This window comes from Streptomyces profundus, from assembly GCF_020740535.1.
Classification (GTDB): Bacteria; Actinomycetota; Actinomycetes; order Streptomycetales; family Streptomycetaceae; genus Streptomyces; species Streptomyces profundus.
In genome coordinates this window covers 3,258,530-3,312,134 of record NZ_CP082362.1, presented here as the reverse complement: position 1 = coordinate 3,312,134, position 53,605 = coordinate 3,258,530, and the positions used below count along the sequence as shown (strand labels likewise).

At 70.5% G+C, this 53,605-nt stretch carries 58 protein-coding genes, 4 tRNA genes and 1 pseudogene (2 of these 63 cut by a window edge); 24 read left to right on the top strand and 39 right to left on the bottom strand.

What is annotated here, in order from left to right; translation table 11 throughout:
* On the bottom strand, window positions 1-94 hold the 5' portion of the coding sequence (locus K4G22_RS14500; protein ID WP_228080652.1) for a DedA family protein. It extends 611 nt beyond the left edge of the window; 94 of the gene's 705 nt are visible here — the first part of the coding sequence; its start codon is at window positions 92-94; the stop codon falls past the left edge of the window.
* Between the two features lie 429 nt (window positions 95-523).
* On the opposite strand from K4G22_RS14500, the gene K4G22_RS14495 reads away from it, so the two are divergent.
* A complete protein-coding gene (locus K4G22_RS14495) occupies window positions 524-1,036 on the top strand; it encodes a peptidylprolyl isomerase (RefSeq protein WP_228084083.1) in 513 nt (170 codons plus the stop codon).
* Between the two features lie 105 nt (window positions 1,037-1,141).
* Here the strand turns inward: K4G22_RS14495 and K4G22_RS14490 are convergent, their stop codons facing one another.
* From K4G22_RS14490 to K4G22_RS14475, 4 genes are all read right to left on the bottom strand, one after another.
* Entirely contained in the window at window positions 1,142-2,161 is a 1,020-nt protein-coding gene (locus K4G22_RS14490) for a hemolysin family protein (protein WP_228080651.1), read from the bottom strand.
* Window positions 2,158-3,567: a hemolysin family protein gene (locus K4G22_RS14485; RefSeq protein ID WP_228080650.1), complete on the bottom strand. Its 1,410-nt coding sequence runs from the start codon at window positions 3,565-3,567 to the stop codon at window positions 2,158-2,160. The genes K4G22_RS14490 and K4G22_RS14485 overlap by 4 nt, the downstream gene beginning before the upstream one ends.
* A 207-nt stretch (window positions 3,568-3,774) precedes the next feature.
* Window positions 3,775-5,301 carry an aminopeptidase P family protein gene (locus K4G22_RS14480; RefSeq protein ID WP_425336684.1) on the bottom strand — a complete coding sequence of 509 codons (1,527 nt, stop codon included), beginning with the start codon at window positions 5,299-5,301 and terminating at the stop codon, window positions 3,775-3,777.
* 190 nt (window positions 5,302-5,491) lie between these two features.
* Complete coding sequence (locus tag K4G22_RS14475) at window positions 5,492-6,916, bottom strand: PP2C family protein-serine/threonine phosphatase (protein WP_425336683.1); 1,425 nt, start codon at window positions 6,914-6,916, stop codon at window positions 5,492-5,494.
* Between the two features lie 455 nt (window positions 6,917-7,371).
* On the opposite strand from K4G22_RS14475, the gene K4G22_RS14470 reads away from it, so the two are divergent.
* On the top strand, window positions 7,372-8,061 hold the full coding sequence (locus K4G22_RS14470; protein WP_228080648.1) for a bifunctional DNA primase/polymerase: 690 nt from the start codon (window positions 7,372-7,374) through the stop codon (window positions 8,059-8,061).
* Window positions 8,062-8,299: 238 nt separating this feature from the next.
* Here the strand turns inward: K4G22_RS14470 and K4G22_RS14465 are convergent, their stop codons facing one another.
* The 3 genes from K4G22_RS14465 to K4G22_RS14455 all read right to left on the bottom strand — a co-directional run bounded on the left by K4G22_RS14465 (window position 8,300) and on the right by K4G22_RS14455 (window position 10,733).
* A complete protein-coding gene (locus K4G22_RS14465; RefSeq protein WP_228080647.1) occupies window positions 8,300-9,277 on the bottom strand; it encodes a DUF5926 family protein in 978 nt (325 codons plus the stop codon).
* A 48-nt stretch (window positions 9,278-9,325) separates the two neighbouring features.
* Window positions 9,326-9,718, bottom strand: a complete 393-nt coding sequence (locus tag K4G22_RS14460) for an ATP-binding protein (RefSeq protein ID WP_228080646.1) — start codon at window positions 9,716-9,718, stop codon at window positions 9,326-9,328.
* A gap of 193 nt (window positions 9,719-9,911) precedes the next feature.
* Window positions 9,912-10,733, bottom strand: coding sequence for a glycerophosphodiester phosphodiesterase family protein (locus K4G22_RS14455; protein WP_228080645.1), 822 nt, complete (start codon window positions 10,731-10,733; stop codon window positions 9,912-9,914).
* A 174-nt stretch (window positions 10,734-10,907) separates the two neighbouring features.
* Here K4G22_RS14455 and K4G22_RS14450 point away from each other — a divergent pair, with 174 nt between their 5' ends.
* The 6 genes from K4G22_RS14450 (at window position 10,908) to K4G22_RS14425 (ending at window position 15,974) form a co-directional block, all read left to right on the top strand.
* Window positions 10,908-12,413, top strand: a complete 1,506-nt coding sequence (locus K4G22_RS14450; protein WP_228080644.1) for a S1C family serine protease — start codon at window positions 10,908-10,910, stop codon at window positions 12,411-12,413.
* Between the two features lie 43 nt (window positions 12,414-12,456).
* Window positions 12,457-12,544, top strand: a tRNA-Ser gene (locus K4G22_RS14445).
* A 691-nt stretch (window positions 12,545-13,235) separates the two neighbouring features.
* Window positions 13,236-13,898: a sigma-70 family RNA polymerase sigma factor gene (locus K4G22_RS14440; RefSeq protein ID WP_228080643.1), complete on the top strand. Its 663-nt coding sequence runs from the start codon at window positions 13,236-13,238 to the stop codon at window positions 13,896-13,898.
* Window positions 13,882-14,571 carry a hypothetical protein gene (locus K4G22_RS14435; RefSeq protein ID WP_228080642.1) on the top strand — a complete coding sequence of 230 codons (690 nt, stop codon included), beginning with the start codon at window positions 13,882-13,884 and terminating at the stop codon, window positions 14,569-14,571. The genes K4G22_RS14440 and K4G22_RS14435 overlap by 17 nt, the downstream gene beginning before the upstream one ends.
* Window positions 14,572-14,736: 165 nt before the next feature.
* Window positions 14,737-15,021, top strand: coding sequence for a hypothetical protein (locus K4G22_RS14430; protein WP_228080641.1), 285 nt, complete (start codon window positions 14,737-14,739; stop codon window positions 15,019-15,021).
* Window positions 15,022-15,383: 362 nt separating this feature from the next.
* Window positions 15,384-15,974 (top strand): SigE family RNA polymerase sigma factor, encoded by a 591-nt coding sequence (locus tag K4G22_RS14425; protein WP_228080640.1) that lies wholly within the window; start codon window positions 15,384-15,386, stop codon window positions 15,972-15,974.
* A 222-nt stretch (window positions 15,975-16,196) separates the two neighbouring features.
* Here the strand turns inward: K4G22_RS14425 and K4G22_RS14420 are convergent, their stop codons facing one another.
* Both K4G22_RS14420 and K4G22_RS14415 read right to left on the bottom strand, forming a co-directional pair.
* Window positions 16,197-20,000, bottom strand: a complete 3,804-nt coding sequence (locus K4G22_RS14420; protein ID WP_228080639.1) for a response regulator — start codon at window positions 19,998-20,000, stop codon at window positions 16,197-16,199.
* Between the two features lie 115 nt (window positions 20,001-20,115).
* The gene (locus K4G22_RS14415) at window positions 20,116-20,562 is read right to left on the bottom strand and encodes an SSI family serine proteinase inhibitor (RefSeq protein WP_228080638.1); all 447 of its coding nucleotides are present in this window, start codon (window positions 20,560-20,562) and stop codon (window positions 20,116-20,118) included.
* Window positions 20,563-20,750: 188 nt separating this feature from the next.
* On the opposite strand from K4G22_RS14415, the gene K4G22_RS14410 reads away from it, so the two are divergent.
* Window positions 20,751-20,843 (top strand) — tRNA-Ser (locus tag K4G22_RS14410).
* 153 nt (window positions 20,844-20,996) lie between these two features.
* Window positions 20,997-21,069 (top strand) — tRNA-Arg (locus K4G22_RS14405).
* An 88-nt stretch (window positions 21,070-21,157) separates the two neighbouring features.
* Here the strand turns inward: K4G22_RS14405 and K4G22_RS14400 are convergent.
* The 9 genes and pseudogenes from K4G22_RS14400 to K4G22_RS14355 all read right to left on the bottom strand — a co-directional run bounded on the left by K4G22_RS14400 (window position 21,158) and on the right by K4G22_RS14355 (window position 27,923).
* Window positions 21,158-22,395 (bottom strand): annotated as a pseudogene (locus tag K4G22_RS14400) (tyrosine-type recombinase/integrase).
* Window positions 22,392-22,607 carry an excisionase family DNA-binding protein gene (locus K4G22_RS14395; RefSeq protein WP_228080637.1) on the bottom strand — a complete coding sequence of 72 codons (216 nt, stop codon included), beginning with the start codon at window positions 22,605-22,607 and terminating at the stop codon, window positions 22,392-22,394. The pseudogene K4G22_RS14400 and the gene K4G22_RS14395 overlap by 4 nt, the downstream one beginning before the upstream one ends.
* Window positions 22,604-23,917: a replication initiator gene (locus K4G22_RS14390; RefSeq protein WP_228084081.1), complete on the bottom strand. Its 1,314-nt coding sequence runs from the start codon at window positions 23,915-23,917 to the stop codon at window positions 22,604-22,606. The genes K4G22_RS14395 and K4G22_RS14390 overlap by 4 nt, the downstream gene beginning before the upstream one ends.
* Before the next feature lie 144 nt (window positions 23,918-24,061).
* Window positions 24,062-24,256 (bottom strand): hypothetical protein, encoded by a 195-nt coding sequence (locus tag K4G22_RS14385; RefSeq protein ID WP_228080636.1) that lies wholly within the window; start codon window positions 24,254-24,256, stop codon window positions 24,062-24,064.
* Window positions 24,257-24,279: 23 nt separating this feature from the next.
* Window positions 24,280-24,471 (bottom strand): mobile element transfer protein, encoded by a 192-nt coding sequence (locus tag K4G22_RS14380; RefSeq protein WP_228080635.1) that lies wholly within the window; start codon window positions 24,469-24,471, stop codon window positions 24,280-24,282.
* Between the two features lie 199 nt (window positions 24,472-24,670).
* Complete coding sequence (locus K4G22_RS14370) at window positions 24,671-25,243, bottom strand: DUF2637 domain-containing protein (protein WP_228080633.1); 573 nt, start codon at window positions 25,241-25,243, stop codon at window positions 24,671-24,673.
* 5 nt (window positions 25,244-25,248) lie between these two features.
* Window positions 25,249-26,586, bottom strand: coding sequence for an FtsK/SpoIIIE domain-containing protein (locus tag K4G22_RS14365; RefSeq protein WP_228080632.1), 1,338 nt, complete (start codon window positions 26,584-26,586; stop codon window positions 25,249-25,251).
* 1 nt (window position 26,587) lies between these two features.
* On the bottom strand, window positions 26,588-26,938 hold the full coding sequence (locus K4G22_RS14360; RefSeq protein ID WP_228080631.1) for an SCO3933 family regulatory protein: 351 nt from the start codon (window positions 26,936-26,938) through the stop codon (window positions 26,588-26,590).
* 196 nt (window positions 26,939-27,134) lie between these two features.
* Complete coding sequence (locus K4G22_RS14355) at window positions 27,135-27,923, bottom strand: GntR family transcriptional regulator (protein WP_062210137.1); 789 nt, start codon at window positions 27,921-27,923, stop codon at window positions 27,135-27,137.
* Window positions 27,924-28,011: 88 nt separating this feature from the next.
* Here K4G22_RS14355 and K4G22_RS14350 point away from each other — a divergent pair, with 88 nt between their 5' ends.
* The 6 genes from K4G22_RS14350 to K4G22_RS14325 all read left to right on the top strand — a co-directional run bounded on the left by K4G22_RS14350 (window position 28,012) and on the right by K4G22_RS14325 (window position 31,926).
* Entirely contained in the window at window positions 28,012-28,443 is a 432-nt protein-coding gene (locus K4G22_RS14350; protein WP_228080630.1) for an NUDIX hydrolase, read from the top strand.
* 58 nt (window positions 28,444-28,501) lie between these two features.
* A complete protein-coding gene (locus K4G22_RS14345) occupies window positions 28,502-28,945 on the top strand; it encodes an ATP-binding protein (protein WP_228080629.1) in 444 nt (147 codons plus the stop codon).
* Complete coding sequence (locus K4G22_RS14340) at window positions 28,939-29,289, top strand: hypothetical protein (RefSeq protein ID WP_228080628.1); 351 nt, start codon at window positions 28,939-28,941, stop codon at window positions 29,287-29,289. Before K4G22_RS14345 ends, K4G22_RS14340 begins: the two co-directional genes overlap by 7 nt.
* Window positions 29,286-29,801: a helix-turn-helix domain-containing protein gene (locus tag K4G22_RS14335; protein ID WP_228080627.1), complete on the top strand. Its 516-nt coding sequence runs from the start codon at window positions 29,286-29,288 to the stop codon at window positions 29,799-29,801. The genes K4G22_RS14340 and K4G22_RS14335 overlap by 4 nt, the downstream gene beginning before the upstream one ends.
* On the top strand, window positions 29,798-30,133 hold the full coding sequence (locus tag K4G22_RS14330; protein WP_228080626.1) for a hypothetical protein: 336 nt from the start codon (window positions 29,798-29,800) through the stop codon (window positions 30,131-30,133). The genes K4G22_RS14335 and K4G22_RS14330 overlap by 4 nt, the downstream gene beginning before the upstream one ends.
* A gap of 431 nt (window positions 30,134-30,564) precedes the next feature.
* A complete protein-coding gene (locus K4G22_RS14325) occupies window positions 30,565-31,926 on the top strand; it encodes an ApeA N-terminal domain 1-containing protein (protein ID WP_228080625.1) in 1,362 nt (453 codons plus the stop codon).
* A gap of 378 nt (window positions 31,927-32,304) precedes the next feature.
* Here K4G22_RS14325 and K4G22_RS14320 read toward each other — a convergent pair whose 3' ends face one another.
* The 3 genes from K4G22_RS14320 to K4G22_RS14310 are packed head-to-tail and all read right to left on the bottom strand — an operon-like array spanning window position 32,305 to window position 33,606.
* On the bottom strand, window positions 32,305-32,724 hold the full coding sequence (locus tag K4G22_RS14320) for a tyrosine-type recombinase/integrase (RefSeq protein WP_228080624.1): 420 nt from the start codon (window positions 32,722-32,724) through the stop codon (window positions 32,305-32,307).
* Window positions 32,693-33,370 (bottom strand): hypothetical protein, encoded by a 678-nt coding sequence (locus K4G22_RS14315; RefSeq protein WP_228080623.1) that lies wholly within the window; start codon window positions 33,368-33,370, stop codon window positions 32,693-32,695. Before K4G22_RS14315 ends, K4G22_RS14320 begins: the two co-directional genes overlap by 32 nt.
* Window positions 33,364-33,606 carry a hypothetical protein gene (locus tag K4G22_RS14310; RefSeq protein WP_228080622.1) on the bottom strand — a complete coding sequence of 81 codons (243 nt, stop codon included), beginning with the start codon at window positions 33,604-33,606 and terminating at the stop codon, window positions 33,364-33,366. Before K4G22_RS14310 ends, K4G22_RS14315 begins: the two co-directional genes overlap by 7 nt.
* A gap of 176 nt (window positions 33,607-33,782) precedes the next feature.
* Between K4G22_RS14310 and K4G22_RS14305 the strand changes: the two genes are divergently transcribed.
* The 3 genes from K4G22_RS14305 to K4G22_RS14300 are packed head-to-tail and all read left to right on the top strand — an operon-like array spanning window position 33,783 to window position 35,550.
* The gene (locus tag K4G22_RS14305; RefSeq protein ID WP_228080621.1) at window positions 33,783-34,580 is read left to right on the top strand and encodes a helix-turn-helix domain-containing protein; all 798 of its coding nucleotides are present in this window, start codon (window positions 33,783-33,785) and stop codon (window positions 34,578-34,580) included.
* Complete coding sequence (locus K4G22_RS32085) at window positions 34,525-35,022, top strand: NsdA family TPR-like regulatory protein (protein ID WP_483414797.1); 498 nt, start codon at window positions 34,525-34,527, stop codon at window positions 35,020-35,022. The genes K4G22_RS14305 and K4G22_RS32085 overlap by 56 nt, the downstream gene beginning before the upstream one ends.
* Before the next feature lie 15 nt (window positions 35,023-35,037).
* Complete coding sequence (locus K4G22_RS14300) at window positions 35,038-35,550, top strand: NUDIX domain-containing protein (RefSeq protein WP_228080620.1); 513 nt, start codon at window positions 35,038-35,040, stop codon at window positions 35,548-35,550.
* A gap of 367 nt (window positions 35,551-35,917) precedes the next feature.
* Here K4G22_RS14300 and K4G22_RS14295 read toward each other — a convergent pair whose 3' ends face one another.
* The 3 genes from K4G22_RS14295 to K4G22_RS14285 all read right to left on the bottom strand — a co-directional run bounded on the left by K4G22_RS14295 (window position 35,918) and on the right by K4G22_RS14285 (window position 38,403).
* Window positions 35,918-36,589: a hypothetical protein gene (locus K4G22_RS14295; RefSeq protein WP_228080619.1), complete on the bottom strand. Its 672-nt coding sequence runs from the start codon at window positions 36,587-36,589 to the stop codon at window positions 35,918-35,920.
* A 729-nt stretch (window positions 36,590-37,318) separates the two neighbouring features.
* Window positions 37,319-37,579 (bottom strand): hypothetical protein, encoded by a 261-nt coding sequence (locus tag K4G22_RS14290; RefSeq protein WP_228080618.1) that lies wholly within the window; start codon window positions 37,577-37,579, stop codon window positions 37,319-37,321.
* Between the two features lie 227 nt (window positions 37,580-37,806).
* On the bottom strand, window positions 37,807-38,403 hold the full coding sequence (locus tag K4G22_RS14285) for an HhH-GPD-type base excision DNA repair protein (RefSeq protein WP_228080617.1): 597 nt from the start codon (window positions 38,401-38,403) through the stop codon (window positions 37,807-37,809).
* 221 nt (window positions 38,404-38,624) lie between these two features.
* Between K4G22_RS14285 and K4G22_RS14280 the strand changes: the two genes are divergently transcribed.
* Complete coding sequence (locus K4G22_RS14280; RefSeq protein WP_228080616.1) at window positions 38,625-39,107, top strand: DUF4334 domain-containing protein; 483 nt, start codon at window positions 38,625-38,627, stop codon at window positions 39,105-39,107.
* Window positions 39,108-39,312: 205 nt separating this feature from the next.
* The gene (locus K4G22_RS14275; protein ID WP_228080615.1) at window positions 39,313-40,416 is read left to right on the top strand and encodes an NAD(P)-dependent alcohol dehydrogenase; all 1,104 of its coding nucleotides are present in this window, start codon (window positions 39,313-39,315) and stop codon (window positions 40,414-40,416) included.
* Between the two features lie 45 nt (window positions 40,417-40,461).
* Here the strand turns inward: K4G22_RS14275 and K4G22_RS14270 are convergent, their stop codons facing one another.
* Window positions 40,462-41,343: an LLM class F420-dependent oxidoreductase gene (locus K4G22_RS14270; RefSeq protein WP_228080614.1), complete on the bottom strand. Its 882-nt coding sequence runs from the start codon at window positions 41,341-41,343 to the stop codon at window positions 40,462-40,464.
* A gap of 137 nt (window positions 41,344-41,480) precedes the next feature.
* The gene (locus K4G22_RS14265; RefSeq protein ID WP_228080613.1) at window positions 41,481-42,353 is read right to left on the bottom strand and encodes a glycoside hydrolase family 16 protein; all 873 of its coding nucleotides are present in this window, start codon (window positions 42,351-42,353) and stop codon (window positions 41,481-41,483) included.
* Between the two features lie 246 nt (window positions 42,354-42,599).
* On the opposite strand from K4G22_RS14265, the gene K4G22_RS14260 reads away from it, so the two are divergent.
* Window positions 42,600-42,836, top strand: coding sequence for a hypothetical protein (locus K4G22_RS14260; RefSeq protein WP_228080612.1), 237 nt, complete (start codon window positions 42,600-42,602; stop codon window positions 42,834-42,836).
* Between the two features lie 168 nt (window positions 42,837-43,004).
* Here K4G22_RS14260 and K4G22_RS14255 read toward each other — a convergent pair whose 3' ends face one another.
* The 6 genes from K4G22_RS14255 to K4G22_RS14230 form a co-directional block, all read right to left on the bottom strand.
* Window positions 43,005-43,877, bottom strand: coding sequence for an RNA polymerase sigma factor SigF (locus K4G22_RS14255; protein ID WP_228080611.1), 873 nt, complete (start codon window positions 43,875-43,877; stop codon window positions 43,005-43,007).
* Window positions 43,878-44,085: 208 nt separating this feature from the next.
* Entirely contained in the window at window positions 44,086-44,868 is a 783-nt protein-coding gene (locus K4G22_RS14250; RefSeq protein ID WP_228080610.1) for an RNA polymerase sigma factor SigF, read from the bottom strand.
* Between the two features lie 133 nt (window positions 44,869-45,001).
* Window positions 45,002-45,160, bottom strand: coding sequence for a hypothetical protein (locus K4G22_RS14245; protein ID WP_228080609.1), 159 nt, complete (start codon window positions 45,158-45,160; stop codon window positions 45,002-45,004).
* Window positions 45,161-45,271: 111 nt separating this feature from the next.
* Window positions 45,272-45,358 (bottom strand) — tRNA-Ser (locus K4G22_RS14240).
* A 10-nt stretch (window positions 45,359-45,368) separates the two neighbouring features.
* Window positions 45,369-45,962: a tRNA adenosine(34) deaminase TadA gene (tadA, locus tag K4G22_RS14235; protein WP_228080608.1), complete on the bottom strand. Its 594-nt coding sequence runs from the start codon at window positions 45,960-45,962 to the stop codon at window positions 45,369-45,371.
* Window positions 45,940-46,485 carry a tRNA adenosine deaminase-associated protein gene (locus K4G22_RS14230; RefSeq protein WP_228080607.1) on the bottom strand — a complete coding sequence of 182 codons (546 nt, stop codon included), beginning with the start codon at window positions 46,483-46,485 and terminating at the stop codon, window positions 45,940-45,942. Before K4G22_RS14230 ends, tadA begins: the two co-directional genes overlap by 23 nt.
* Window positions 46,486-46,760: 275 nt before the next feature.
* Between K4G22_RS14230 and upp the strand changes: the two genes are divergently transcribed.
* Complete coding sequence (gene upp / locus K4G22_RS14225) at window positions 46,761-47,393, top strand: uracil phosphoribosyltransferase (protein WP_228080606.1); 633 nt, start codon at window positions 46,761-46,763, stop codon at window positions 47,391-47,393.
* 35 nt (window positions 47,394-47,428) lie between these two features.
* Here the strand turns inward: upp and K4G22_RS14220 are convergent, their stop codons facing one another.
* The 3 genes from K4G22_RS14220 to K4G22_RS31820 all read right to left on the bottom strand — a co-directional run bounded on the left by K4G22_RS14220 (window position 47,429) and on the right by K4G22_RS31820 (window position 50,168).
* Window positions 47,429-48,127 carry a LytR C-terminal domain-containing protein gene (locus tag K4G22_RS14220; protein ID WP_228080605.1) on the bottom strand — a complete coding sequence of 233 codons (699 nt, stop codon included), beginning with the start codon at window positions 48,125-48,127 and terminating at the stop codon, window positions 47,429-47,431.
* 140 nt (window positions 48,128-48,267) lie between these two features.
* Window positions 48,268-48,564, bottom strand: a complete 297-nt coding sequence (locus tag K4G22_RS14215; protein WP_062209395.1) for a type II toxin-antitoxin system VapB family antitoxin — start codon at window positions 48,562-48,564, stop codon at window positions 48,268-48,270.
* Window positions 48,565-48,644: 80 nt separating this feature from the next.
* On the bottom strand, window positions 48,645-50,168 hold the full coding sequence (locus K4G22_RS31820) for a M28 family peptidase (RefSeq protein WP_322785097.1): 1,524 nt from the start codon (window positions 50,166-50,168) through the stop codon (window positions 48,645-48,647).
* A gap of 152 nt (window positions 50,169-50,320) precedes the next feature.
* Here K4G22_RS31820 and K4G22_RS14200 point away from each other — a divergent pair, with 152 nt between their 5' ends.
* Complete coding sequence (locus K4G22_RS14200) at window positions 50,321-51,244, top strand: AEC family transporter (protein ID WP_228080604.1); 924 nt, start codon at window positions 50,321-50,323, stop codon at window positions 51,242-51,244.
* Between the two features lie 21 nt (window positions 51,245-51,265).
* Here the strand turns inward: K4G22_RS14200 and K4G22_RS14195 are convergent, their stop codons facing one another.
* The 3 genes in view from K4G22_RS14195 to K4G22_RS14185 are tightly spaced (at most 13 nt apart) and all read right to left on the bottom strand, a layout consistent with a single transcriptional unit that may run on beyond the window.
* Window positions 51,266-52,192 (bottom strand): UbiA family prenyltransferase, encoded by a 927-nt coding sequence (locus K4G22_RS14195; protein WP_228080603.1) that lies wholly within the window; start codon window positions 52,190-52,192, stop codon window positions 51,266-51,268.
* The gene (locus K4G22_RS14190) at window positions 52,176-53,375 is read right to left on the bottom strand and encodes a 4-hydroxybenzoate 3-monooxygenase (RefSeq protein WP_228080602.1); all 1,200 of its coding nucleotides are present in this window, start codon (window positions 53,373-53,375) and stop codon (window positions 52,176-52,178) included. The genes K4G22_RS14195 and K4G22_RS14190 overlap by 17 nt, the downstream gene beginning before the upstream one ends.
* Window positions 53,376-53,388: 13 nt before the next feature.
* Window positions 53,389-53,605, bottom strand: the final stretch of a protein-coding gene (locus K4G22_RS14185) for a hypothetical protein (protein ID WP_228080601.1). It continues 380 nt past the right edge of the window; only the last 217 of its 597 coding nucleotides appear in the window; its start codon lies beyond the right edge, outside the window; the stop codon is at window positions 53,389-53,391.

The window sequence follows — 53,605 nt, the reverse complement described above, 5'->3', positions numbered from 1 at the left end:
CGGCGAACACCACCAGCAGGATGCCGATCAGGCCAAAGGTCTGAATGAGGTGTTCCGGATCCAACCAGGCGGGGCCCAGGGCGAGAGAGGTCATCGGCGACGCGTTTCTGGTGCGGGTGGCCCGGACGCTGCTGCGGCCCGGGGGCCCAGGTTAACAAGGGTCGTCACGCGTTGTGTTCAACTGGCTACAAACGGTGCGGTGGGGGGTGTTCCCCACCGTTTCTCCTCTTCCCGGGGGGAGGCGCGTGGGGAAGCGGTGAGGCATGATGAGCCTGTTTGTTTTACCCCTTGTTCTCACCCCCCGCATCGGAAGGCATGTCAGATGATCCGTTCTCCACGGCGACTGGCCACGGCGCTGCTCTGCCTCGGGCTGCTGACCGCGTGCGGCTCTGACTCGGACGACGGGGACGGGGGCGCGCAGGACGACAACGGCTCCGAGAGCTCCGCGGCCCCGGGCGACGAGTCGCCGGCCCCCGGCGATCAGGGAACCGACGGGCAGCCGGCGCTCGAAGGCCCCAGCGGAGTGGAGCCGACGGAGGCGACCAGCGCGGTGCTGCACACCAGCGAGGGCGATATCGCGGTCACGCTCTTCCCCGACGAGGCGCCGCTGACCGTCACCAACTTCGTCGGCCTGGCCGACGGCACGCTCCCCTGGCAGGGCCAGGAGGGCGAGAGCCCGCTCTACGACGGCACCATCTTCCACCGGGTCATCGAGGGCTTCATGATCCAGGGCGGCGACCCCGCGGGCAACGGCACCGGCGGCCCCGGCTACCAGTTCGCCGACGAGTTCGACGCGGGGCGGACCTTCGAGGAGCCCTACCTGCTGGCCATGGCAAACTCGGGCCCCGCCACCAACGGCTCGCAGTTCTTCATCACCGTCGAGCCCACCGAGCACCTCAACGGGATGCACACCATCTTCGGCGAGGTGGCCGACGAGGAGAGCCGCGCCGTGGTGGACGCCATCGCCACCACCGAGACCGAGCCGGGCGACCGTCCGGTCGAGGACATCGTCATCGAGTCGGTCACGGTCGACTGAGCGAGCCCCCGAGCGGGACAGCGCAGCACGAAGGGCCGTGGCAGCAACCTGCCACGGCCCCTCGTTCGTTCCGGCGGCGCTCGGGACGACCGGCGCCGACCGGGACTAGGACGGCTGGGGCGTCATCAGCCGCACCAGCAGGTCGTCCAGGCTGATCAGGCCCGTCAGCCGACCCTCGGCGTCCCGCACCACGGCCAACGAGGCCCGCCGCTGGCGCAGCTGCTCGACGGCGAAGGCGACCGTGTCCTCGGCCGTCAGCTCGGGCACCGGCCGGGCCAGCTCGGCCGCGGTCGCCCGCTGCCCCCGCGCCCTGGCCACCACGGCGTCGCGCGCGTGCACCGAGCCGACCACCCGCTCGCCGTCGGCGACCAGCAGCCGGGTGTGGTCACTGGCCGAGGCCGCGGCGAGGATGGCGTCCGCGCTCGCACCCGCCGGCACCGAGACGATCTCCCGCGCCGGCACCTGGAAGGCGCCGACCGGCGTCTGGGGTTCGGTCAGCGAGCGCCTGATCAGACCGGAGTCGGCCTCGCTGATCAACCCCAACCGCTGGGACTCGGCGACCAGATGGGTCAGCTGCTCCCGGTCGTTGACGCTGGTCAGCTCCTCGCGCGGCTCGACCCGGCAGAGCCGGACCAGCCCGTTGCTGATCTTGTTGAGCACCCAGATCAGCGGCCTGACCGCCCGCACCGTCGCGCGGAACGTCGGCGCGAGCAACATCGCCGAACGCTCGGGCCGGGAGATCGCCCAGGACTTGGGCGCCATCTCGCCGAGCACCATGTGGAGGAAGACCACCACCGACATCGCGAAGACGAAGGCGATGCCGTAGGAGAGGCTGGTCGGCAGGCCGAGGCTCTGGAGCACCGGATCCACCTCGTGCGAGATGGCCGGCTTGGAGATGCTGCCCAGGCCGAGCGTGCAGGCGGTGATGCCCAGCTGGGCACCGGCCAGCATCAGCGACAGCTCCTGCATTCCGGACAGCGCGGCCTTGGCGCCGCGCTGTCCGTCCGCCACCGCCGCCTCGACCCGGTGCCGTTTGGCGGCCACCAGGGCGAACTCGGCCGCGACGAAGAAACCACTGCCGACCAGCAGCACCAGCGTGATCGCCGCTGCCATTCCGGGACTCATGAAGGCTGTCCCTCTCGCTGGCTGGTCAGTGCGGGCGTGGCCTCGGCGGCCACCTCCCGCACCGGGGCCTCACGGCCCTCGGACACGGTGTCGGGAGCCGCAGGCAGGGCATGAAGCCGTATCCGCTCCGGCACCCGGCGATCCAGGGCCAGCACTTCGAGCACCGCGCCCCTGCCGTCGTTCAACGCCACCTCGATCCGATCCCCCACGGCCGGGAACCGACCGCAGTGCTCGATGACCAGGCCGGCCACCGTCTCGAAGGAGTCGTCCGTCGGCAGCGGCAGACCCGTGGCCTCGGCCACCTCGTCCACCCGCCGGCCGGCGTCGACCAGCCAGCCGGTGCCGTCGGGCACGGCCAGTTCCTCGACGAGGTCGCTCTCGTCGGCGATCTCCCCGACCAGCTCCTCGGCGATGTCCTCCAGCGTGACGATCCCGGCGAGCCCGCCGTACTCGTCCAGCACCACGGCGAACTCCTCGCCCGCCGCCTGCATCTGCTCCATCGCACCCGGCAGCGGCAGGGTGTCGGGCAGCAGCACCGCGCGCCTGGCCAGCGCACCGGCCGTGCGGCGGGTGATCCGCTCGGGGCTGAGCCGCATCAGCTCACGCACCCCGACCACACCGACGATGTCGTCGATCCGATCCCCGATCACCAGATAGTGGGAGTGGCCGTGGTCCCTGATCAGCTCCACGACCTCCGAGGCCGGGGACAGCGCGCGAACCGAGTTGACCTCGACGCGCGGCACCATCACCTCCGCCAGGTTGCGCTCGGAGAACTCCAGCGCGTGGTCGAGCAGCTCGGCCGTCGCGCGCGGCAGCTGGCCGTGCTCGTGGGACTCGTCGATCAGATGGCCGAGCTCCTCCAGCGTCGCTCCGTGGTGCAGCTCCTCGACCGGCTCGATGCCGACCCGGCGCAGCAGCCGGTTGGCCGCGGTGTCGAAGACCCGGATCAGCGGCCCGGCCACCCGCAGGTAGACCAGGGTGGAAGCGGCCAGGCCCTTGGCCAGCCGCTCGGGCACGGCGAGCGCCAGGTTCTTGGGGGCCAGCTCCCCGAAGACCATCTGGATGCCGGTGGCCAGGGCGAAGGCCAGCGCCAGCGCTATGCCGCTGACGGCGGCTGCCGGCAGGCCGAAGCCCGCCACCACCGGATCGAGCAGCGCGGCCAGCGCCGGCTCGGCGAGGAAGCCCACGATCAGCCCGGTGACCGTGATCCCGAGCTGGGCGCCGGAGAGCATGAACGAAAGCCGCTCCTGGACCTTCATGGCCCGTGCGGCGCGCTTGTCGCCCGCCGCGGCCTCACGGCCGAGGGCCAGCCGGTCGGCGGCCACGAAGGCGAACTCCTGGGCGACGAAATAGCCGGTTCCCACCGTCAACACGAGGACGGCGAGCAAACCGAGTGCGGCACTCAACTGACACCACCTCGCCGTGTGCCGCGATAAGCCAGATGCGGGCGAGGTGGTCCGGGACTATGCCCGTCAGGGTCCGTCGATTGGGCGGACACGAGCTCTCCTTTCAGAGATATGTGACTCGGTCAACGCGTCGGCGCGCGCCCGTGTTCCCAGGCTGTACCCCAAATGGCCCTCTTGACACCTGACCGCCAGTCTTGTGCCGACTCGCTAGCCGCGCAGCTGGGCCATCCAGCTCTCGACCTCCGCCGAGGTGCGCGGCAACTGGGCAGAGAGGTTCACGTTCCCGTCCTCGGTGACCAGGATGTCGTCCTCGATCCGGACGCCGATGCCCCGATACTCCTCCGGCACCGTCAGATCGTCGGGCTGGAAGTAGAGACCCGGCTCCACCGTCAGGCACATGCCGGGCTCCAGGACGCCCTCCACATAGGTCTCCTGGCGGGCGGCGGCGCAGTCGTGCACGTCGAGGCCCAGCATGTGGCCCGTGCCGTGCAGTGTCCAACGACGCTGGAGGCCCAGTTCCAGGACCCGCTCCACCGGCCCCTCCACCAGGCCCCACTCCACCAGCCGCGCGGCCAGCACCCGCTGCGCGGCCTCGTGGAAGTCGCGGTACTTGGCGCCTGGACGCACGGCCGCGATGCCGGCCTCCTGCGCCTCGTGGACCGCGTCGTAGATCTTCCGCTGGAGCGCGTCGAACCGCCCGTTGATCGGCAGCGTGCGGGTGACGTCAGCGGTGTACAGCTCGGTGGTCTCGACACCGGCGTCGAGCAGCAGCAGCTCGCCGTCCCGCACCTGGCCGTCGTTGCGCACCCAGTGCAGCGTGGTGGCGTGCGGCCCGGCCGCGCAGATCGAGCCGTAGCCGACGTCGTTGCCCTCGACCCGGGCGCGCAGGAAGAAGGTGCCCTCGATATAGCGCTCCGAGGTGGCCTTGGCGCGGTCCAGCACCCGCACCACGTCCTCGAAGCCGCGCGCCGTGGCCTCGCAGGCGTGGGTCAGCTGGGCGATCTCGAAGTCGTCCTTGACCAGGCGCAGCTCGGAGAGGAAGACCCGCAGCTCCTCGTCCGGCTCGGCCGTCACCTTGTCGGTGAGCGCCTCCTGGAGGGGCGCGTCATGCCCCCTGACCAGCCGCACCCTGCCCTTCGCCGCCCGCAGCAGCTCCGGCACCGTCCGCACATCGGCGACGGGCAGGCCGTAGAGCCGCTCGGCCTCGGTGAGGCTGGTGCGCCGGCCGACCCACAGCTCGCCCTGGCCGCTGAGCCAGAACTCGCCGTTCTCGCGGTCGGAGCGCGGCAGCAGGTAGAGCGTGGCCTGGTGGCCCGCCTCGCCGGTCGGCTCCAGGATCAGCACACCGTTCTCGGACTGGTCGCCGGTCAGATAGACGTACTCGACGCTGGCCCGGAACGGGTAGTCGGTGTCGTTGGAGCGGGTCTTGAGGCGGCCGGCCGGGATGACGAGACGCTCGCCGGGGAAGCGGGCGGAGAGCGCGGAGCGGCGCTCGGCGGTGTGTCCGGCCTGCGGGATCGGGTCGAGATCAGGCCGCTCGGTGTCCGCCCAGCCCTGCTTCATGTTCTCGGCCAGCTCGTCCGAGACGGACCGGGTGACGCCGTTCTTGCGCCCCTTGGCCTGCTCGGCCTTGTCGGCCGTCTCGGCCTGCTCCGTCGGCGAGGTGGCGGTCTCCGACGTCGGCTCGCCGCCCGGGATCGCCGCTTCGGTCTTCGTGACCTGGTCTTCCGCCACTTCTGGCCTCCTTCACCGCCGGCCCAGCGGCTGTCCGCACCGGGGCGTCCCAGCGGGGCGTCCCCGGTGCGGACAGGCCCTGGCGCCCGCTCGTCTTCCGGTCGTCCCCATGGTAGGTCGGGCTTTCGCACCCGGACAGGGGTTGGTACGTCACACGCGACCCTCGGGTAGCTCGGAGGCGACCGGCTGATCAGTGGAAACGGGCCGCCAGCAGCACCGTGTCGGCGTTCGGACGGCCGCCGGCGCGGGGACGCGGGGGCAGCGCCGTCAGCAGGTGGTCGAGCAGCGCCTCCGGATCGGCGCGGGCCGCCGGTGGGGCGTCGGCGGCGGCGGCCCGCAGGCGGGTGAAGGCGGCGTCCGATGGCCAGCCGGCACGGCGCAGCATCCCCTCGCTGTAGAGCAGGACCGTTTCGCCGCCGTTGAGTTCCAGCTCGACGCTGGGCGCCTCCCAGCACGCCAGCATGTTGAGCGGCGCCGAGAGCGCGGTGTCGGCGTACTCGGCCCCCCGCTCCCCGATCACCAGCGGCGGCGGGTGTCCGGCCGAGGCGAACACCAGCCGACGGACGGCCGGCTCCGCGTATCCGAAGAGCGCGGTGGCCGCATGTCCCGGCTCGGTCAGCCGCAGCAGCAGCTCAAGATCGGAGAGCACGGCCACCGGATCCTCCCCCTCCATCACCGCGTAGGCGCGCAGCCCGGCGCGCAGCCGCCCCATGGCGGCCAGCGCCGCCGGCCCCGTCTCGGGCGTGGCGCCGATGGCCAGGCCGAGACCCGCGTCCGGCAGCGCCAGCGCGTCGTAGCAGACGGCGCCGCCCAGCGGCTCGGCGCGCTGCCGCGCGGCGAGGGCGACGCCCGGCAGCCGTGGCAGCCGGGCCGGCAGCAGCTCGTCCCGGACCGTGGCGATCGCCCGCCGGGCGCGGCTCAGCTCCAGCCGGCCGGCGAGATGCCGCGCGGCGGGGCGCAGACAGCGGGCGAGCAGCTGCCGCTGCCGCGGCTCCGGGACGCCCGGCCGGTCGAAGAGCCAGACCGCGGCGCCCAGCGGATGCTCGGCGTCCGTGGTCAGCGGCAGCGCGTAGCTCGCCGCGCAGCCCAGGCGCGCGGCGACCGCGCGGTGCTGGGGGTGCAGGGCGCTCTCGCCCGCGATGTCCCGGTGGCCGATCTCGGTGGGTTCGGCCCCCGGACGGGCGTCCAGCAGCCGGGTGTGGCAGGCGGAGGCGCGGGGGACCGTCTCCCACTGGCCCAGGTCGGCCCGGTCGAGGCCGAGCCCGGCGAGCTGTTCGCCGCCGGGGGACTGCCAGGGGCCCGGCGGCTCCAGGGGGCGCAGCGCCAGGAACGCGCGGCGCGCGCCGAGCAGGCTCGCGCCGGCGTGGAGGGTTTCGTGGATGGCCTCGGCGAGTGTGCCGGTGCGACCGATACGCTCGGTGAGCGCCTGAACGGTGGTGAGGTCCGAGATCCAGCCCGCGAGTCGGTCCTCGGTGAGGCCGGGGCGGCGGATCGCCGCGGACCTGCGGTTCTCCTGGCTCGGCGGCCCGGGAGTGTGCTGTACCGGGGGGAGCGGAGGGTGGATTCCGGCCACTTTCGACGATGGTGGCGAGGGTGACGACGCTGGGGTGCTCATGTGGGAGGGCTTTCGTCGAGGCGCGCGTGCCGCGGCACCGGCCGCGAAACCCCAGCCGACGCCGTGTCGAGGGACCTGCCCAGGTGCGTGTGCCGCGGACGTGATGTCCGGGTGGTGTCCTGCCGTGTTGGATGATGCCCAGGAGCCCACGGGGTTCCGGGCGCGACAGGCCGACCCCGGACCGGTTTGGCGAGAAGTGGCGGAGATTGGCGGAAAAAGACGCTCACCTGACGTGCCGCGCGGTCCACTGAGGCGTCTCGGTCTGGACATCGAGTTGAACGACCCGGGTGCATACTGGGTACATATCGGAACGGATCGTTGACTTCTGACGTCTTACCGAAAGAGGGCGGCCAGGGCTGAGGCCCGCCGCCGGTTCGCCCACGCGACCCGCTACGTACGGTGATCTAAGTTCCACGTGAGGCCGAGTGACCCGCGAAGGAAGGGAACGAGCGCTGATGCGCGAGATCCTCGGAGAGCGACGCAGCAACGACAACAACAACGGCCTGGGGGACGAACGCGCCGCCGCCGACCTGGGCAGGGCCCTGCGGCGCGCCGCACTCGACTGCGCCGAACGCGGCTGGCCGGTGCTGCCCGGCGTCGGTGCGGCCCCCGACGGCTCCTGCCGCTGCCCGCGGCCCGAGTGCCCCGTCCCCGGCGCCCACCCCGACGATCCACAGCTGTTGACGGCCACCACGGACCGTCGCATGGTGCGGTGGTGGTGGCAGCGCCGCCCCTCCGCGCCGATCCTGCTCGCCACCGGAGGGCGCGCGCCCTGTGCCGTGAGCGTGCCGGCGGTGGCGGGTCCTGGCGCGCTGGCCGCGCTCGCCGCCCATGGCCTCGCCACCGGCCCCGTGGTCGCCGGGCCGACCCGCTGGTCGCTGCTGGTGCGCCCGTACGGCCTGCCGGAGTTGGGCGAGCTGCTGAGCGTTCAGGATCGGGTGCCCAGCTCGCTGCGGTTCCACGGCGAGGGCGGCTATGTGCCGCTGCCGCCGTCGCCGACCGGCCGTGGCCTCGTCGCCTGGGCGAGGAAGCCAGCCGAGCCGGCCGCGGGACAGGGCGGGCTGCCCGACGTGTCCGGGCTGCTGGCGGCGCTGATCGAGGCCGGTCTCAGCGCGCCGGATCAGGGCAGCCGACTCGCCTACTGAGGCGGCGCGCGCCCCGGGCCCCGCCTGGGGCGCCCGCCCGGCCCCGCGTCGGGGAACACCAGGGCATGGAAAAGACCCGATCGCTGGCGACGGGGGATGCACCAGCGACCGGGCCCACTTCAGAAGGTAACAACTCATCGGGGATTCGCAAATCCCGCGTTGGCCGGCACCACGCCTAACTCCCGAAATGCGGGGCGAGTTGTGACTGGAATCACTCGTCTGGGCGTGCGGTCGGGCGTCAGTTCAGCGTGATCTGACGATTGGTGAGACCGCTGCGCGCGCGCCTTTCGTCCGTCGACAGCGGGGTGGTGTCCGCCAACGCCTCGGCGAGTCGTTCGCCGAACGAGGCGGCCGGCTTTTCGCACTGTTCCGCGCCCATCGCGCTCGGCAGGTCCCACACCGGAACCGTCAGCCCGTGCGCCCGGAAGGAGCCGACCAGCCGGGTCTCGTCGCCCAGCGACGAGGCGCCGGCCGCGTGCAGCCGGGCCAGCGCGTCCAGGAGCGCGTCCTCGGGGTGGGCCATGACCCAGCGCAGGTGGTTGCGGTCCGGGGTCCGGCACCAGTACGCCGCGTCCACGCCGGCCAGCCGGGCGGTGGGCGTCGCGGCCTCGTTGGCACGTTCGAGGGAGGCCGCCACCTCGGGGGTCGCCGCGGAGGCGTCGTCCAGCCAGAACTGGAAGCCGTCGTGCACCTCGGGGACGAACGGCGCCTCGGGGTCGAGCAGGTCCTGGAGCCGGGGGCCGGCGCCGCCGGTGCGCTCGGCGGCCACCGGGTTGCCGGGTTCGCTGGTGAGCGCGCGGCTCAGCACGTCGGCGAGATCACGGCTGAGGTCGCCGGTCGCGGTGTCGTTCTGGAGGCCGAGCAGCACCGAGCCGTCGTCCCTGCGGAGCGCGGGCCAGGCCATGGGGAGCACGGTGCCCAGGGTGACGGACGGCACGTCGGCCGGCGTCCCGTCCCTGAGGGTCAGCGGCACCGTCGCCGCCGGCACCAGCTCGCGGAGGGCGACCCAGTCGCATTCGCCGGCCAGGCCCTCGAACGGGCGGCGGACCAGCTCGGTGGCGGCCTGGGCCGCAGCCCGGCCGTGACACGCCTTGTAGCGGCGGCCCGAGTCGCAGGGGCAGGGCTCCCTGGCGCCGACCACGGGGATCTCGCGGGCGTCGGCCCCCGGCCTGGTCGCGGTGGTGTTCTGGTTGCGGGGGCGACGCTTCTTCGCCATGACGAACGGTTCTCCTGCGTGGGTTCGGCTCCGAGTGGTCCGGCGAGCCTAACCGCCCGACGACTGGAGGACCGCCCAGACCGTGACAGCGCTTCCCACGGGGGCCTCCCGCACCCCCCAGGAGCGGCAGAGCGAGGTGATGATCGTCAGCCCACGGCCGCCGCGAGCGCTGATCGACGGGGAGCTGAGCCTGGGCCTGGTGGGCCCGCCACCGTCGGTGACGGAAATGGTGAGCGAACCGTCCGAATCCTGCTGCCAGTCCGCCCGAATGAGCTGTCCACCGTCCAACGGCCGTGCGTGGCGGTAGGAATTGCTGAGCAGTTCAGAAAGGATCAACATCGCATCGTCGATGATCGTTTCTGCCGCGCCATTACCTTGCAATTCTGATCGCAATCGTCGTCGTGCGATCCCCACGCCACTGGGGCCATGGAGCACCGTCATTGACGACGTCCTTGGCACGTGCTGTGTGACCACGAACGCCACCCCCGAGACCTCCTTTTGCCCCACGCCACAGGATCGATGCCCTGAGAGAACAGGGTGGAAACCGGCCATGCGACATCCGTTGACGTACTCGTAATGATCGGATACGAAGCGAATGCGCCGGGGCACGCGGGGTGAGAACGAATGATCAGGTTTAATCCAGGCCGGCGTTGAGATCTCGCAATTGCTCACGCACGGTGCGCGGCCGGTTGGTGATCAGCGCGTCAACGCCCAACTTCACACAGAGTTCGACATCCGCCGGCTCGTCCACCGTCCAGACATGCACCTGATGCCCCGCGCGCCTCGCCCGCTCCACATAGCCGGGGTCGCGGCGCAGCATCCGCACGCTCGGCCCCGCGATGCCGACCCCGGCCGGCAGTCGGCCCGCCCGGTGCCTGGGCAGCGCGAAATGCATCAGGAACACCGTGCGCAACGCGGGCGCCGCCCGGTGCACGCGCTGGAGCGAGCGCGCCGAGAAGCTCATCACCCGCACCTCGCCCGCCACCGGATGCCGGTCGAGCAGCGCCAGCAGCCGCTCCTCCACCTGCCCCGCCCACCGGGTGGGGTGCTTGGTCTCGATGGCCAGATCGACCGGCCGGTCCGCCTCGGCCACCAGGCGCAACAGCCGTTCCAGGGTGAGCACCGCGCTGCGCTCCGGGTCGGCGACATCGGGGGCCTCCAGGCCGTCACGCGCCCCCGCCGTGTCCCCGCCACGCGCGGCGAAGTCCAACTCGGCCAACTCCGCCAGCTCCAGCGCCGACACCGCGCCCCGACCGTTCGACGTCCGGTTGACCCGGCGGTCGTGCACACAGACCAGATGCCCGTCGGCGGTCAGCCGGACGTCGCACTCCAGCCCTTCGGCACCGTCCTCGATGGCCCTGCGGTAGGCGGCGAGACTGTGCTCGGGGGCCTCCTCCGAGGCGCCCCGATGGGCGATCACGGCGATGCGGCGAGGGTCGGGAGTCACCCGCGCCATGGTGTCATGGTGGGGCGAACGGTGGACGTGGGTGCGGGATCCGTGACGTTTACGCCCGCCTGACAGGGCATGGGAAAGACTCTGGAGACATGGGCTGGAGTGCCCATGCGTGACCGAACAGTTGCTGACCGAACAGGCGAACCGCGTTCCGACAAACGCCCTGAGGAGTAAGCAGTGAGCACCGAGAACGAAGGTCCCGGCAGGCCGGACGGGCCAGCGGACGGTGCGTCGCCGGAGTCGGCGGCCCGGCCGGCGGTTCCACCCCCGGCGTCCCCCCTTCCCCCCGCCGCTTCCGCGCCCCCTTCCCCACCCCCTTCCGCGCCCTATGCACCGCCGCCTTCCGCGCCCCATTCCTCCCCTCATTCCTCGCCCCATGCCTCCGGCGGGGCCGCCACCACGGGCCAGTTCCCGGCCGACCCGCCCACCCAGGTGCTCGGCTCGTCCGCTTCCGCGCCGAGCGGCGGCGCCGGCGTTCCGCCCGGCGGCGGCTATCCCGCCGGCCCCGGCTATGGCGGCGCCCCGCCGCCGGCCAGCGGCTCCTGGGCCTTCCCGCCGCCGCCCCCGCCGCGCAAGCGCCGGGTCAACGGGCTGCTGCTCGGCGTCGTGGCGGCCACCCTGGTGGCCGGCGGCATCGGCGGCGGCGTGGGGTATTGGGCGGCGGACGAGAGCAACGAGAGCGCCTCGTCCCAGGTCAACAGCTCCGGCGGCGGCTCGGTCGCCAGGCCGCCCGAGTCGGTCGCCGGGATAGCGGAGACGGCACTGCCCAGCGTGGTCACCATCGAGGCGGCCAACGGCGCCGAGTCCGCCGGCGGCACCGGCTTCGTCTACGACGAGGCGGGCCACATCATGACCAACAACCACGTGGTGGCGGCGGCTGCGGACGGCGGCGACCTCTCGGTCACCTTCTCCGACGGCCAGAGCTACGACGCCGAGGTGGTCGGCCGCGCCGAGGGCTACGACGTCGCCGTGATGCGCCTGATCGACGCGGGCGACAGGGACTTGGTGCCCCTGCCGCTGGGCGACTCGGAGCAGGTCGCCGTCGGCGACGCCACCATCGCGATCGGCGCCCCGTTCGGCCTGTCCGGCACGGTCACCACCGGCATCGTCAGCGCCAAGGACCGCCCGGTGGCCTCCAGCGACGGCCAGAGCGGCAACGCCTCCTATATGAACGCCCTCCAGACCGACGCCTCGATCAACCCGGGTAACTCCGGCGGCCCGCTGCTCAACGCCGAGGGCCAGGTGATCGGCGTGAACTCCGCGATCCGATCCACCACGGGCGGCCTCGGCGGCGAGGCGGGCAGCGTGGGCCTCGGCTTCGCCATCCCGATCAACCAGGCCAGCCGGGTCGCCTCCGATCTGATGGAGCACGGCGAGGCGGTCTATCCGATCATCGGCGCCTCGGTGGACAACGGCGCCACGGGGCAGGAGGGCGCCAAGATCGTCGACGCCACCAACGACAACAGCGACCCGGTGACCCCGGGCGGCCCGGCGGCCGAGGCCGGCCTCCAGCCCGGCGATGTGATCACCCGATTCGGCGACCGCGCGATCGACAGCGGGCCCACCCTGATCAGCCAGATCTGGACCCACGAACCCGGTGAGTCGGTCGACGTCACCTACGTCCGCGACGGGAACGAGAACACCACCACGATCGTCCTCGGCGAGCGCGTGGGAGAGCAGTGACAACCGCTAGGCTGTCCGAGTGCGTTGGGCGACCGACGCGTCGGGAGGCTTGCCCGAGCGGCCGAAGGGAACGGTCTTGAAAACCGTCGTGGCGTAACCCGTCACCGTGGGTTCAAATCCCACAGCCTCCGCAGCGGACAACGAAACAGCAGGTCAGAGCGGGAAGGGCGGCGGTCCCCCGAGTTTCATCGGGGGCCGCCGTCGCCGCTTTCGCGCGCGGGCGGGGGCGGCGCCTCCGCCCCCGTCCCGTTCGCGCCTGTGCGTGCGCCCCGGGCGCCGCCCCGCGGTCGCGCCCCCTCGGGCTCCGTCGCGCCGGTGCCGGCCGGTCGGATGCCCAACGGCGGGCCGAGAGCGGCCAGTTCGGAGCCGGGTGCTTGGCGTACAGGTGACCGAAGACACGTGCGGGGCGGTGCGTTCGGGTTGGCAGGCCAGGTCGAGGAGCGCTAGCCTCCATGGCGGTTCGAGGCTTTGGTCCCGTTGCTGGGACGACAACGGGGTGTCCGGATCGTCCAGACGCCCTCTTCGGGTGTGCGGTTGGCGGTCCTGTCCGCGACAGTGGTGATCACTGGCAGCATCCCGCGGCCTCGACGAACGATCGGGCGTTGTCGATCGCTCCGAACGTTCCCGGCTGTCGCGGCGGCTGGAACGGCGAGAGCGGTGGGAGGCGAAGTCCGCACCTGGGCGTCCCAGGGACGCCGGCGGCTCGGTTTCCCGCCACAACGAGGAGAGGACCCGGAGGTCCGTGAACGTTCAGCCCGCTTCAGGTGCCGGCCAGTGCCGGCCCGTGGCGTCGTGCCCGTCCGGCCGGGAGAGGAGCCCGCGATGACCGAGGCCGCTCCCCGACGCAGAACCGGAGTCGCCCCGCTGTCCCCGCTGCCCGCGGACTTCCGCGCCTTCCATCAGATGTACCGCCCGGCCTATGTGCGCTGGGCCGAGCTCTACCTCGGCGCCAGGGCCGACGCCGAGGAGGCGGTGGACCGCGCGTTCGAGCAGCTGGCCGCCGACTGGGCCGACGCCCTCCGGCTGGACAGCCCGGCCGGCTACGCCTGGACGGTGCTCAAACGGCAGACGGTCGAGGCCGCCAGGAACCGGGGCCGGCGGGCCGTGGTGATGGACACCGCCGCCTTCGAGACCCAGGCCCTGCACGAGGCGGTCGACCCGATAGGCGAGCTTGAGGAGAGCCTCAGCCTCTATCAGGCCATCAGCGAGCTGCCCGAGCGGCAGCACGACGTGATCGTGCTGCGGTACTGCATCGGCTACAGCACGGTGGAGACCGCCGACATCCTCGGCGTCACCGTCCCCGGCGTGCGCTCCACCGCGCGCTACGCCAGGCATCGGCTCAAGGAGGCGCTCGGCCTCGAATACCCGGACGTTCCCGGGGACGACCGGCGCGGACTGGCACGGCTGACCGATGAGCCCGCCTGGCGCGGCGCGCGACCGCAGGGCGTGCGAGAGGGGGCCGAAGGCGATGCCGGTGACCATTGACCAACTGCTGGCCAGGGCCGTCCTGGCGCGGCGCCCGCACACCTACAGCGACCAGGAGATCGAGGCCGCCGAACGCCGGATCGCCGCCGGACTCGGCGGCCACGGCTCCCTCGACGCCCCGGTGCCCCGGTGCGACGCGAGCCCGAACGAGGAGCGCGGCGCCGAACTCCTCGGGCTGCTGGACATCCTCTGTCGCACCGTGGTCGAGCAGGACGGCGCGCTACAGCACATGGCGGCGTTCCTCGGCCGGCGCATTCTCCAGCCGGACGGCGCACGGGTGTTGGGCTGCGCCCTCCATCTGGCGGGTCAGGAGGACTCCGCCCGCTTCTGGTGGCAGTTCGCCGCGGGCGCCGGCGACGGGGCGGCGGCCTACTGCCTCTATCTGCACCATATGGCGCTGGGCGAGGAGTGGGAGGCCGAGCTGTGGCATCGGCAGGCCGACCCCGAACACCATCCCCATCCGGAGGCGGACGAGCAACCCGACGGCAACAACCCGGCGTTGGTCCTCAGGGTGCTGGCCCTGCTCCACCGCGACGAGGACTATCTCACGGCCGCCGCCTCGGCGGTGATCCATTACCTTCCGGATGCCGTCCAGTTCGTCGATGAGATCGAACTCCCTTTGCCCACCGCGGATTTCGCGCGGAAAATCGAAGAATTGACCGCCACGGGCTGAACGTTTGGTCCTCGCTGTTCCTCCCTGCGGGGGAATCCCACGGGTATCTCGATTCTCCAGGAGAACCGTGGGCAACTCTGGTGTCACGACGTCGTGATCCGTCTCCCGGCAGTTAAGGCCGACTGCCAAGCCAGAGCACCGCATCGCGTCCCATGGAGGAATCAGATGGCAAGCATCCGCATCGCCCGCGTTCTCGCCACCGCCGCCGCCGCGCCGCTGCTGTTGGGCGCCGTCAGCGGCGTCGCCCACGCGGCGGACGACACCGCGGTCAGCGGCAGCCTCGGCGGTGGTGTGCTGGGCAACACCGGAAACACCGCGAGCAACCAGCAGGCCGCCGCCGGTCGGGGCGCGAGCAACGAGAGCAACACGGCCAACGTCAACGAGTCGGCCTTCGTCTTCGTCGACCAGTCGGACAACACGTACTACACGCTGGTCTTCGACGTCCTCTGACGGGCCGGGGCCGAAGCCCCGTTGACGAGCCGGTGGCATCCGGGGTGTGCCATCGGCGGCAGGCAAGGGTCAGACGCGGGCGCACCGTCACGGTGCGCCCGCGTCGCGTTGTCGGCGATTGGCACCTGCGAACGTCCCTGAGGGCCGTGGCCCTGCCCCGGCCGACGCCTTCGGGAAGGACCGCGCGGCCGGGACCCCCGCAGAGCTATCAGGTGGATCCCTGAGCCCTCCTGAGGGTCGGGAGGAGTTCCCCTCCACCCTGGGGAGGTGGAGACAACCCCACCTCTACGCCCTGGGGGGGAGAGACCATCGCGACCTCTGGCCGATCCCCACGGGGGGTGAAGTCTCCTAGTTTGTAGAGCATGACCACGCCCAGGACAGTCCAGCCGGTGACGCCGCTGACTTTCACCTCCTACGTGCGGGCCCGCGGGCCGGTGCTGCTGCGCACCGCCCGTTCGCTTACCTCCAATCCCAGCGACGCCGAGGATCTGCTACAGACCGCGCTCACCAAGACCTATCTGGCCTGGGAGCGGATCCAGGACCACCGGGCGCTGGACGGCTATGTCCGGCGCGCCCTGGTCAACACCCGTACGTCCCAGTGGCGCAAGCGCCGGGTGGACGAGTACGCCGTGGACGAGCTGCCCGAGCCCGATCCGCTGCCCGAGCCGGATCCGGCGGAGCAACAGGCCGTGCGGGACGCGATGTGGCAGGCGGTCCTGAGGCTGCCGGACCGGCAGCGCGCCATGGTGGTCCTGCGCTACTACGAGGACATGAGCGAGGCCGCCACCGCCGAGCTGCTCGGCGTCTCCGTCGGCACGGTCAAGTCCGCCGTCTCGCGGGCGCTGGCCAAGCTCAGGGAGGACCAGGAGCTGGCCGAGGTCACCCGCCACGACGCGGCCCCCGCGGCCATCCCCGGCCCGGTCTCCCGGCCCGGCGCCGCGATAGCGGCCTGAGGCCCGGCGCGTGGCCCCGAGGGCTTGGGACGCCGGGGCAGGTCATCGGTTCGGCGTGGATCGCGTCCGGCGCCCGACGGGGCACAGCCAGGCCCCCGAGGGCCCGGGGCAGCACGAGCTGCGAACCGGCGCCCGACGGGAGCACCTCCCAGGCCCCAAGGGCCTGGGGGAGCACCGCTTCTGACGCCGCGGGCTGATCCGACAGGATCGACCGGTTCGAGCCTAGTGCGCGCCGATCTTGGCCAGCAGATCCACGATCTTGGCCTGCACATCCGGATGGGTGGAGCGTTCGGCCAGGAAGAGCACCGTCTCGCCCGAGGCCAACAGCGGCAGCTGCGCCGGATCCATCTCGGCCGCCGTGTAGACGACGAACGGGGTGCGGTTCAGCAGCCCGTTCACCCGCAGCCAGTCGATGATGCCCGCCCTGCGGCGCCGCACCTGGTTGAGATCCATCACCACCAGGTTCGGCCGCAGCTGCGCCGCCAGCTCCATCGCCGCCGCGTCCGAGGGGGCGTGCGCCGCCCGCATCCCGCGCCGCTCCAGCGAGGCCGCCAACGCGTCAGCGATGACCTGCTGTTCCTCGACCAGCAGCACCCTCGGCGGATGCTGATCGCTGTCCCTGGGCGCGAGCGCCTTCAGCAGCACCGCGGGGTCGGCGCCATAGGCCGCCTCCCGGCTGGCCTGGCCCAGCCCGGCCGTCACCAGCACCGGCACCTCGGCCGCCACCGCGGCGCCCCGCAGTGACTGGAGCGCCGTCCTGGTGATCGGCCCGGTCAGCGGATCGACGAAGAGCGCCGCCGGGTAGGCCGCGATCTGCGCGTCCACCTCCTCGCGGGAGTGCACGATCACCGGACGATAGCCACGGTCGGTCAGCGCCTGCTGCGTCGAGACGTCCGGCTCGGGCCAGACCAGCAGCCGGCGCGGGTTGTCCAACGGCTCAGGCGGCAGTTCGTCGTCGGCGGGACCGGTCGGCCGCCGCGCGCCACCGACCGGCTCGCCGCCGCCCTTGGTCACGTCGACCGCCCCGTTGGGACCGTCGAGCGGCTCGGGGCCCTCCGCCGTGCCGGCGGCCGGCGCGCTGATCGCGTACTCCCGACCACGCCCCTGGGTGTCGGGCGCGGTGCTTGGCGGGGGCTGGCCGCCCGGGGCCACGCGGTTGAGCCTCGGATCGTTCTCCTCCGGCGGCGTCGCCAACTTGCGCCGCCGGGTGGGCGGGGCCGGCTGCGCGGGGCTGGCCTGCGCCGGCAGGCTCGGGCCCGGCTGTGGGGGGGCCGGCTGTGCGGGGGCCGGTGCCTCGGGTCCCGGGTGCGGGCGGGGGGCGTGCGCCTGGGGCGGAATCGGAACGCCCTGCCCCAGCGTCTGCACACTCACGCCGGGCGTGTGCTGCTCCGGTCGGGCGCGCTCGCTGCCCGGCATGGGCAGGGGGCGCGAGCGCATGGGCGCGGGCGCCGGGGCCATGCTGCCGTCCAGGATGGGGCTGGCCGCCACCACCGAGTGCTCGACGGGCGCTGGCTCCTCGGCTGGTTCCTCCGGCGTCGCCGGCTGCTCCGGCGCCTGCCCGGCGGCGTCGGCCCGGCCTCGCTCGTACTCCGCCCGTTCGTACTCCGGCTGCTCGCCGCCCTGCTCGTACTCGGGCTGCTCGAACGCCGGCTGGCCCTGGGCCTGGCCGGGAGCCTGGCCTGGGACCTGCTCCGGAGCGGCCGGCCCGAACGGCTCGTACGCGGCCGGTGTCGACCCCGGCTCGGGGCCGATGGCCGGGGCCCGCGCCGGCTCCGGCTGGTCGGCCGGCCGGGCGGGCGCCTCGGCGCTCCGCGCGCCCCGGGTGGGCAGCGCGGGCTTGCCCGGCTGCGGCACCACCGGCTGCGGTGGCGCCACGGTCTCGGCCGGCGGTTGCGGTTGTGCCGGTTGCGCTTGCGCCGGCTGCGGCGCCGGCGCGGCGGGGGGCGCGGGCTGGGGCGCGGCGGGATGCGGCGCGCCGGGCGCCGGCGCCGGCTGGGCGCCGGGCCGCTCGGGCGCCGGCCCGCTCGGCCCCGGGCCGAGCGCGATCGGCTGCCCCTGCTCGGGCGTGGCCTCCGACGGTTCGGGCGGCAGCGCTCGGCGCCGCCGACCGGTCGGCGGCGGTGCCGCGGCCGGCGCGGCGGGGGCCGCCTCCCCGGGCGTCTCGTCGACGGGAGCCAACGCGCGCCGGCGGCGGCCGTTCCCCGTTCCACCGGGGGGCGTCTGATGCTCGGGCGCCGGCGTGTGCGCCCCGGGCGCGGGCGCCCCCGGCAGCGCGATGCCGGGCGCCGGAGTCTTGGGCCCCGCCGCCTCCGGCACCGGCGTGCCGGGTGCGGGAGTCGGGGCGGGAGGGGACTGCTCGGGCGCGTGCCGGCGCCGACGACCCGTCGGCGTGTCCGGCACCGGCTCGATGGCGGCCACGGCCGGCCGTCCCTCCGCCGGGCCGTCCGAAGCGGCGCTCGGACGTTCCGTGCCGCGCGCCGGCTCGGCCGGCACCGGCATCACGGTGGTGTCGCCGCTGGCGTCCCGCGCGCCGATCGTCACCGGTGGCGCCGTCCCGTCGCCAGCGGCGATCGGCACCTCCAGCACATAGGCCGAGGCGCCGCCCTGCCCTGGCATCTCGTGGGTCTGCAACACGCCTCCGTGCTGCCGCACGATGCCCCGAACGATGGGCTCGTGCACCGGGTTGCCGCCCGGATAGGGGCCACGCACCTCGATCCGCACCACCTCGCCGCGCTGCGCGGCGGCGACCACAATGGTCGAATCGCCTCGCGCGGACGTAGGAGCCTGACCGGTCGCGTCCACTCCGGCCACATCGGCGATCAGATGTGCCAACGCTTGAGCGAGCCGCTCCGGATCAACCTCGGCCTCGATCGGCGGAGCGTGCACCGCGAACTGCGCGCGCCCCGGCCCGATCAGCTCCGTCGCTCCCTCGACGCCGGACGCCACCACCGTGTCCAGCGAGACCCGCTTGAGCGCGAGCTTGTCCAGGCCCTCGTCGAGCCGCTGATAACCCAGCACGTTGTCCACCAACGTGGTCATCCGCGCGTAGCCGGCGGCCAGATGGTGCAGGACCTGGTTGGCCTCCGGCCACAACTGCCCGGCCGGATCGGCGGCCAGCGCGCTCAGTTCGCCTCGCAGCTGGTCCAGCGGTCCGCGCAGACCGTCGCTCAGCACCGACAGCAACTGGCTGTGCCGCGCGGCCAGCGTGTCGTAGGGGCGACGGTCCAGGAACGTCATCACGGCCCCGACCAGCTGATCCCCGTCGCGCACCGGCGCGGTCGTCATGTTGACGGGCACCGCGCGACCGTCGCCCGTCCACAGCACCTGCCCACGCACCCGATGCTTGCGCCCGGAGACGAGGGTGTCGTGCAGCGGGGTCTCCTCATAGGCCAACGGGGTCCCGTCGGCCCGCGAGTGATGGGCCAGCGGGTGCAGCAGCTGGCCGCCGAGCTGACTGGCCCGATGCCCGAGGATCTGCGCCGCCGCCGGGTTGACCAACACGATCCTGCCGGCGGTGTCGACCCCGACGACGCCCTCTGAGGCCGCACGCAGGATCATCTCGGTCTGCCGCTGCTGACGCACCAGCTCGGCCTCGGTGTCCAACGTGCCGGAGAGGTCCCGCACCACGAGCACCAGCAGCTCCTCGCCCGCGAAGTCGTCGGCGAACGCCGCTTCTATGGCCGAGGCGTAGGGAGTGTGGGCGGAGTTCAGACCGGCGCTGGTCACCTCGACCTGCAACTCCGTGCCGTCCGTCCGCCTGGCGATCATGCGGGTCGGCTTGGTTCTGACACTGGGGTCTTCCTCCGGGCGACGCATCGAGCCCGGAATCCTGCGCGGGTCGAACTCCGGCACGATGTCCAGAAGCCCGCGCCCGATCAGTGGCGCACCGGCGACCCCGAGGGTCTCGATGGCGATGGCATTGGCGTTGACGACTGTGCCGTTGCCGTTCACCAGCAACAGCGCGTCAGGCAGCGCGTCGAGTATGGCGGCGAGGCGAGCAGCGCCCCTCGCTGGCCTGCTGCTCACGACGTCGGTTCCTCCCTTGACCCACGTGTTCCAGGTGCACGTACCCCGTGCGTGTCATGAGGGGGAGTCTACGGCCAGCCGCGCCGGGCGCGGAGGGGCCATGGAAAGTCGGCGCTCAGGCGGCACCCGTCGCCAGGCTGGGGAGGGCCGGCACCAGACGGTCCCAACGGGTGATCTCGCACCCGTTGGCGCGGGTGAACTCCGCGTCCACAGACTCGCCTTGCCACCGTCCCTCGACCCGCGCGGTGGCCGCGCCGCCGTACAGGAAGGTGCACTGTGTGCCCTCCGCGACCGGCGCGAACGGGGTCTCCACGTCGCGCAGCGCGGCACAGGACTCGGCCGGCTTGGGGTGGTCGCCGCCGGTGGGTGCGCACGTGAGTTCAAAGGTGCCGTCCGAGCTCTCCGTCCCCGAGACGGTGATCACCAGCCGGTCCTCGCCGGCGGCGCGCACCCGCTCGTGGGCCGCGTGCTCGTGGGCCGCGTGCTCATGGGCGGCGGCCGAGGCCGGAACGGTGACGGAGGCGACCAGGGCGACAAGGACGGCGAGGGACCTGCGTGACATGCGCGTGCTCCTGAACGTTCGCGTACGGGGCGGGACGGGGTTCCGTCCGCACTGCTAACGCTCCAGGACGCCGCACGTTGCGCAACTCGACTCGGCCTCCTGCCACCCGTAGGGTGGAATCCGATTGGCTGCGGCCGTTCGGGCTGTGGCATTATTTGCTGGCGCGCTCGGCTCTCGCCGTTGCGCGAGGAGGCTTCGCCTAGTCTGGTCTATGGCGCCGCACTGCTAATGCGGTTTGGGGTAACCCCCCATCCCGGGTTCAAATCCCGGAGCCTCCGCCACAGCTTCCCGTCAGCCCCGGTCCCCGACCGGGGCTGACGGCGTTCACCCCGACGTTTCCGCAGGTCAGAGCCGCCCGCCACTACTGATTTCACCACCGGCCCGGGGTCCTGTAATGTATCCATCGCCGGAACGGGCCCACGGGCCCCGCCCAAGCGCTCGTAGCTTAACGGATAGAGCATCTGACTACGGATCAGAAGGTTGCAGGTTCGAATCCTGCCGAGCGCGCAGCTCAGAGCCCCCGTCGGAAAGCCGACGGGGGCTCTTGCGTTGCCGTACAGCAGCGAAGTACCGCAACCGTGATGGCCTTCTCCGGCTACGTGCTGAACCCTCCGGCGAGCCGCTGCAACGCTTCGCGTACCTGTTCCTCCGTCGCCTCGGCGTACACCTCCAACGTCATCGCGATCTGTGAGTGCCGAAGGATGCGCTGTGCCACCTTCGGGTGGACTTTGAGTGCGACGAGTAGCGAGCTGGTGGTGTGCCGGGTGTTCCTTAGCGGGATCACCCGCACCCCGGTCTGTCGGGCCCGAACGGCGAAGTGCCGGGTGAGGTTCCCCGGCTCGATCGGGGTCCCGTAGCGCGTGGTGAAGATCAGGTTCTGTCGGTCCTGCCACAGCTCGGCGGCCTTGCGCTTGGCGTCGAGTTGCTGCTGGCGCCGGAGCTTCAGGGCGGTCAGGCAGAGGTCCGGCAGCGGAAGGAAGTCGTCGGAATCCTCTGTCTTGGTCTCCCGGTGCAGAATCTCGCGGCCAGCGCGCTGAAGCTGGTGGTCGACGTAGAGTTCGCCGGTCTCGAAGTTCACCGAGTCCCACGTCAGGCCCAGGATCTCGCCGCGCCGCAGGCCGAGCACCAGGGCCAGGACCCAGGCCGCGTAGAGCGGGTCGTCGTGCTCGGCCGACTGCTCCAGGAACCGGCCCGCTTCCGGTACCGACCACGGTCTGATCTTCCGCCGCCGGGGCTTGGGCACCCGGACCAGGGCGGCCACGTTCTTGCCGATCTCCTCCTCAGCGACGGCGTGGGTGAGCGCGGCCCGCAGCGCGTCGCGCGCGGCCTGGATGACGCGGCGGGAAGGGAAGCTCTCGCAGCACCGGCCGAGTGCGCAGCAGCGTCGCGCCTTCGCCGGGTTCCGATGGGTCTCCGGCCGCTTGGCGTCCTTCCCCTGCGCGCAGCACTGGCAACTCTCCCCGAGCGCGGCCAGCCACTCCCGCACGTCCTTGACGGTCAGCTTGTCGAGCCGCTTCTTGCCGAGGCCGGGGGCGATGTAGAGCCGGGCGGAACCCTCGTACGAGACGTAGGTCAACGGCGCGAGATGCGGCTTCACGATCGAGGTCAACCAGTAGTCGAGGACGCCGCCACGGTGCGGTGTTGAGTGGCCACCGGGCCTTTGCTGGCCTCGGCGTGGAGCTTGACCCACTTCTCGTGGACGAGGGTGCGGGTCTGGCCGTAGACGTACTTGCGCTTGCGTTTGCCATCGGGGGCGGTGACCCAGACGTAGGCGGCGAAGCCGTTGCGGTAGGGGTAGGTGGAGCCTTCGCCGTTTCCGCGCTTTCCGCTCATGCGGCACGCTCCTCGATGGCTGCTTTGGCGCACTGGTTCACGTATTCGTCCACCCAGGTCGGGAGGATGCGGCGGTTGCGGCCGATCTTGACGGAGCGGATTTCGCCGGTGGCCACGAGCATCTTGGTCTTGGAGAGCCCGAAGCCGAGCATGGCCGCAACTTCGGCGGTGGTGTGCCACTTGGGGGTGATGGTTGTGGTGGTGGCGGTCATGGGGTGGGTTCTCCTTCCGTTCCGGGGGCGGGGGTGAGGCTGGCGGCAAGCCAGGTTTCGGCGGGGCTCAGGCCGACTCCGGCGAAGGACCACTCGGCGACGACGAGCGTCGTTTCCTCCTCGGGGCCGTGGTCGCCGGTCTGCTGACGACGCCATTCGGCGCGGGCGTCGCGAAGGGCGCCGAGAGTGGTCGAGTAGCGGCGGGATTTGGTGGAGAAGTGGCCCCGGAAGCCGAGCATGTGGGCCCAGGCACGCAGGCGAAGGTGTTCCAGGTCCTTGCATGCGCCGAGCGTCCACGCCGTTCGGATCAGCCGTCGCGCGTGCTCCGAGATGTCCATGGGCGCCAATTCGGCTAGGAATCTCAACGGCCGATCCAGCGCGCCCGTCGTGCTCTCCGCCCCCTTGGTGGCGTATTTGGCGATGTAGCCGGCAACGGCCTGGTCGGTCAGTTCGGTGTCGCCGCTGAACTCCGTGCTGCGGATAGTGCGCACGTCCGTCTGGTGGCCGAAGGCGAGGGTGTGGGTGCGGCCATCGATGACCGGGCCGGTGATGTGGGTGCGTTGCACGGCGGTGTGAATCGCGTCCGTCAGCAGCTCGGCGCTCGCCCACGAAGGAGGCGGAGAGGAACCGCTCTCGGGGCCGTCGAGCCGGATGACGGCGTGGAAGTGGACGGCGCCGCGCTTTTGGAACTCGGCGACTTTGGCGAAGGAGACGCGTGCGTGGTCGGGGAGGGCGCGTTGGGTGAGTCCGGCCCTTTTGGCGATCTCTCGCCGGAGGTGGATGGTGAAGCGGCGCCAGAGGTGGCCGGCGTGGGCGTTCCAGAGCACCGCGGATTCGTAGTCGTACCGACCGGGGTTGAGCGGCTGTCCGAGTCGGGCATCGTCCTGGTCGTGCGCGGTGCCGCAGCGGCAACGAGCTTGGTTGCTGGGTCGGTTGTGGACGGGGCCGAAGCTGGGCGCCGTGAGGGTCGCGAAGACGCGCGGGTGTTCGGCAACTCGTTCCGAGGTGCCCTTGCCGCCTTTGAGGCCGGCGGTAATGAGGTGGTAGGTGTCCCGGCGGTAGGTCTCGGCACAGGCCGCGCAGCGAGTCGCACGCCGGTTGTTGCAGCGGGTCAGCAGGTTCCCGGCGGGCAACTCGGTGGAGATCAGCGACCGTATGGCGTCGCCGATTTCTCCGGTGGTGGTGTCGATGGGGTGTTCGGTGCGGTGTCCGTTGAGTCGGATGGGGCGGGTGCAGCCGCCGAGTCCGGCGAGTTGGTGGGCGAGGGCGGGCAGGGTTCCGGTCGCGGCGAGTTTTCCGAGTTCGGGCAGCGGGGGCGGGGTGGTGCGGGTGATGATGGGACTGCTCCTTCTACGTGCGCGTGGCTGGAGTCGGGGTCCCGGGGGCGGTGGATGCTTGGCGGTATCGGTTCCGTCCCGGGGGCCCTTTTCATTTGCGGCTTGTTGGCTAGTTGTCTAGTCGTGTTGGTCGTTGATGATCTCAACTCCGGTGCGGGTGCCGGAGTCGATGGCGGGTGCGGCGAAGGTGTCGGCGAGGTAGAAGCCGAACAGGGCGATCAGGGCCACGGCCCATGGGCGGATGCCGAGCAGGCGTACGGCCGCCCAGGCGGCGAGGCCGAAGACGACGACCACGGGCAGGTTCACGTTCACGAGCGGGTCTCCCTCAGCGGTGTTCAGTGGGCGGAGCAGCGGTGTGTGGTGGCGGCGAGTTCGGCGGCCGAGCGGGTGTCGTACTCGGCGGAGAACCCGCAGCGCGGCGCGGTGCAGGCGGCCGTGTGCTTCTCCCGGCCACGCTGGTCATGTCCGGTGGCTACCTGGACGGGGCCGACGCGGGCGAGGCGGCGGAAGCGGCGGAAGATCGGCATGTCAGGGCCTCCGTGGGGAGTTGGGGCGGGGGTAGGCGCGCAAGATGCGAGCGGCTTCCTGGGGGTTGGGGGTGAGAGAAGCAGCCTTCTCGGCGAGGAGATGAGCGAGGTTCGGGCGACCGGTCGCGGTCATCTCCTCAGCGGCCTTGAGGTAGTCGGCAGGTGTCCAGTCGTCGGGCCGCACCGGCTGATTCCTTCCTCAGGTGAGATGGAGTGCGATGGCCTCGGCGAGGGGTGCGGGGACGCCGAGGCGGGCCCGCAGGGTGGGGGTGTCGATGGGTTGGCCGGTGCGTTGTTGATGCTCGGCGGCAATCTTCCGGGCGTGCTGGACCAACGCCGCAGGCACCGCAGGAGGTGGGGCAGCCGGGACGGCTTCGGGTTCGGGAGGGGTGGGGTGTTCGTGTTCTTCGGTGGGTGTGTGGGCGAGGAGGGTGCCACCGAGGAAGGCGAGGGCGGGCCAGCCGGCGACCAGGACGCGCAGCCAGTCGGGCACGTCGCCCAGGTCGAGGAGGCCGGCGGTGGCGATGTTCGCGCCGAGGGAGGCGGTCAGGGCGATCAGGAACCAGCACCAACCGACCGCCCCCCCGTTCCCGGACCGAAGCCGCCGCCAAGCTGCGACCAACAGCAGGTCAACCGAGATCGGGTAGGCCCACGCCTTCCAATCGTCCTGACCGGCAGCCGCCGCCAGGTCGTGAATGTGCGCGAACGACAACGCGGCAGCGATGACCGCCTGGACCAACACCGGGTCGGGCCTGATCAGTTGGGCGCGCATCGCGATCAGCTCCCCGCAGGTTCCGACTCGACCGCCGTCGAGGCCACGGGCCGGAAGCTGGCCAGGGCCGGCAACGTCGGGGCACGGTGGGCGTGGATCGCGCAGTGCGTGGCCGCGTCGGTCAGGGACAGGTAGGGGGTGCGTATCCGTGCCCAGCGGCCGGAGGAGTCGGCGGCCACGGCGAGGCCGGGGCGTTCGGTGGGGATGGCGCAAGCAGCCAGTACCGCTTCGGGTGAGATGTCGCCGAGGGCCATCTTGGCGGAGGCTTCGTCGTTGACGCGGTGGCAGACGCGGCCGGTGAGTTGGGCGCGGAGCATGGTGGTGCCCTTGCCCAGCTCGGCGCCGAAGCGCTGGCCGCAGACTTCGAGGTAGATGCCGGCGGCGCGGCCGAGTTGGGCTAGGCGAACGAGGTGGGTGACCAGCTCATCCCGCCGTTCCTCATCCTTCCGCGTGGCGGTGAGAAACAGCTCGGCCACCTCATCGACGAACACCACCACCGGCACCGGCCGCTCCTCCTCCGGCAGCCCCCACAGATCCGACGTGGCGCCGTTGTCGCGTTGTCGGGCGCGTATGAGGTCGTAGCGTTCCTCCATCAACCCGACCAATGCGGGGAGGAGTTCGGCGGCCTCGGCCGGATCGGTGGCCAGGGCCGACAGGCGCGGGGCGAATGGCGCCAGCTCGACGCCCCGCTTGCAGTCGATCCCGACCATCGCGACCCGTTGCGGAGCCAGCCCGGCGACCAGATGCCGCAGGTACATGGACTTGCCCGACAGCGTTGCGCCGAGGGTGAGTTGGTGCGGGACAGTGCGGTAGTCGCGCACGAACGGCGTGGCGTCCTCCCGCAACGCGACCGGCGCCCGCAAGAATTCAGCACGGCCACCCGTTCTCGGCATCCGAACGTCCTTGAGTACGTCGAACCCGACCAGGCGCAGTTCCGCGACCCCCGGTTTGATCTCGGCAACGTGGACGGCGTGAACGCTCCACGCGTGCCGGAGGCGTTCGGTCGCGGCGGCCAGATCGGCGACCTCCTGCCCGGGGGCGAGCCGCAGCCGGACCCGCAACCCCGTGGCCGTCGGACGGACCAGGCCGCGTCGAGGCGGAACGGGCCTCACCTCCCGGCGCGTTGTCGCCCGGACGGCCAGGGCCCGCAGCCGGGACGGAGGAACGGCCAGTCCACACGCCTCCATCACCGACCCGTAGGTGGTCAACAACCGGACAACGGACCACGGCAGGCCGACCGCCGACCAGTACAAGCGCGGGTACCTTTCCCGTGCCAGGGCGGCACCCCCGGCAGCCGCAGCCACCGGGGCACCCGTACCCAACAGCGTTACCAGCTCGGACATCTCAGACCCCCGCCGAGGCCGGGAGGCTGGCCGGGGTGACGGCCGCCGCGCGAAAGGCGATCCCGTGACGAGACTGACCGTTGAAGACCGACTCCCACGGCCGGGCGACCAGCCCCGGCAGCGCGACCGGACCGCCCAGGGCCAGTCCCTCGGACACCCCGGACTCGGGAACGGTCACCTGGAGGAGCGAGGACTCCCCGTCCTCCAGGTAGACCACACCGACCTTCATCAACGTCTCACCGCTGAGCGCGTCCTTGGCGATCTCCCCGGTCTGCCGGTCCCGGACCTTCGGGGCCGGCTCCTCCGTCAGCAGGATGGTCGCGGCGGAGGTCTCAACTCGGATGGTGCGCACGTTCGTTACTCCTCGTATGTTCCTCACCGAACACATACGGCTAGTCGTCTAGACAAGATGCGGCCCGGTGACCCCACGGATGTGGTGGCGTGGTCCAGTGTGCCACACGCCTGACCACTCGTCTATACGAGTATGGGTGTTGGTGTGTACGAGTCGTTCCGACGAGCCCACGGGGGCGCCTGTCGGTCAGGCGTGGTCAGTTGGCGGGGAGTTGGTAGGCCAGCACGTAGGCGTCGGCGGCCATCACGGTGTCACAGACCTCAACGGCGCGCCCCTCGGTGTCGTAGGCGGTGCGTACGAGGTGGATGACGGGGACGCCGGCGGCTAGGTGCAAGGTCTTGACCTCAACGGGGGTGGGCATCCGGGCGCGAACCTCTTCGTCGAAGTGGTCGAGGCGGTGGCCGAGTTCTTCCAGCCGGGCGTAGATCCCGCCGGGCCCCGGGTTGGGTTGGGCGATGGGGGTGTCACGGGCGATGTCCAACGGCAGGAACGAGGCCGCGAACTCAACCGGCCGCCCATCCAGCAGATAACGCCGCCTCCTTGCCAGGACCTTGCGCGGCTCACCCAGCCTCGTGGCGATGTCCCGGGTGGGGCGTTCCTCCTTGACCTGAAGGTTGTCCACCTCGGGGCGACTCCCGGCGGCCTCGGCCTCCACCGTGAAGGCGGACTTCCCCTGATCCCGGTGCCGTCGCGCGAACCGGTCGGACGCCAGACGTCGAACCGGAGGCCGGGGGCGGACGAAGACGCCCTTGCCGTGCTCGGAGTGCACCAGCCCTTCCCCTTGGAGGACGGAGAGCGCGTTGCGCACGGTCATCCGGGAGACGCCGAAGTGCTCCACCAGCTCGGACTCGGACGGTAGCTTCGCGCCCTCCTTGAACCGCCCCTTGTCGATCGCCTCACGCAGTTGGTCGGCGATCTGGCGAAAGACCGCCCGGTCACTGGTGGAATCCAACGAGCCGAGGACGCCGGAGGGAAGTGCCGCCATGTGATTACTCCTTTAGGTATCTAGACGAGAAGCTGAGTTCTGTTGCTACGGTGAGACAGCCTAGCCATCGACCAGGAAGCCCCGCACCGTGCACAGTGAGCGTCCCCACTCCGTGAGCGTCGCCGGAGTCATCGTGAACGACGCCGACCAGGCGTTGCTCATCCAGCGCCGGGACAACGGTCACTGGGAACCGCCAGGCGGGGTCGTCGAACCGGGCGAGACCATCGTCGAGGCGCTGCGCCGTGAGGTGCGCGAGGAGACCGGCATCACCATCGCACCGGACGCCGAGCTGACCGGGGTCTACAAGAACATGACCAGGTTGATCGTCTCCCTGGTCTTCCGCTGCACCGCCACCGAGGGAGCCCCCACCACCGGCGAGGAGACCCGCGCCCTTCGCTGGGTCAGCCGGGACGAAGTGGATCAACTGGCCGACGAGGCGTACGCGATCCGTGTCACGGACGCGCTTGACCATGCCAGCCCGCCGGCCGTGCGTGCGCACGATGGCGTGAAACTCGTCTAGCTCAACCACCAGGACTACGCCCTTCTACCAGCAGAAAGGAACTTGTATGCACGAGTATATGAGTGGGAAGCGTGGAAAGGAATGCCTTCTCCTCAATCCCCGCCGCAACTCCTGGAACTTCACCTTCCCCGGAAACCCAGAAGAGGTCAGTCGAGCCCGCCGGCTGGTCCGCGACGTCCTCTCCGAGATCCCGTGTCGGGAGGACGCCGCCCTGGTCGTCTCCGAACTCGCCGCCAACGCCATCACCCACACCCGCAGCCACACCACCGGCTTCACCGTCCACATCACCCGAACCCCGCGCACCGTGACCATCTCCGTCACGGACCACGGCGGCAGCACCAGCCGACCCCGGGTGGCGCACGCGACGGACAGTAGCCCGTGCGGCCGGGGCCTGGTCCTGGTGACCGCGTGCGCCACGGTCGTACGCATCACCGGCGACGAGACTGGCCACACCGTCACGGCCGAGCTTCATGTCAACGTCTCGGTGCCGGCACCGTGCTGACCTACACCGGAATACGGGGACGCCGGACGCTCAAGGCCCGCGCGGTCGGCTTCCTGTGTGAGGCGGTCGCCTACGAACTCCCCACCGGCCGAACGTTCTGGCTCAGCACCTACCAGGCGACCACACCCCGGTTGGCGTTGCGCTGGCTCCACCACCGCGCCCGCCAGATCGGCGAACAACTCGACCCGCCACAGGCCCGGCACGTCGGCACATGGCTCGCGGACCGTCCCGAACGCGAACGCGCCCTGGACCAGTTGGCCGCCGGTGGGCTCTACAGCCACACCCTCCACGAACCCCCCATCCACTACCTCCTGACCGCCCGCCCCACCGGAGACCAAACATGAACGGCACCACCCACCCCGAGGGCACCAGCGGCCGTCGGCGCGGTCGAGGAGCTGGCGCGTTAACTCCCAACGGCACCGCCATCCGCGCCATCCGCACCACCCAAGGCATCAGTCTCCGTGACCTTGCCGAGCGGACCGGGATCGACAAGGGCAACCTCTCCCGCCTGGAGCGCGGCCAGACCCGCGCCAGCCAACGCACCATCGAACTCATCGCCCGCGCCCTGGACGTCCCACCCCACGACCTCGTGCGCCCCGCCGACATTCCCGGCGAGGAACCCCTCCTCGATCCCCGTGACATCCCCGCACCCACCAGTGAGGAAGGCGCGCTCTTCCACTACACCCCCGAAGAAGCCGCCCACTGGACTCCCTACACACCCCGCCAACTCCGCGCCATGGCCCGCACCCTCGCTATCCCTCACCACCAAACCGCCCAAGGCCGCATCACCCTCACCGGCCACAACATCCGCACCATCAGCCACACCACCAACATCCCCCCGGCCACCACGCCATGACCGACCACAACACGCAACCCAACGAGGCTGCACCCCAACAGATCGATCCCGAGACCGAACAGTGCTACCGCTACGAGATCACCGGCGCCATGGACTCAGTCGTCCACTACTGCCAAACCGTCGTCAACGAACACAGCCACCGCGGCTTCTGGACCCCCACCGGACACAACCCCGACCACTACGACCTCATCCACCAAGCCAGAACCACCATCCTCAACCGCCTCCGCATGGTCCTCAACTGCGCCGAAACCGTCGCCTACGAAATCGAACACGACCGCCAACGACAGAACCAGCGCCAGAACCCCAACCCACCCCCGGGGCCCGACGCGTAACAACCTTCTCTACGACATCAAGGCGCCGCGCACGCGCGGCGCGCACGGCAGCGGCGGCCCCCGGGCCGCCGCTCCTGTCTCCGCCCCGCTCCGGCCCAAGGCCCGCCGGCCGCGCACCAACAACCAGCCGTCGGTGAGGGGTTGCTGCCTGGGGCGCCGTCGTGGCTGGGGGTCGGCTCCACGGCTTTACGCAGCCAGCTTGGGGCGAGCCTCGAAGATCGGGGCCCACATCGGGCACTTGCGGGCAGGTCCAGAGCCTGCCCGATCCGCCGGCCAGCGTACGGGCCCCGATCCTCACCCCAAGCCAGCTCCCGCCCAAAGCCGTTCCGCCGACGCTGATGACCCTCGCGGGCGGCCCTGAACGCCCAAAATGCAGGTGCGTCCTTGACCACGAAGCTATTATTTCAATGATCTCTACCGGAAGGAGACTGGTGAAACCATTTGAGGGGCAGGGGCATTGGTGGCTTCTGGGTGACGAGGAAAGAAGGTTGCCGGGCACGCTGAAGATCAATGCGGCGGGTGACGTTGAGCTTCACATCATCGGATCCCTCAGTCCTTTCGATCTCCTGGGTGATTCCGTGACAAAAAACGGCATTACCGAGACAGTGTTCACCGAGGAGTCAGCCGAAAAGGTAGGAACCTATCCGCGAATCCACGGCATCATCGGCACGACTGCCTACACGTTGGAGGATTGCTTCCAAAAGCGAGCCGACAGAAACCTTCTGGGTGGCGTTCCGACTGAGGTAGTGCATGTTAATCAGGTGTTCAAGGGTGTTTTCTATGAGGAGGGGGAGGAAGTGGTTGCGAGTGGAATTTCGTTCACCCTAAAATACTTATCGTACTGGGTGCTAAAGGGTGGCCTATCCTCCTCTTTCAGATTTCCCGAACGGCAACTAGAGGCGCGGGACGGCGCCCCCGAGCCCCGGTTTTCTGTTTACGGTCATGAGGTGCAGCCCGAAAGTGCCAACCTTGCCGACTCCTCTGAGTTGCGCCTGCGGCAACACCTAGTGCTTACGGGCGATGGGGTGACTTGCCAAGGTATCAAGCAGTCGTACTATTACCATTATGATCCACCAAGCCTGAGTCCTATGGATACACTCCTGGAGGTAGCTAGCGACTTGCAGGATCTGGTCTCAATTGCCACGAACAGAACTGCCCAGTTCGATGAAGTGAATTTTTATCACCCGGACGTGAAGTTCAAGCTAGGGGAAGGCAGGTTCGCGCTCAGGCCCATTGAGTTTCACGCAAGATGGACTGCTGTGGACGATGCCCCGGTGAAGATCTCCCGAATTCCGCTCGTGTTCGGGTATAAGGAATTTGGTGGAATGGATGGCGTCGCTGCTTGGCTTGATGTTGCAAGAAAGCATCGCACTTCCTTGGGGAGGGTGATGTCGACACGGTATTCAAAGTCCATGTCTGTGAGTGATCGGCTACTCAATCGAGCGGCCTCGCTGGAATCTTTCGATCGGACACTTCATGGCGACTCAATCGATTTTGGCGCGAGGATGTCCCGCTGTGCGAATTATGCGGGCGGGACGTTCATGGAGATGGTAAAAGATAGGCGTAAATGGTCCCAGTTGGTCAAAGGGGATCGTGATGATATTGCTCACAATCTTGGTCGAAATCGGGAGACGTCTGAGCAGGTTTTTCTAGCGGATTCACTCTATTGGCTTTTCGTCCTTTGTCTCCTCAAGGAATCCAAAGCGTCGCGCGATGTATTCCGGGCAGTCAAAGAATATGGAGACTACTCGTGGCTCTGTCGCAAGATGTCAGGTCTACTTGCTTCCTCTTAAGGGGGTGAAATGCTGTGATATCGAGCTGATCCTGATCATGGAAAGCGGTAGGGTGGTAGAGGTCTCACGCTTTGCAGCTCTTGAGGTGGCATGCAAGCACGTCCGCTTTGGAAACGACCTTGCGTGGCGCAAACAGTGGTACAGCAACGGAGTACAGCAACCACAGCAGCCGCCACCCCCCTTCGCCGTCCCTCACCACGCCAACCGCACCCCAAACAACCCCACATGACCGGTCCCTTTCGAGCTACGGATCAGAAGGTTGCAGGTTCGAATCCTGCCGAGCGCGCCCCAGGTCAAGGGCCCTGTCGAGTGATCGACGGGGCCTTTTGCATGGGCGCTGACGGCGGTCTCTGACGCCAACCGCCCGCCGCGCCTGGATCAGACGGCAGCGAGTGCCCCGGCTGTTCCGTCGTCCCCATCCCGGTTGCTTCTGCCGTTGGCGTCACCCCTGAGGGCAGCGCCCCCGCGACCGATGGCGTCCCGCTGCGCGTCGAGGCGGACGAAGGTGTGGATGTCCATCGTGACCCGGATCGAGCTGTGGCCGAGCACTTCCATGATCGTTCGGGCGTCAGCTCCCTGTTCGTGGAGGAGTGAGGCGCAGGTGGTTCTCAGATCGTTGAAGCGGACCCTGGAGATGCCTCCGCGGGCGGACAGGACGTCGAGGGAACGGTTGAGGTTCTGCGGCTTGATGGGCAGGTGCCCGACTCGCCGCGCGAGCTTACGGCCCCCGGCTCTCTCGCCCCCTGGCAGCTCCCGCCCAAAGCTTCTACGGCCACCCGCGTGGCAACGTGTCGGCACTCCGGGAGACTTCCGCCTCCAGGTCCACCACGGTGAACGCGTCGAGCCGCATGATCAGTTGACTCGCGCGGACCCAGCGCACCCGGGGGTCGTCGAAGGAGACCCCGGCGGCTTCGGACTGCACGGGCAGCGGGAAGCCGGCACGGTAGAGGGCGCCCCAGACCCCGGCGAGGTGGAAGTCCCGCACCCGCAGCGCGACATAGTGCCTGCTGAGGTGCGGGCACAGCCGCACCGAGGTCGCGGCGCAGGGCAGGCACAACGGGGGATGGGAGGTTTCCAACTTTTCGGGCCAGGAGTCCGGGTCGTCCGGGTCCTCACCGAGGAGCCACAGCACCCCGTCGTCGTTCTCGTCGGCCGGGTCACCGCAGACCTGACACAGGAGCCGGCGCATGGTGCGGCGTTGCCGCAGGCCGTGCACCTTGCCGAACTCCGGCCGCCCACGGCCGGGACGCATACCGACGCGGGACCACAACACCCCACCCCCGTCCCGGTCCTGAACCACCTCATCCGCATACGCGATGCCACCCGCCCGGCCGATCACCACGGGCTGCTTGATGTGCTCCTCGCTCCACTGAGCGATATACGGCACCACATCGGGCCGGGCCAGCGCACCCAACGGCGGGCGATGTGGGAAGTCGGTCAGCATGGCACCGCCCCTCCCGACAACTCAGCCCTGGCCAGCACCCGTTCACGGCGGCGCCGCCGTTCCTCAGCCGTCAGCATGTAGGTCGGGATCAACTCGTCGTCGCCCCGCGGCAGCACCAGCGTCTGCGGGTCCACCCGGACCACGACCCCGGGGGCACGGCCCGCCCGATGGCGGCCACGGGGAGGGGGCGGCAACCGGAACAGGTGCTCCAGGGTCTTGGCGATACAGTGCGGCATGTCAGCGCTCCTCTACGGCGTTGGCCACGCCCCCGGACCGTCCACCACGGTTGCGGGGGTTCGCGATTTCCGTGTTCGCTTGGGGTCTCTTATCGAAGCGCCGTCGTTGTTCTCCGGGAGGAGCCAGACAGGGGGCCCAGGAGGGGCCAGACTGGGGAGCGAGAGGAGGCCAGGCGATGAGCCGGACGAGGCGCCAGTGGTTCGGGGAACACCTCACGGGGCTGCGCCGAGCGCGCAAACTGAGCCAGCGTCAGCTGGCCGGCAAGCTCTGTGCCCTGTCTGGTGTGCAGACCCTGACCCGCAACGAGGTGTCCCGATGGGAGCGCGGAGAGCGCATCCCGGGTTCCTGGTTGCCCGTTCTCGCCCAGGTCCTCGATGTGCTACTGAGCGACCTGGAGGATGCGGCAGCCTACGGACGCGGGGAGACCGATGAGCCTCCGGTCGAGCGGCGGGCGACGCCGACAACCACAGGTGCGGTGCTTCCGATCGCTCCCGAAGACCAGCACGACGACATGGCTGCCATGGACTCGTTCAGGGTGGCGGACCGCCAGCTGGGCGGGGGCCATCTCTACGAAGCGGTTGTCCGCTATCTCAACTCTCAGATGGCACCGAGAATCTTCGGAACGAAGAGCGTCAGCAGCACGCCTGAGACCTTTTTTGCCGCATCTGCCCTCACTGAGATGGCCGGCTGGATGGCTCACGACTCGGGCCAGGATATCCAGGCAGGGCAGCATTTCGAGCATGCCTTGTCGCTTTCCCGCGTCGGTTCAGACCCGGCTCTCACGGCCCATATTCACGCCAGCCTCAGTCACTTGGCCCTGCAATCAGGCGAGCCAGGAAAGGCGAGGGACCTCGCTCGGGCGGGACGGGACGTCGCCAAAGTGGGGTCGTTCGTTCCCATGCTGGGGGCGCGTTTGCATGCGATGGAGGCCCGCGCGCTGGCACGGTTGGGGGAAGCCGTCGGTAGTCATTGACGCGGCTCAAGACTCCTTAAGCCGACGGGCCGAAGCGCCCACGTCGGCCTGGATCAGCCAGTTCGACGCGGCATCTCTGGCCAGCGAAGCGGCCCTCTGCTTTCAGGAGCTAGGGCAGTTGCCGGCAGCGTCCCAGGAAGCCGAGCGAGCCGTGACCCTACGCACGGGAGACAGGGCACGTAGCCGGGTGTTCGGCCAGATCACGCTGGCCACTATCCATGCGGAGATGGGCGAATTGGACGCGGCGTGCGCCGTCGTTTCCGACCTCCTCGAATCCTGCCGCACACTGGGATCTCTGCGTATTTCCCGGCAACTCGGTGACCTCTACCGCACGTTGCGCCCCTTCAGGGCGGAGCCCTCCGGTAGCCGAAATCTTGGACTCCATCACCATGATCAACCGACAGAGGGGCCTGTTGCTTGCAGGCGTCGCGTCGTCGTATAACGAAGGAAATTCTCCATGACCGGCCAGCCTGAGCCCGGCACCGCAGAATGGGCGCATCTTGCCGAAGGGAACGCCAAGCAGGCTCGCAAGCGCGTTGCCGCCGACGTGATTCTGCGGGATGGGGCCGGGCGCATTCTGCTGGTGAACCCGACCTACAAAGAAGGCTGGGACCTTCCGGGAGGTATGGCCGAGGCGAACGAGTCGCCAGCGGAAGCGGCCCGGCGTGAATTGCTCGAAGAGTTGGGAATTCAACCGGAGTTGCGGCGGGTGCTGACGATGGACTGGGACCCGCCCCATGGGCCTTGGGATGATCAGCTTGTGTTGATCTTTGATGGCGGAGAGTTGAGCCCCGCAGACGCGGCGAGTCTTCGCCCCCGTGATCACGAGCTGTCCGCGTGCGAGTTCGTCTCTCCTGATGACGTGGTGGTCGCTGTGCGCCCACGCATCCGTGAGCGCGTCGGCCTGGCGATCGAGGCACTCATGAAGGGCCAGACCCACTACCTGGAATCAGGCCGCCTCCTCGGGTAGACCGCCTGTCGCCCAAGTTGACGGCAACCGTGACGGCAACGGCCCCACACCGCAGCGGTGTTCGGCGCACGCGCAGCCACAACGTGACGAGGACGGGGACCCCGATACAGGCCCCCGCCCAGTCCTACGGATCAGAAGGTTGCAGGTTCGAATCCTGCCGAGCGCGCAGCTCAGAGCCCCCGCCGGGAAGCCGACGGGGGCTCTTGTGTGGGCGCTGACGCCCACGTTTGACGCCAACCACCCGCCGTGCCTGGAGCAGAGGCCCTCCGTGCCGCCGGATCGGGTCACCCGTAGAGGTGAGGTCCCGGGCCGGGGCGCCGTGGTGGGCGGGGTGTGGTGCCGGCCCGGGGTGCCGTCTCCGGCTCGGTCACTCGCAGCCCCGCTGCCAGTTCCAGCCGATGAAGGTGTTCTTGAGCTGGACGTCGAACGTGCAGTCGGCGGTGGCGTCGGCGTTGAGTTGGATCGAGGAGTGGTGGGTGTTCGCGTACCGGTTGCCGGTCGGGTCGAAGATGCCCTGGTAGGAGAAGTCGGCGACCGCGTCGTGGTTGACGACGGAACAGTCCTCGGCGCAGTCCTGGGTGTCGGAGGCGGACTCCAGCGACCAGCCGGCGTTCCACGGCTCGCGGTTCCACTCCTGGGTCGCGGTGGTGGTGGCGGTGACGATCCGACCGTCCTCGGTGTTCCAGTCGGCGGTCGAGTACAGACCGGTCATGCGGATGTTGCAACAGTCGTACATCTCGCTCCAGCTGCGGATCTGGCGGCTGGCGGCGGCGGTCGAGGTGAGGTCGGTCGCGGGCGACTCGACCGGGACGTACTCGACGGGGCCCAGCTCCGGCTCGCAGTCCTCGCCGATGGTGACCGTCTGCTGGACGGACATTCCCTCCGGGGGCGCGGGGAGGGAGCCGGAGAGCTCGATCGCGCCGCACGACTGCGCGGCGTCCTGCTCAGTCGCGGCGGTAGCGGCGGTCGCCGTACCGCTGAGCACGGAAACCAGCCCGATGGCGGCGATCGTGACGGAAGCGACCCCGAAATAGCGCATCCTTGAATTCCTTCCGTTATCTGCGAGATCTTCGATTCCGGAGGGTAATGGATTTTGCTTTACCTATGGGGTGTCGCAGCGGATGTTGGCAGGAACGTGTTACCGGGGTTGAATTCGTGATGTCCTGCCGTTAGGCGACGACTTGCCGGTCACTGTCGTGCGGGGCGGACGAACGGGCGGTGACCAGCGGGTACTTCGCGATAGCCGGGAGCCCCCGGCGCGACCGTCACCGTTCGGCCCCGCCCCTTCGGGGATATCGCATTCCCCGGCGAAAGCGCGACCAGATACCGCGTGATTATCTTGTCGACGATCGACGATCGACGATCGACGATCGAGGAGAGTGGAGCTAATTCGGTATCGGGGGCGGTGAGGTAGCGGACCCCGTCAGATTCTGAGCCGGGCGGCCGAGGTGTTCGGAAGTGGGCCCGGACCGCGCCCCCGGACGGTCGGGCGTTGGCTGTCGGGCGCCCTGCCGGGCCCGCTCGTTCGCCGCCGGCTCAGGGCTCGCCGGGAGGACGCTCTTCGGCGCGCTGGTCCTCGGGATACTGGTCGCCGTCCGCCCCCTCGCCGAACGCTCCCGTCCCAGCCGTGCGGTGGGGGCGACGGTGCCGCCCGAACGTGGGACATCCACCCGGCAGGCCCGTTGACGTCCGGGTCCGTCGCGGAGCGGTCGATCCCGGAGCGGTCGATCGCGGAGCGGCGTTGGGGCCGCCCGTTGGCGGGCGGGGGTCAGCGGGTGCCGCGCACCGCGCGGCGGTTCGCCTCGGCGACGCGGGCGCGCAGCGACTCGCTGGCGCTGATGGGGCGCAGATCCTCCGCGCTCGCCGTCCACTCCCGACCGCCCCCCGGCGGGCGCAGATAGACACGGCCGGAGAGGTGGGCCATCACCCGGCCGACCTGGTCGCTGGTGAGGTCGCGGGCCATCGAGCCGATCTCCAGGCCGGACGACACCGGCGCTCGACGGTCGGGGCGGTGGGGGTTGCTGCTCATGGCCGGGCTCCGGACGCGTGGACGGAATGCCGCCTGATGTCGGCTTGGTCACCTCCTACCATGCCCGAAGCCTCCGGTCGCAAAAGAGCCGAGTCCGGTCTCAGAGTAAAATTTGAGGTTCCGCGCGCCCCCTCGCACGCCCTCGCGCCGGTCCGCGCAGACCGCACCACCGCCCATGGCGACCGGCCGCGACCTGGCGCGGCGGACGGCCGCTCCCGTCCGCCGGACTACTTCTCCCGGGCGCTCGCCGACTCCTTGGCGGCCTTCTTGGCCCGCTGTTTGAACTCCCGGACCATGGCCAGGGATTCGGGCCCGGTGACATCGGCGACGGAACGGTGGGACCCCTCCTCGCCGTAGGGCCCCGCGGCCTCGCGCCAGCCCTCCGGGGTCACGTCGAACCGCTTGCCCAGCAGCGCCAGGAAGATCTGCGCCTTCTGCCGGCCGAAGCCCGGCAGGGCGTGCAGGCGCCGGAACAGCTCCGCACCGCTCCCCGCGTCCCGCCAGATCGCCCCGGCGTCCCCGTCATGGTGCGCGACCAGATAGCGGCACAGTTCCTGAACGCGTTTGGCCATCGAGCCGGGGAAACGATGCACGGCAGGTTTGGCGGAGAAGAGCGCGGCGAACTCCTCCGGGTCCATGGAGGCGATCCGTCGGGCGTCCAGATCGTTCTCGCCCAGCCGCTGGGCGATGGTGTAGGGGCCGGTGAACGCCCGTTCCATGGGCACCTGTTGGTCGAGCAACATGCCGACCAGAGCGGCGAGCGGGCTTCGACCGAGGAGGGCGTCGGCCTCGGGCTGCTGGGCGAGGCGCACAAGGGTGGTCATATCCCCCATCATGTCGCCCGCCAGGGGCATGCGGGCGCACGCCGGCGCGCTTTGGCCCACGCGCGCCGGTTGTGCGCGCGCAGGCCCCATGTTCCCTGGGGCCGATCCCGCGTACCGTCGACGCGCGAACACGCTCGGTGCGCGCCGAGCGATCGAGTGTGATCGCTTTGTCGCTGACCCTGATCGGTGTCGCAGTCAGGCGCCGTGGAGAGGACGGACGGATGGGACCCGACGAGGCCAGGGCGCGCTTTCACGAACTGCGGAAACGGGAGGCCGGGGTGGTACCGGCCGAACTGGACGAGGTCTGGGCGGCCCTCCCGGCCGTCCGCGCCGAGGAGATACTCGGCGAGTGGCGGGGCGCCGCCTTCGCCACCGGGCACCGGTTGAGGGAGGCGCTGGTCGCGCACCGCTGGCGCGGCAAGGTCTTCCGCTCGCTCTCCGACGTCAAGCCGCTGATCTGCCTCGACGAGAACGACGAACCGTTCTCGAACGTCGAGTTGGGCATGGGCGAGGCAAGCCTGTGGAACGTCGAGTTCCGCGGCGAGGTGACGGCCGCCATGGTCTACGACGGACAGCCGATCCTCGATCATTTCAAGCGGGTCGATGATCAGACCCTTATGGGCTTGATGAACGGCACTTCCGAACTGGTCTGGGATCAGGGCGAACACTTCTACTTCCTGCTCGAACGCGACCGGATTCGCTGACCCCGGCAACCCCAACCCCAACCCCAACCGCGACCCCAACCCCAACCGCGACCCCAACCCCAACCGCGACCCCAACCCCAACCCCAACCCCAACCCCAACCGCGACCCCAACCCCAACCCCAACAACCCCAACGGCAGCCCCACCCCCACCCGTCACCACAGGGCAAGCACCACCGTCCACCCGTCGAGGAAGGAACTCCATCACGTGCGCATCACCGCCGTGCTCTCCCGTGGGCCCCGGCACCCGTTCACCCTGGAGACCGTCGAGCTGGACGCCCCGCGTCCGGACGAGATCCTGGTGCGGATCACGGCCAGCGGCCTCTGCCACACCGATCTGGCGGTGCGGTCCCTGGCCCCCGAGGGGGCGAACCCGCTGGTGCTGGGCCACGAGGGAGCCGGAGTCGTCGAGGAGGTCGGCCGCGAGGTGCGCGGCGTGGCCCCCGGCGACCGGGTGTTGCTCAGCTACCGCCGCTGCGGCGCCTGCCCCAACTGCCGGGACGGGCGGCCCGCGTACTGCGCCGGCATGCTGGCGCTCAACAACGGCGGCACCCGCCCCGACGGCTCCACCACCCTCCGGCAGGGCGACACCCCGCTGGTGGGCTCCTTCTTCGGCCAGTCGAGCTTCGCCAGCCATGTGCTGACCACCGTCGACAACACGGTGGTGGTGGGCCGGGAGACGGACCTCGGCACCCTCGCGCCGCTCGGCTGTGGAGTCCAGACCGGCGCCGGCGCCGTGCTCAACGTGCTGCGTCCGGAGCCTGGAGCCACCCTGGCGATCTTCGGCATGGGCAGCGTCGGCCTCTCCGCGCTGCTGGCCGCGCGCACGGCCGGCGTCGCACGCGTCCTCGCCGTGGATCTGCTCCCCGAGCGGCGGGAGTTGGCCCTCGCGCTGGGCGCGGAGCTGGCGCTCGACCCCGGCGCGCTCGAAGCGGGCACCGAGCTGGCCGACGCCGTGCGGGGCCTGCTCGACGGCGGCCCCGACCATGCCCTGGACACCACGGGGAACCCCGAGGTGATCGCCCAGGGCGTCAAGGCGCTGGCCGCGCGCGGGACGCTGGTGGTGGTGGGGCTCGGACCGAACGAGCTGACGCTGGACGTCCAGGACCTGATGTACGGCGGCAAGAGCCTGCGCGGCTGCGTCGAGGGGGACTCCGTGCCGGAGCGGTTCATCCCCGAACTGCTCGAACTCCACGCGGACGGGCGGTTTCCGGTGGAGAGGTTGGTCACCAGGTACCGCTTCGAGGACATCAACCAGGCGGTCGCCGACCAGCTGGCCGGCCGCGTCGTCAAGCCGGTGCTGACCTGGTAGTCGGGGGTGGGGGGCGGCGGCGCCCCCCACCCCCGATCCGTCAACTCAGCTGCTCAGCGGCAGGATCGGGGCCAGCGCACGGTACTCGGCCAGCGGGAACTCCGCGCCGATCCGGTCCGTGACGATCTGGACCGCCAGATGGTCGGCGCCCGCGTCCAGGTAGTCGGCGACGCGCTGCCGGATGGTGTCCTGGTCGCCGAGCGCGAAGACCTCCGCCAGCAGCCGATCGCTGCCGCCGTCGACGAAGTCCTCGTCGGTGAACCCCGCCCGCAGCAGGTTGTTGGTGTAGTTGGGCAGCTTGAGGTAGCCCGAGAGATAGCCGCGCGCCGTCGCGCGCGCCCGCGTGAGGTCGTCGTCGAGCACCACCTTCAGCTCCGGTGCCAACAGCGCGTCGTCGCCCAACGTGGCGCGCGCCTGCGCGGTGTGCTCCACGGTGACCAGATACGGGTGGGCGCCGGCCGCCCGGTCCCGGGCGAGTTCCAGCATCTTGGGCCCGAGCGCGGCCAGCACCCGCCGCTCCCTGGGCACGGGACGGGGCGCCTGGTCCAGGGCCGTGAGGTACTCCACCATGGACGAGTACGGGCGGTGGTACCGCTCGGTGAGCGGGCCGTGGCTGACGCCGAGCCCCAGCACGAAGCGGTTGTCGTGGGCGTCGTTCACCTCGGCGAAGTCGGCGGCCTCGGTCTGGGCCTCGTTGCCCCAGATGCTGGTGATCCCGGTGGCGACCCGGAGGGTCGAGGTGGCGGCCAGCAGCGGTTCGGCCTGCCGGACCGTCGGGCTGCCGCCGATCCAGAGCGCGCGATAGCCCAGCTGCTCCAACTCCCGTGCCGCGTCGAGAAACGCGGGCTGCGGGGAGCCGTCGGGCGACTTCAGCGCGATGCTCCAGACCCCGACGGGGCCGAGTTCCGTTGCCAGAGTGTGTGTCATGCGAGCGGGAACCCGACCGCGCGCGTCGGATATTCCGGCGTGCCCGCCATCTGGCCGATAGCGGTCACCGCCCCTTCGGGGAACCTCCTCGTCGGGTGGGCCTCGAAGCCACCTGGCCCTGAGGCCCACCCGCCCGCTCAGTCGCTGGTCGTGACGCTCACATAGTCAACGATCATCTGCTGCGGGAAGGAGGTGCCGTCGTCCGGCGGGCCGGGCCAGTCGCCGCCGACCGCCAGGTTGAGGATCATGAAGAACGGCTTGTTGAAGACCCAGGCGTTGCCTCCCAGATCGCCCGGGGTGAGCTCCTGGAAGACATTGCCGTCCACCGACCAGACGATGGAGTCCGGTGCCCAGTCGATCGCGAAGGTGTGGAAGTCGTCGGCGAAGATCTCGCCGCCCGGCAGGCTGTAGCTGCTGCCGATGCCCGCGCCGCCCGAGTAGCCCGGACCGTGCACGGTGCCGTGCACCGTACCCGGCTGATGGCCGACCATCTCCATGATGTCGATCTCGCCGCTGTCCGGCCACGGCACGCCGGGGAAGTCGCTGCCCAGCATCCAGAACGCCGGCCAGATGCCCTGGCCCTGGGGCAGCTTGATGCTCGCCTCGACCCGCCCGTACTCGGCCTGGAAGGTCTGCGACGTGTTCATCCGCGCCGAGGTGTACTCACAGGTGCCGTAGTAGCACTGGTAGTTGGCGGCACCCTCCGCGGTCGCCGTGATCACCAGGTTGCCCTCGCCGTCCAGCTGGGCGTTCTCGGTGCCCTCCGTGTAGTACTGCAGTTCGTTGTTGTTGATGTTGTCGCCCGGGTCCAGCCGCCACTTGCCGGTGTCGACTCCGGAACCGGCGGGCCCGTCGAAGTCGTCGATGAAGACGACCGCGCTGGGCTGGGGCGCGGCGGCCCGCTCGGGCTCCGCCTGGGCGTTGGCCGCCAACAGCGTGCTGGCGCCGAGGGCGAGAACGGCTCCGCCGACGATCCAACGGCGGGCGGGGGAGCGCCTGGAGGCACTCATGGACATCACATCCAAAGGGTCGGTCCGTGGGGGGACCACTCATTGGACCGTCGCGTCAGAGGCCCCGCAAGACATCGGGAGCGGTTCCGGTACGGGGCCGAAAACCCCTCCCCCATAGCGGGACCAAACGCCGGATTCCCGGCGAAGCGGGCTGGCCGTCGTATTGCGGGCGGCCGGCGATATGGAACGAGAAGGCCGGCGGTCCGGCTGTTCCGGTGGTCGTGGGATTCGCTAGGGTCGGCAGGCATGGCGCACAATCCCCAGGCACCGCAAGGCCCTCAGGGCCCCCGAAGCCCTCAAGATATCGACCCGGCCGGCAGCACGCAGATGTTCCAGGCGTTCGTGAACGACGGCCCCGCCCCCTCGGCCGGGCCCGCGGCCACGCCCCCGCCGGCCTCATCGGGGCCGCGGGTCGGCCTCATCGTGGGCGTCGTGGTGGGGGTGTTGGCCCTCGCCGCCGTCGTGTATCTGCTGGCCTCCTGAAGACGGCCGCCGGCTGCCGGCGCCCGAAGCGGGGTGCGCGTCCCAGGGCAGCACTGGGAGGCGCCTGGCGGGCGCGGGAACGCCGGGGCGCGGAGACAGACAGGGGCGCGGGGGTGGTCCCGATGGATCCCCCGCCGGACCGGCGGCCACCCGCCGGTCCGGGTCGCTTCACTCTTCGGCGGTCAGGCCCTCGCGCAACTGCTGGAGCGTGCGCGTGAGCAGCCGCGAGACATGCATCTGCGAGATGCCCACTTCCTCGCCGATCTGCGACTGCGTCATGTTCCCGAAGAAGCGGAGCATGATGATCCGCCGCTCGCGGGCGGGCAGCCGGGCCAGCAGCGGCTTGAGCGACTCGCGGTACTCCACGCCCTCCAGCGCGGTGTCCTCGTAGCCCAGCCGATCGGCCAACGAGCCCTCGCCGCCGTCCTCTTCGGGGGAGGGGGAGTCCAACGAGCTGGCCGTGTAGGCGTTGCCCACCGCCAGACCGTCGACCACCTCCTCCTCCGAGACGCCGAGGCAGACCGCCAACTCGGGGACCGTGGGGGAGCGATCGAGCCGCTGGGACAGCTCGTCGCTCGCCTTGGTGAGGGCCAGCCGCAGCTCCTGGAGGCGCCGGGGGACCCGGACGGACCAGGAGGTGTCACGGAAGAAGCGCTTGATCTCGCCGACCACCGTCGGCATGGCGAACGTGGGGAACTCCACGCCGCGTTCGCAGTCGAAGCGGTCGATCGCCTTGATCAGCCCGATCGTTCCGACCTGGACGATGTCCTCCATCGGCTCGTTGCGGCTGCGGAACCTGGCAGCCGCGTAGCGAACCAGCGGGAGGTTCAACTCAATCAGGGTGTCCCGCACATAGCCGCGCTCCGGGCTGTCCGCGTCCAGCCCGGCCAGGCGCTGGAAGAGGGAACGGGAGAGCGTGCGGGTGTCGAGGTTGTCGGTCTCGGCGGGAGCTGTGTGCGGCACCGAGGGTTCGTGCGGCGCGGGAACATGCGGCGTGCCGGTCGTGGTGAGCACCTTGGAGCTGCCCAGTTCTACGGACATGCCACCCCCTTGAGGTCGGCGGGACGGGTCGCGGCGGCCACCTCTGGCAGGACTCCCACGAGAGGCACCCTCTCGTGAATACCGGAGCTGCCGCCTTGGCAAACGCGGTTCCAACAGAATGTCACATGTCATCAACACGATGTAGCTTCATGTCGATAAAACGGCACAGCTGATGTGTGAGTTCCCGGAGTTGGGTCCTTCGTAAGCCTTACTTCTCGATCGGGTTTGCGGAACGCAGCCTGCTGAAGCTGCGGGCCAGCAGCCGGGAGATGTGCATCTGCGAAAGTCCGAGCTCCGCGCTGATCTGCGACTGCGTCAGATTGCGGTAGTAGCGCAACAGCAGGATGCGTTGCTCGCGCTCGGGCAGTTGCACCAGCAGATGTCGGATCAACGCGCGGTGCTCGACATCGGCGAGACCCGGATCCTCGTACCCGAGCCGGTCGACCAGCGCGGGTGAGCCCTCCTCGCGGTCCCTGGTGGCCTCCAGGGAGGAGACCCGGTACGCCCTGCCGGCGTCCATGCTCGCCACCACGTCCTCCTCGGAGAGCCGCAGCCGCTCGGCCAACTCCGCGGTGGTGGGCGACCGGCCCAGCGCCGTCGTCAGCTCCTCGGCCGCGGCGCAGACCCGCGCCCACAGCTCGTGCAGCCGTCGGGGCACATGGACCGCTCGCACGCTGTCCCGGAAGTGCCTGCGGATCTCGCCCACGATGGTGGGCAGCGCGAAGGTGGCGAACTGCACGCCGCGCGTCGGATCGAAGCGGTCGACGGCATGGATCAGGCCGATGGTGCCGACCTGGACGATGTCCTCCATCGGTTCGTTGCGACTGTGGAAGCGGAGTGCGGCGTAGCGGACCAGCGGCAGGTTGGCCTCGACGAGGGTGTCCCGCACCCTGGAGTGCTCGGCGGTGCCCGTTTCGAGCCGGGCCAGCCGTTCGCAGAGCGACTGCGTGAGCACGCGGGCTCCGGCGCCTTTGGACCGCGTCACCGCCACCTGCCGACCACCCCTTCACGGTGCACTAGCCGCAAAAGCAGTCATAGCATCACAAGACATGCCCACCGTGCGCAAGCACCGGATCACAACGTGTTGATCGCGCGAACGCCCCACCGGACGGGGCGACTCGCCGTCAGCTCAACGGGGCGAACAGCGCGTCGACGGCCCCGGCCAGCGCGGTGAAGACCAACTGGGCGAACTCCCCCGAGCGGTCCGGAAAGCTGATCACGGAGTACAGCACGCCCACGACCAGCAGATAGAGGCCGACCTTCCTGGCCATCACCAACGTCATCTGCGCCTCCCGCGCCGAGTCTAGCCACCCAACCGAGACGGAAACCGAGACGCCAACGCCGACGGCCCGGCTCCCTCGCGGGGGCCGGGCCGTCGAACGTGGTGCTCAGAGCGGTAGCGGAGGGATTTGAACCCTCGGTGGAGTTGCCCCCACACTCGCTTTCGAGGCGAGCTCCTTAGGCCGCTCGGACACGCTACCGGGAGAGAGCCTATCCCACATGGCCGCGTGGGCTGAAACCGGTTGAGGAGTTCCCCGGGTTCCCGGGCTTCCCGGGGCTGCCCGGGTTGCTCGGGCTGCCCGGGTCGCGGAAGAAGTCGGTCAGGAGTCGGGCGCACTCGGTGCCGAGGACGTCGGAGACGACCTCGGGGCGGTGGTTGAGGCGGCGGTCGCGGATGACGTCCCAGAGGGAGCCGGCCGCGCCGGTCTTGGCGTCGGGGGCGCCATAGACCACCCGGTCGACCCGGGACAGCACGGAGGCGCCCGCGCACATGGTGCAGGGCTCCAGGGTGACCACCAGCGTGCAGTCCGTCAGCCGCCACTCGCCCAGCCGCCGTGCCGCGTCGCGCAGTGCCAGCACCTCGGCGTGCGCGGTGGGGTCGTTCCCCGCCTCCCGTTCGTTGTGGCGCTCGGCGAGCACGGGCCCCCCGGGCCCGCCGGGGCCGAGCAGGACGGCGCCGACCGGCACGTCGCCGGCCAGCGCCGCCTGCCGCGCCTGGGCCAGGGCCCGGCGCATCGCCGGGCGCCAGGGATCACGCAGCGGGTCGCTCACCTGCGGGCCATCACCTGACCGCCTCCAGGACATCGGCGCAGCCGAGCGCGTCGGCGATCTCGCCGAGCGCGTCGTCCGGGCTGAGGGTGAGCACGGTGCCGGTGTCGATGCCGAGGTCGCTCAGCAGGCCGGCGTCGCCGACCGGGCCGTGCGGCACGGCCTCGCCGCCGGCCGTCTCGTCGTCCTGTTCGTCGGTCAACTGCTCCTGCTCGTCCGGACCTTCCTCGGTGCCGTCGAGATCCACCAGACGCTCAAGGGCGTCGGAGGCGGTCGGCGAGCGGCCCAGAAGCTCGTCGGTGAGCAGAATCTCGCCGTACGCGCTGCGCAGCGCCCGTGCGGCGTCCGAGACGAAGACGCGCGGGTCGTCCTCGCCATCCACCCGGACGAGGCCGAACCAGGCCCCCTCCTGCTCGATGCAGACGAGCACCGTCTCGTCGTCGGCGACGGCGGCACGCGCCAGCTCGGCCAACTCGTCGAGGCTCTCCACATCGTCCAGCTCTGTATCACTCGCTTCCCAACCGTGATCGGTCCGCGCGAGCAGTGCGGTGAAGTACACCGTGACTCTCCCCACTCGGTTCGGCAGTGCCCTTGAGCATCGTGGCAGATAAGGGGTGCGCTGTCGGGTAACTCGGCAGTTCGCCAACGGAATGTCCGCGTGTGTTGTTCCGGCCGTGGGCGTGGCACTGCCGGTCACCACTCTCCATGCCGCCGCCACAGCGTGTCCACCGGGAGGTCACGGCTGATGTGTGCGTGGCGTGCCGATGTGCCCGAGAGCGCGGGTAGGCGCCGGCGGGCGAACGGGTGTCAGTGGCGTTCGCTAGTGTCGAACACATGCGGACCCATGTCGTCGACCACCCGCTGGTGGCGCACAAGCTGACCACGCTGCGCGATCAGCGCACCGATTCCCCCACGTTCCGGCGGCTGGCCGACGAGTTGGTCACCCTGCTGGCCTACGAGGCGACCCGCGATGTGCGGACCGAGCAGGTGGATATCCGCACGCCGGTCACCGGCACCACGGGGGTGCGGCTCTCCCATCCCCGGCCGTTGGTGGTGCCGATCATCCGGGCCGGCCTGGGCATGTTGGACGGCATGGTGCGGCTGCTGCCCACCGCCGAGGTCGGCTTCCTCGGGATGATCAGGGACGAGGAGACGCTGGAGGCGTCCACCTACGCCAACCGGATGCCGGACGATCTGTCGGGTCGCCAGGTCTATGTGCTCGATCCGATGTTGGCCACCGGCGGCACCCTGGTCGCCGCGATCGACGAGCTGATCCGGCGCGGCGCCGACGATGTCACGGTGATCTGCCTGCTGGCGGCGCCCGAGGGCGTGGAGCGGCTGGAGGGCGCGCTCTCCGGATCCCCGGTCACGGTGGTCACGGCGGCGCTGGACGAGCGGCTGAACGAGGAGGGCTTCATCGTGCCGGGTCTTGGCGACGCGGGGGATCGGATGTACGGCACGGTCTGAGCCCTCGCCGCCGCGCCGGCCCGGCGCGGCTTGGGTCAGCAGTCCTGGGCGGCGGGGGTCGCCGGGTCCGGTCCGGCGAGTTCGGCCAGCAGGGCCTCGGCCTCGTCCGGCGTGGTGAGTTCGGTGAAGCCGTCGCCCAGCACCAGGTCGACCGAGCTGGCCGGGTCCGTCTCCTCGTCGGTGGCGGCCTCCTCGTCCGGTGTGGGGTCGCCCGCCTCGGCGCCGGCCAGTTGGGTGGCGAGGACGTCGACGGCGCCCGAGGCGGTGGCCGTCTCGGTGCCGAGGAGGAGGCCGGGGGAGGCGATCCGCCCGTCGAGTTCCTCGGGGGCGTTGGCCACCTCGCCGATGACGAAGCCGCGTTCCTCCAGCAGTTCGGCGGTGTCCTGGGCCAGCCCGGTGCGGGGGGTGGCGTTGTAGATGTTGACGGTGATGGCGGAAGGTTTCGGCAGCTCGGCGGCTGACGCCTCCGTCTCCTCGGCCGCGTCGGCGGTGGGCGTGCAGTCCCCCGTCCCTGCGGCGTTGGACCTCGCCTCGGTGGAGCGGTCGCCGTCGCCGTCGCCCGTGAAGACGTCGATGAGCTGGACGGTTCCGAAGCCGAGCAGGCCCAGCGCGGCCACCGAGCCCACCACGGCCAGCACTCTGCGGCGGTGACGCGGGCGGCGCATCCGCGGGTAACGGTCGCCCGTGACACGGAATTTCTTGCCGCCCATGCCCGGGGGCGTCAACATGCTCATGTCGGCAGCGTAGTCAGAGTCGTGGCCACTGCCCAATAAATGATCAGCTGAATTGCTGGTGGGACCCCGAACGGGGCAACGGACCGACGGGCCCGGATGCGCGGCGGCCCGGGAAACGGCCCGTCAACCCGGCATGCCCGTCAGTCCAGCTCAAGCACCCTGGCGTGCAGCACCTGGCGCTGCTGGAGGGCGGCCCTGACCGCCCGGTGCAGCCCGTCCTCCAGATAGAGGTCGCCCTGCCACTTCACCACATGGGCGAAGAGATCCCCGTAGAAGGTGGAGTCCTCGGCCAGCAGGGTCTCCAGGTCGAGCTGTTGTTTGGTGGTGACCAGTTGGTCCAGGCGGACCGGGCGCGGTGCGACGTCGGACCACTCCCGGGTGTGGTCCCGGCCGTGGTCCGGATAGGGCCGTCCGTTTCCGATGCGCTTGAAGATCACACGGAGAGCCTACCGGGCGCGGCGCTCCGGTCGCAGCCTCCTGGCGTGGTAAGGGCCGGTGGCTCCGGCAGCGCCGCAGGTCAGCGGCGTTCGGCGGTGCTTTCGGCTGCCGCGCCGCGTGGTCCGACCGGGGTGTGCCAGGCGTAGCGTCCGACGGCGTGCGCGATGGTTCTGGCGTTGATCTCCAGCGCCTCGGGGCTGATGTTGTCCAGGTCGTCGCAGCTCCGGTGGTAGCAGGGGTCGTAGGGCTCGCCTGCCCTGCCGCCCCAGAGCGCGGCCTCCTCCTCGGTCTTGAGCCCGTCGCTTCCGGTGAACGTGCCACCGGCCGGGATGCCGGCGGCGAGGAAGGGGGCGTAGTCGCTGCGGTCGTCGAACGGGGTGGGGCGGGCGGGGTCCTGTTGGCCGTCCTGGCCGGCCACTTCGCCGACGAAGGCGCCCAGGTCGTCGGCGATCCGCGCGGAGTCCTCGTCGTGGGAGGCGCCGTCGTAGACGAAGAGGCCGTAGTTGGGCGAGCCGATCATGTCGAAGTTGAGATAGAGGGCGATGGCGTCCCGCTCCGTGGGGGAGAGGCTCTCCACATAGTGCTCGGCGCCGCGCAGGCCCAGCTCCTCGGCGGACCAGAGGGCGAAGCGGACCTTGTGGGGGTGGTCGCCCTCCGGGGTGGCCAGGGCCAGTTGGAGCGCGGCCTCCAGCACCCCGGCGGCGCCCGAGGCGTTGTCGTTGATGCCCGGGCCCTCGCTCACGGAGTCCAGATGGGCGCCGGCGAGGACCACCTGGGACGGGTCGCCGTGTGGGGTCTCGGCGATCACGTTGGTGGTGTGGCGCTCCTCCACCAGCTCCCTGAGCTCCAGCCGGACGCTCGGCTGGGCGTCGGCCGGTGCCTCGGCGAGGGTGGCGGAGAGGGCTTCGCCGTCGGCGCCCGAGATGCCGCCGGTGGGGAGGGCGCCCGGGTCGGGGTCGCCCAGGGTTCCGGAGAGTTGGCCGGGGTCGGTGTTGTAGATCAGCACGCCCACGGCGCCCGCCTCGGCCGCGTTCGCCTGCTTGGCGGCGAAGGTGCAGTCGCCGCGCCGGATCAGGGCCACCCGGCCCCGCCAGTCGCGGTCGGCGAAGTCGTCGGCGGCGCAGCCGGCGCCGCCGTCGCCGTGCGCGCGCACCTCGGCGAGCGGCGCGGTGCGGCCACCGTCCTCGGTGTTGCCGGTGTAGGACATGGCCTTGACCGGGATATCGCGTTCCTCGGGGCCCAGCAGGGTCAGCCGTTCGGCGAGCGGCTCCCGGTAGGGGAAGGCGAAGCGCTGGTAGCTGACCTGGTAGCCGGCGTCCGCCAGCAGGGCGCCGGCGTAGCGGGCTGACTGCTCGTGGCCCGGGCTGCCGGCGGCGCGGTGGCCGTCGTTCGCCTCGGCGATGGACTGGAAGGCGGCGAGGTGCCGCAGGGTGCCGGCCGCCGTGGTGCCGGCGGCCGTCCGTTCGGCCAGCTCCTCGCCGCGAAGGACGGGGTCGTCGGCGGTCGGAGTGGCCGGGTCCGTCCGCGGTTCCGCCCGCGAGGGTGCGAGCAGCAGTCCGGCGGTCAGCAGGGGGGTGAGTGCCGTCACGAGAAGACCGATCATGAGACCGGACGTTATTGCACATATGTGGCCGATTCGCGGATCAGGAGCGTAGCGAATTCGGCATGTTTGATCGTTTCTGTGTGAATTGCCGAACGGTCTCGCTATCCGAGCGTGGCATTGACCGTTGATCACCCGCGGCGGAGAGTTCGACCATGCGTGGGGTGCTGACCGGATTCGTGATCATCGCGTCCCTCATCGGCGTCGGCTACCTGCTGGGGCGGCGCGGCTCGCTCGGGGTGAACGGACGCGAGGTGCTGACGCGGCTCGCCTTCCAGGTGGCGACCCCCGCGCTGCTCTTCGTGACCGTCTCCGAGGCCGATCTGTCGGCGCTGTTCTCGCCCCGCCTGCTGGTCGCCGCGCTCGCCATGGTGCTGGCCGCCGGCGCCTATGTGGTCGTAGCCCTGGTGCGCCGCTGGGGCGTGGGGCCCGCCGTGATCGGGGCGCTCTGCGCCGGCTATGTGAACATCGCCAATCTGGGCATCCCGGTGGCCGTCTATGTGTTGGAGGACATCTCGCTGGTGGCGCCCGTGCTGCTCTTCCAGCAGCTGTTGGTCACCCCGGTGGTGTTGACGCTGCTCGACCTGACGGGGGAGCGCGGCGCGGAGCCGAGCGGCGTCTGGCGTCGGCTGACCACGCCGTTTCGGAATCCCATTGTGTTGGGAGCGCTGGGCGGCGTCGCGGTGGCCGGAACGGGATGGAATCCGCCCACCACGCTTCTGGAACCGATCACCCTGCTGGGCAACATGGCCGTCCCCGCCGTGCTGCTGGCCTTCGGGATCTCCCTGCACGGCAGCGAGCTGCCCGGGCGCGGCCCCGACCGCGCCCAGGTACTGCTGTCGGTCGCCCTCAAGTCCGTGGTCGCGCCGCTGCTGGCCTGGCTGTTGGCGCTGGCCTTCGGGCTCGACCGGGAGGCCCAGCTGATCGTGGTGGTGACCGTCGCCCTGCCCACGGCGCAGAACGTGTTCACCTACGCCTCCCACTACGGCGTCGGCCTCCGGCTGGCCCGGGAGGCCGTCCTGCTCACCACGGCGCTCGCCGTTCCCGTCCTCGCCCTGGTGGCCACCCTGCTCGGTTGACCGGAAGCCACCAGGGCCGGATCAGAGCCCCGAGAGCTGACGGACGGCCAGCCCCACCAGCGCCATCAGGAGGAGCACCACCGGATAGAGGGAGGCGCGGTTGAACACCGCGAGCGCGGTCCTGGGGTGGGGGTCGCGCAGCAGCCGGAAGCCGGGGGTGACCAGCGCGTAGCCGCCGGCCAGGACCGTGCCGGCGACGCCGAGGAGCCCGAAGGCGGGGAACGCGCAGACCATCATCCCCACGCTGGCGAGGAAGGCGACCAGCAGGGCGCCGAAGGCCAGCACCACGCTCACCCGCTGGCCGTAGACCACCGGGATGGTGCGCACCCCGAGATGGATGTCCTCCTCGACGTCCGCCAGGTCGTTGACGATGTTGCGGCCCCCGATCTCCCAGGCCGCCAGCCAGATCGCGAACAGCCAGAGCACCGGCTGGTCGATCGCGTTGGTCACCGCGAACCAGCCGACGCAGCCGCCCAGCGCGACCATCACGCCGGTGAGCAGCGCCTTGTAGGGGGTGACCCGGGCGAGCTTGCAGTAGAGCGCCTCAAGCAGCGCCGCCGCGACGAAGAGCACCACGCAGACCCAGCTGATCAGCGCCGCGAGCACCAGCGCGGCGGCGCCGAGCGAGGCGACCCAGGAGGCGGCCATGGCCAGGCTGAGCCGGCCCTGGGCCAGCGGATGACGCACCCCGGCGCTGTCGATGTCGAAGCCGTCGTAGTCCCTGAGATGGGCGAACCGCTGCTGGTCGATCCGGGCGTCGATGAGGTCGTTCACCGCGAACACCGCGAAGAACGCGGCGAACGAGGCCAGCGCGCACAGCAGCAGCCGGCCCGGGGGCAGGCCGCCGGCGAGCAGCAGGCCGAGCAGCGGCTGCGCCACGCTGAGCGTCGCCTGGGTGCCCCGGGAGAATCCGTACAGCGCACGGACGTTCTCAGCCAGGAGGGTCATCGGGCCCATCCTCCGCGCCGGAGCCGACATAGCGATGGGCGAACGCGGCCGACTCCGGGCCTGGCTCGGCCAGTCGGCGTATCGCGGCCAACCGCTCCCTCAGCTCCGCCCGCGGGCCGCCGGCGCCCGTCTCGTTCGGCAGGTGCAGCAGTCCCAGCAGCCACTCGGAGAAGCCCAACACCCGCCGGGCGTCGGCCCCTCGCGCCGAGCTGTAGGAGGCGAGCGCCCGACCGTCGCCGTGCCTGAGGCGGTTGACCAGGGCGGTGCCGAGGTGCGCGGCGTCCGCGATGGCCAGGTTCATGCCCTTGGCGCCCGACGGCGTCAGCACATGCGCCGCGTCGCCCGCGAGCAGCAGCCGGCCGTGGCTCAGCGGCTCGGTGACGCTGCTGCGCATCCGCAGCATCCGCACCTCGGGCAGCGCGCCGATGGTCGGCAGCGCGCCGGCCAACCGGCCGCGCAGCTCCTTGACGATCCGCCCCGCCGGCCAGGCGTCCGGCGAGTCGTCCGGCGGGCACTGGAGGTAGAAGCGGCTGATCCGCGGGCCACGCGGCATCATCCCGGCGAAGCCGTCGGGGTGTACCGCGTACACCACTCCCTCGGCCGGCCGGTCCACCTCGGCCAGCACCGTCAACCAGTCGTACGGATAGCGCCGGTTGTGAACGCGGTGCCCGGTGGCGGGCAGCGCGGCACGCGAGACGCCGCGAAAGCCGTCGCAGCCCACCACGTAGTCGCATTCGATCTCCATACCTTCACACTTGAGCCGGGGACGTCGGGAGGCGACGTCCGTCACCGCCCGCACGGTATGGGAGAACAGGGGTGGGGGGCCCGCCTTCTCCAGGGTCCCGATGAGGTCCGAAACCAGGCGCTGCTGCGGGTAGACCCAGTGTTCACGCCCGCCGGAGTACGCTCCGTAGTCCACTCGAACGGTATGTCCCAGACAGCGGAAGTCGCACCAGCCGTGGCGCGTCGCGTCGGCCAACAGCCCGTCGGCGAGCCCCTGTCCGCGCAGCCACCGCACGGTGCGGTGCTCCAGCAGACCGGCGCGCTGACGCGTCTCCACCCGCTCCCTTGAGCTTCGCTCCACCACCAGGCAGTCGACGCCGGCGCGGGCCAGCACATTGGCCAACGCGAGCCCGGCGGGGCCGGCGCCGACGATGCCGACCTCGGTACGCAGTCGTCGCATCCTTGGGGTTCCTTCAGCCGGCCGGGACGAACAAGGGGTTGAACAGCTCGTTGATCAGCACCAGCGGCTCGTCGCCATGCCAGACCAGATAGGTCTTGTAGCAGGCCGTGCGGCGGTCGCCGTCCTGTTCCCAGCGGCGCCGACCGGTGTCGAGCAGGGTGCGGCGGTGGCCCGTGCCGGCCTCGGTCAGCGCGCGGCCCAGCGGTATCGAGGTGCTGGTGAGGCAGTGC

What these genes read in the sequence shown, in the direction of transcription:
- K4G22_RS14490 (WP_228080651.1), bottom strand. Translation starts at nt 2,161, where the DNA reads ATGAGTCCCGGAATGGCAGCGGCGATCACGCTGGTGCTGCTGGTCGGC.
- K4G22_RS14475 (WP_425336683.1), bottom strand. Translation starts at nt 6,916, where the DNA reads ATGAGCACCCCAGCGTCGTCACCCTCGCCACCATCGTCGAAAGTGGCC.
- K4G22_RS14470 (WP_228080648.1), top strand. Translation starts at nt 7,372, where the DNA reads ATGCGCGAGATCCTCGGAGAGCGACGCAGCAACGACAACAACAACGGC.
- K4G22_RS14465 (WP_228080647.1), bottom strand. Translation starts at nt 9,277, where the DNA reads ATGGCGAAGAAGCGTCGCCCCCGCAACCAGAACACCACCGCGACCAGG.
- K4G22_RS14460 (WP_228080646.1), bottom strand. Translation starts at nt 9,718, where the DNA reads ATGACGGTGCTCCATGGCCCCAGTGGCGTGGGGATCGCACGACGACGA.
- K4G22_RS14455 (WP_228080645.1), bottom strand. Translation starts at nt 10,733, where the DNA reads ATGGCGCGGGTGACTCCCGACCCTCGCCGCATCGCCGTGATCGCCCAT.
- K4G22_RS14440 (WP_228080643.1), top strand. Translation starts at nt 13,236, where the DNA reads ATGACCGAGGCCGCTCCCCGACGCAGAACCGGAGTCGCCCCGCTGTCC.
- K4G22_RS14435 (WP_228080642.1), top strand. Translation starts at nt 13,882, where the DNA reads ATGCCGGTGACCATTGACCAACTGCTGGCCAGGGCCGTCCTGGCGCGG.
- K4G22_RS14430 (WP_228080641.1), top strand. Translation starts at nt 14,737, where the DNA reads ATGGCAAGCATCCGCATCGCCCGCGTTCTCGCCACCGCCGCCGCCGCG.
- K4G22_RS14425 (WP_228080640.1), top strand. Translation starts at nt 15,384, where the DNA reads ATGACCACGCCCAGGACAGTCCAGCCGGTGACGCCGCTGACTTTCACC.
- K4G22_RS14415 (WP_228080638.1), bottom strand. Translation starts at nt 20,562, where the DNA reads ATGTCACGCAGGTCCCTCGCCGTCCTTGTCGCCCTGGTCGCCTCCGTC.
- K4G22_RS14395 (WP_228080637.1), bottom strand. Translation starts at nt 22,607, where the DNA reads ATGACCGCCACCACCACAACCATCACCCCCAAGTGGCACACCACCGCC.
- K4G22_RS14380 (WP_228080635.1), bottom strand. Translation starts at nt 24,471, where the DNA reads ATGCCGATCTTCCGCCGCTTCCGCCGCCTCGCCCGCGTCGGCCCCGTC.
- K4G22_RS14370 (WP_228080633.1), bottom strand. Translation starts at nt 25,243, where the DNA reads ATGCGCGCCCAACTGATCAGGCCCGACCCGGTGTTGGTCCAGGCGGTC.
- K4G22_RS14365 (WP_228080632.1), bottom strand. Translation starts at nt 26,586, where the DNA reads ATGTCCGAGCTGGTAACGCTGTTGGGTACGGGTGCCCCGGTGGCTGCG.
- K4G22_RS14355 (WP_062210137.1), bottom strand. Translation starts at nt 27,923, where the DNA reads ATGGCGGCACTTCCCTCCGGCGTCCTCGGCTCGTTGGATTCCACCAGT.
- K4G22_RS14345 (WP_228080629.1), top strand. Translation starts at nt 28,502, where the DNA reads ATGAGTGGGAAGCGTGGAAAGGAATGCCTTCTCCTCAATCCCCGCCGC.
- K4G22_RS14335 (WP_228080627.1), top strand. Translation starts at nt 29,286, where the DNA reads ATGAACGGCACCACCCACCCCGAGGGCACCAGCGGCCGTCGGCGCGGT.
- K4G22_RS14330 (WP_228080626.1), top strand. Translation starts at nt 29,798, where the DNA reads ATGACCGACCACAACACGCAACCCAACGAGGCTGCACCCCAACAGATC.
- K4G22_RS14315 (WP_228080623.1), bottom strand. Translation starts at nt 33,370, where the DNA reads ATGCTGACCGACTTCCCACATCGCCCGCCGTTGGGTGCGCTGGCCCGG.
- K4G22_RS14310 (WP_228080622.1), bottom strand. Translation starts at nt 33,606, where the DNA reads ATGCCGCACTGTATCGCCAAGACCCTGGAGCACCTGTTCCGGTTGCCG.
- K4G22_RS14305 (WP_228080621.1), top strand. Translation starts at nt 33,783, where the DNA reads ATGAGCCGGACGAGGCGCCAGTGGTTCGGGGAACACCTCACGGGGCTG.
- K4G22_RS32085 (WP_483414797.1), top strand. Translation starts at nt 34,525, where the DNA reads ATGCGATGGAGGCCCGCGCGCTGGCACGGTTGGGGGAAGCCGTCGGTA.
- K4G22_RS14300 (WP_228080620.1), top strand. Translation starts at nt 35,038, where the DNA reads ATGACCGGCCAGCCTGAGCCCGGCACCGCAGAATGGGCGCATCTTGCC.
- K4G22_RS14295 (WP_228080619.1), bottom strand. Translation starts at nt 36,589, where the DNA reads ATGCGCTATTTCGGGGTCGCTTCCGTCACGATCGCCGCCATCGGGCTG.
- K4G22_RS14290 (WP_228080618.1), bottom strand. Translation starts at nt 37,579, where the DNA reads ATGAGCAGCAACCCCCACCGCCCCGACCGTCGAGCGCCGGTGTCGTCC.
- K4G22_RS14285 (WP_228080617.1), bottom strand. Translation starts at nt 38,403, where the DNA reads ATGACCACCCTTGTGCGCCTCGCCCAGCAGCCCGAGGCCGACGCCCTC.
- K4G22_RS14280 (WP_228080616.1), top strand. Translation starts at nt 38,625, where the DNA reads ATGGGACCCGACGAGGCCAGGGCGCGCTTTCACGAACTGCGGAAACGG.
- K4G22_RS14270 (WP_228080614.1), bottom strand. Translation starts at nt 41,343, where the DNA reads ATGACACACACTCTGGCAACGGAACTCGGCCCCGTCGGGGTCTGGAGC.
- K4G22_RS14265 (WP_228080613.1), bottom strand. Translation starts at nt 42,353, where the DNA reads ATGAGTGCCTCCAGGCGCTCCCCCGCCCGCCGTTGGATCGTCGGCGGA.
- K4G22_RS14260 (WP_228080612.1), top strand. Translation starts at nt 42,600, where the DNA reads ATGGCGCACAATCCCCAGGCACCGCAAGGCCCTCAGGGCCCCCGAAGC.
- K4G22_RS14255 (WP_228080611.1), bottom strand. Translation starts at nt 43,877, where the DNA reads ATGTCCGTAGAACTGGGCAGCTCCAAGGTGCTCACCACGACCGGCACG.
- K4G22_RS14245 (WP_228080609.1), bottom strand. Translation starts at nt 45,160, where the DNA reads ATGACGTTGGTGATGGCCAGGAAGGTCGGCCTCTATCTGCTGGTCGTG.
- tadA (WP_228080608.1), bottom strand. Translation starts at nt 45,962, where the DNA reads ATGTCCTGGAGGCGGTCAGGTGATGGCCCGCAGGTGAGCGACCCGCTG.
- upp (WP_228080606.1), top strand. Translation starts at nt 46,761, where the DNA reads ATGCGGACCCATGTCGTCGACCACCCGCTGGTGGCGCACAAGCTGACC.
- K4G22_RS14220 (WP_228080605.1), bottom strand. Translation starts at nt 48,127, where the DNA reads ATGAGCATGTTGACGCCCCCGGGCATGGGCGGCAAGAAATTCCGTGTC.
- K4G22_RS31820 (WP_322785097.1), bottom strand. Translation starts at nt 50,168, where the DNA reads ATGATCGGTCTTCTCGTGACGGCACTCACCCCCCTGCTGACCGCCGGA.
- K4G22_RS14200 (WP_228080604.1), top strand. Translation starts at nt 50,321, where the DNA reads ATGCGTGGGGTGCTGACCGGATTCGTGATCATCGCGTCCCTCATCGGC.
- K4G22_RS14195 (WP_228080603.1), bottom strand. Translation starts at nt 52,192, where the DNA reads ATGACCCTCCTGGCTGAGAACGTCCGTGCGCTGTACGGATTCTCCCGG.
- K4G22_RS14190 (WP_228080602.1), bottom strand. Translation starts at nt 53,375, where the DNA reads ATGCGACGACTGCGTACCGAGGTCGGCATCGTCGGCGCCGGCCCCGCC.